Source organism: Mesorhizobium sp. LNHC232B00 (assembly GCF_000502435.1).
Taxonomy (GTDB): Bacteria; Pseudomonadota; Alphaproteobacteria; order Rhizobiales; family Rhizobiaceae; genus Mesorhizobium; species Mesorhizobium opportunistum.
Map to the genome: position 1 here is coordinate 112446 of NZ_AYWP01000013.1, position 57127 is coordinate 169572.

The following is a 57127-nucleotide window of genomic DNA, read 5'->3' on the forward strand; positions in this document are numbered from 1 at the left end:
GGTCCGCCCGACAGTGTCGAAATACCGCGTGCTCGATTTCCTGAAGATCGACGCCCTGATGAACGAGACGGTGGCGATCAAGGATCAGCTGAAGCGGGAGGTGGAGCGGGTGGTGGAGGCGCGGAATGGCGCCGCCGCCAAGGGGAGGCGGGCCAAGAAAGTCGGGTAAGGACGGTGCGACGCCGGCAATTGATCGCCAACTGCGGTTGTCATCCACGCATGGAAGCCAACTACGACTTCGCCGCCACCGGCACATACTCAAGCGCTACAACCCCGTTGCTGAATGGCGTTGCGGAGATCAACTCAAGCGGCACTTGTTCACCAGGCGGGAACAGCTCCTTGCCCTGGCCGACGGCGCCGGGATAGCTGAGCAGCCTGACGCGGTCGACCAGACCGTGGCGCAGCAATTCCTGCGCGACGCTGAGGCTGCCATGCACATAGATGTTGCCGCCGCTGCCTTCCTTCAGGGCTCGCACCGCCACCGGCAGTGAGCCCTTGAGCAGTTCGGCAGGCTTCCAGTCGAGCGCCTTCAAGGTGCTGGAAGCGACATACTTCGGCAGCGCGTTGAACCGGTCGGCGAAGTCCCCGGTTTCACCAGGCCATGAGCCGGCAAAGATCTCATAGGTCGTGCGCCCCAGAAGCATGGCGCCGCTGTCGGCCAGTTCGTCCTCCTTGAACCTGTTCATCTCATCGTTCCAAGTGATGCTTGGCAGCTTCTCGACCTCTGCGATGCCATCAACGCTGATGAATTCGGTGACGATAAGTTTTCTCATGGCGTCCTCCTTCTTTGCTCAAAGGACGAACCGCAGGGACGTTTTGCGACACCGAGTAAAAGAAATCGGAGGCGCTTGTCAGAGAGAAGGAGTTTCTCCGGGTAGATTAAGCTCCAAGAACGAATTGGCGCGACATCCCAGCGGATATCCCCAGACGTTCATAAAAAACTCGCCGCGCAGCTAACGCCCGCACCCGCATTTTTTTGCAATGGCATCGCGAGCACTGTTTCAAACAGTGAGGCATCGCTTGGCTTCCGGCTTGGGACCGGCAGACTTAAGAGATACTCAGTCCTTCGCCCGCTCCACATAGGCCCCATCCGCCGTCATCACCACCACGCGGGTGCCGGGTGCGATGTGCGGCGGCACTGTGGTGCGGACACCGTTGGAGAGCACGGCGGGCTTGTAGGAGGACGATGCGGTCTGGCCCTTGGTCGTCGGCTCGGTCTCGACCACTTCGAAGGTGGCACGCTGCGGCAGCACCAGGGAAATGGCGATGCCGTTGAACTGCGAGACCTGCACCGGCATGCCTTCCTGCAGATAGGGCGCGGCGTCGCCGACCACGGCTTCCGACACCGCCACCTGGTCGTAGGTTTCCGGGTTCATGAAGTGATAGCCTTCGCCGTCGGCGTAGAGGAAGGTGTGCTCACGCTCCTCGACATAGGCGCGCTCCACCTGCTCGGTGGTGCGGTAGCGCTCCGAGACCTTCACTCCATCGCCGATGCGGCGCATGTCGAGCTGCGTCACCGGCGTGCCCTTGCCTGGGTGGATGTTTTCGGCAAAGAGGATCACATAAAGCTTGCCGTCCTTTTCGACGACATTGCCTTTGCGGAGCGAACTGGCGATGACTTTCACCACGGTTTTTTATCCTGCGAGAGTTGATGGACGTTTGCCGGCTTGTGCGGCGCTGGATGGGGGCCTAGCGCATCTCGGCGCGAACCGCCAGCCCCCAGTGCAAACTGACACGCCCGTGGCCCGGCGATGACCGCCGCTTCGCCCTGGTGGACGCCTGACGTTCACGCCGACCGCCGCCCGCGCCTGATGCTGCGCAATGGCCTGACCGCCGCTTTGCGCGACTGGTTCGCCCGCCACGATTTCATCGAAGTGGAAACCGCGGCGCTGCAGGTCTCGCCCGGCAACGAGGCGCATCTGGCGGCTTTCGCCACGGAGGTGGTCGGGGCCGATGGTGCGCGGTCGCCGCTGTACCTCCACACCTCGCCGGAATTCGCCTGCAAGAAGCTGCTTGCCGCCGGCGAGCGGCGCATTTTCAGCCTGGGGCCGGTCTGGCGCAACCGCGAGCGCGGCCCCTTGCACCATCCCGAATTCACCATGCTCGAATGGTACCGGGTGGGCGAGACCTATGAGAGCCTGATGCGCGACTGCGCCGATCTATTGGTGTTGGCGGCGACCAGGGCAGGGGCCAAGCGGTTCTCCTTCCGGGACCGCGATTGCGATCCGTTCGCCGAGCCGGAGCGGCTGACGGTGGCGGATGCCTTCACCCACTATTCCGGCATCGATCTCCTCGCCACGGTCGCCGCCGACGGGAGCACAGACCGCGAGGCGCTTTACGCCGCCTTGATCAAGGCCGGCCTGCGCACGGCGCCCGACGACAGCTGGGCCGACCTGTTCAGCCGCGTCATGGTGGAAAAGATCGAGCCCAATCTGGGCATCGGCCGCGCGACCATCCTGTGCGAATACCCGGTCGCCGAGGCCGCACTTGCCCGGCCGAGCCCTAGGGATGCCCGCGTCGCCGAGCGCTTCGAGCTCTATTGCTGCGGTGTCGAGCTCGCCAACGGCTTTGGCGAACTGACCGACCCGGCCGAGCAGCGCCGGCGCTTCATCCTCGAGATGGACGAGAAGGAGCGCATCTATGGCGAGCGCTACCCGCTGGACGAGGATTTTCTCGCCGCCCTTGCCATCATGCCGCAGGCCAGCGGCATCGCGCTCGGCTTCGACCGGCTGGTGATGCTGGCGACCGGTGCGCGGAAAATCGAGGATGTGATCTGGACGCCGGTCGCCGGGTCGTGAGTCCGGGCTCGCCCCAGCTCAATGCGCGAAAACCTGCTCCAGCGAGCGAAAACCCTTGAACTCCAAGGCATTGCCCGAAGGATCGCGAATGAAGAGCGTTGCCTGCTCGCCGGGTTCGCCCTTGAAGCGCACCATTGGCCGTTCCAGCCAGTCGATGTCGTCGCGCGCTTCCAGCCGTGCCGCCAGGCGCTGCCACTCGTCCATCAACAGCACGGCGCCAAAATGCGGGATCGGCACCAAAATGCCGTCGACCTTGCCGTCGCTTGCGGCTGGCGCGGCTTGTGGCCGCAAATGCGCCGACATCTGGTGGCCGAAGAGATCGAAATCGACCCATGTCGCCGAGGAGCGGCCGATCGTGCAACCCAACACCTCGCCATAGAAAATACGGGTTTCATCGAGATCACGGACCGGAAAAGCGAGATGGAAAGGCGTCATAGAAGATGCTCCGTGCAATCTGCGGGCTGCGTTTTTGCTTCACTCGGTTCCTGAAGGAAGCCGTGAAGCTGCATTTTGATAGAGGCCTGTGCCATTGCACAAGCCGGACCGGAACAATAGATGGGTGGGCAGCGGCCAGACGCTGGCCGCAACAGCAGGAATCACAGGCATGGCCGATATAACAGACGCTGCAAGACTGACCGATCGCGTTGCGGCGCTGGTCGAGGCTGCCAAAAAGGCCGGCGCCGATGCCGCCGACGCGGTGGCCGTGCGCGGCCGCTCCACCGGCGTGTCGGTTCGACTCGGCAAGGTCGAGGCCACCGAGGCTTCCGAGAGCGAGGATGTCGCGCTGCGCGTCTTCGTCGGCCAGAAGGTCGCCAGCGTTTCGGCGACCGCCGCGTCCGACCCGAAAGCGCTCGCCGAGCGCGCTGTCGCAATGGCGAAAGTGTCGCCGGAGGATCCCTATCAGGGTCTTGCCGATCCGGCGCTGCTTGCCAAGCGGACGCCCGATCTCGACCTGTTCGACGCCACCGAGGTGTCGGCCGACCAGTTGAAGGAGGCGGCATTGGCGGCGGAAGCGGCGGCGCTTGCCGTCAAGGGCGTCACCAATTCGTCCGGCAGCAGCGCCGGGGCCGGCATGGGCGGCCTTGTGCTGGCCACCTCGCACGGCTTTCTCGGCCATTATGTCGTCTCGCGCTTTTCGCGCTCGGCCAGCGTCATTGCCGGCGAGGGCACCGGCATGGAGCGCGACTATGAATTCTCCTCGCGCCTGCATTTTAGCGATCTCGATGCGCCCGAAGACATCGGCCGCAAGGCCGGCGAGCGCGCGGTGCGCCGCATCGGCGCGCGCAAGGCGGCGACCGGGCCGGTCGACGTGGTGTTCGACCCGCGCGTTGCCCGCGGCATCGCCGGCCATCTTGCCGGCGCCATCAATGGCGCCTCCGTCGCGCGCAAAACCTCGTTCCTGCGCGACATGATGGGCAAGCAGGTCGCCGCTGCCGCCATCACCGTCACCGACGAGCCGCTGCGGCGGCGTGGCCAGGCGTCGCGTCCATTCGACGGCGAAGGCATCGAGGGCGAGAAGCTCTTGATGGTCGAAAAGGGCGTCCTCAACCACTGGTTCCTGTCGACGTCCGCCGCGCGCGAGCTTGGCCTTGTCACCAACGGGCGTGGCTCGCGCAGCGGCTCCTCCGTCTCCCCATCCTCCACCAATCTCGCCATCGAGCCGGGCGAACGCTCGCCGCAGGACATGATCAAGTCGCTCAAGAGCGGCTTCTATGTCACCGAAGTGTTCGGCCAGGGCGTCGACATGATCACCGGCGAATACAGTCGCGGCGCCTCCGGCTTCTGGATCGAGAATGGCGCGCTGGCCTATCCGGTCGCTGAAGTCACCATCGCCTCCAATCTGAAGACCATGTTCCTGAACATGGTGCCGGCTGATGACCTCGACCGCAATTTCGGCACGGCGGCCCCCACGCTTCTGATCGAAGGCATGACCCTTGCCGGAGCATGAGTTGATCTCGACCGACGCTACGGAAGACCTGCCGCTGCTGCGCGACGCCGCCCGCGAGGCGGGCCTCATCGCCATGCGCTACTTCGGCCAAAGCCCGCAGGTCTGGATGAAGGGCGGCACCTCGCCTGTGAGCGAGGCCGATCACGCGGCGGATGCCTATCTGCGCCAGACGCTGCTGGCGGCGCGGCCGGATTATGGCTGGCTGTCGGAAGAGACCGTCGATGATCCGGCCCGGCTTTCGGCGCGCCGCACCTTCGTCGTCGACCCGATCGACGGCACGCGCGGCTTCCTGGAGGGCCAGCGCACCTGGTGTGTCAGCGTCGCCGCCGTCGAAAATGGCCGCACGCTCGCCGGCGTGCTCGAATGTCCGGCGTTGGATGAGACCTACTGGGCGCTGCCCGGCCAGGGCGCCTTCCGCAACGGCAGGCGCATCGCGGTGCGCCAGCCCGGCGAGAAGGCCGAGATTTCAGGGTTGAAGCAGCTCATCGACCTGATGCCGGCGGGCTGGCAGAAGCGGTTGACGCGGGCGCCCTATAGCCCTTCGCTCGCCTACCGCTTAGCGATGATCGCCAACGGCACGCTCGACGGCACCTTCGTCAAGCCGAACGCGCATGACTGGGATATCGCCGCCGCCGACCTCATCCTGCGCGAGGCCGGCGGGCAGTTGCTCGACCCGCATGGCCGTGCGCCGCTCTACGCCGGCGAGGTGACCCGCCACGGCGCGCTCGCCGCCGGCAGCGGCGACCTGCTGGCGGTGCTGGTCGATGTCATCGCCGGGCTGGATGCGTGAAAGCGTTTTCGAAGGTTCCAAAGTCGATGGCTTTGGTCTAGACCTGTCACAAACTCACAATATGTGAAGGACCGACATGGCCGCGGAAGACGGAAAGAAACAGCTTTTGCATCTGGTGTTCGGCGGCGAACTGAAGAAGCTTGGCGGTACCGAGTTCCGCGACCTCGACGGGCTCGACATCGTCGGCATCTATCCCGACTATCAATCCGCGCATACGGCGTGGAAAGCCAAGGCGCAAGCCAGCGTGGACAATGCCCATATGCGTTATTTCGTCGTTCATCTGCACCGTCTCCTGGATCCCGACAGCAAGGCCGCCGGTTGACCTCGATGGAGCATGACCTGGCGAAAGGGCCAGCCGGCGATGCCGCGCCCACGGGCAGGGGCGGCAGCCGCACGACCAAGACCTTCTGGCGCAAGATCCGCGAACCCCTCGCGCAGTCGCGATTCGTCAAAAACGCCATTGCCAGCCTGCTGGCGCAATTCGTGCGCCTGGTGCGCCTGACCAGCCCGCTGGTCGCCGGATCGGCACGCTTTTCGGGCGGCGCCTACGCCGAGTTCGAGCCCGGCATCATCGCTTTGTGGCACGGCCAGCATCTGTTGACGCCGGCCTATTACCCCAAGCGCAAGCCGCTGGTCGCCATGGTGTCGCGCAGCGCCGATGCCGAGCTCAACGCGCTGATGCTGGAAAAATTCGGCATCGAGGCGGTGCGCGGTTCGGGCGGCCGCGAGAATGCCAGGCATCTCGACAAGGGCGGGGCCAAGGCGCTCATCGCCCTGAAAAAGTCGCTCAGTGCCGGCAAGAACGTCGCCATGATCGCAGACATACCCCATGGCACGCCGCGCGACGCAGGGCTTGGTATCGTCCTCCTGGCGCGCCTCTCGGGCCGGCCGCTGCTGCCTGTCGCCATCGCCACCAGCCGCCGCAAGGTGCTGGAAAAGAGCTGGGACAAGACCACCATCAACCTGCCGTTCGGCCGTTCCGCCGTGACCATCGGCACGCCGATCTTCGTGCCGGCCGACGCCGACGAAGCAGAAATGGAGCGCAAGCGCCAGGAAGTGACGGTCGCGCTCAACGCCGCCACCGCCGAGGCCTACCGTCTCGTGGATGGCCCGCGATGAGCGGTCGCTGGGCGCGCGCCATGCTGTCGGCCTACCGGTTCGCCGGTGCCGCGGCCTATCCGCTGGTCGGGCCCTATGTTGCCTGGCGCACCTCGCGCGGCAAGGAGGACCGCAACCGCCGCCGCGAGCGCTACGGCGTCGCCGGCCGGCCGCGTCCTGAAGGGCCAGTGATCTGGATCCATGCCGCGAGCGTCGGCGAGACCATCGCCGTCGTGCCGCTGGTCGAAAGCATTCTCGACTATGGCGTCAACATCGTGCTGACCACAGGCACCGTGACATCGGCCCAGGTCGCCGACGAGCGGCTTGGCAACCGCATCATCCACCAATATGTGCCGCTCGACCTGAAGCCGGCAGTCAGCCGGTTCCTCGATCACTGGCGGCCGGACCTGGCGATCATCGCCGAATCCGAGATCTGGCCGATGACCATCCTCGAGCTTGGCGCGCGCCATGTGCCGCAGGTGCTGGTCAACGGCCGGCTGTCCGACCGCTCGTTCACCTCATGGAAGAAGCGGGCCAACATCGCCGAGGCGCTGTTCGAAAACCTAGCCCATGTCGTCGCCCAGTCCGATGTCGACGGCGAGCGTTTTCGCGCGCTGGGCGCCCGGCCGGTCACGGTGTCGGGCAACCTCAAGGTCGACACCAACCCGCCGCCGGTCGATGATCGGGCGCTGGGCACCTTGCAGCGGCAGATCGGCAAGCGCCCGACCTGGGCGGCGATCTCGACCCATGATGGCGAGGAGGTGGTCGCGGCGGAAGTCCACGCGACGCTGCACAAGCGTCACCACGGCTTGCTGACGATCGTCGTTCCGCGCCATCCCGATCGTGCCGAAGCCCTTGCCGCGCAGATTTCCGGCATGGGCCTGAAGGTCGCGCGGCGCAGCAAGGGCGATCGCATCGGACCAGACACCGATATCCTGCTCGGCGATACGATCGGCGAGATGGGCCTGTATCTCCGGCTGACCGAGATCGCTTTCGTCGGCCGTTCGCTGACCTCCGAGGGCGGGCAGAATCCGCTCGAACCGGCCATGCTCGACACGGCGGTTCTGGCCGGCCGCAATGTGCAGAATTTTCGCGAGGCCTATCAGCGCCTGATCGACAGCGGCGGCGCCAAGCTGGTGCGCGACCGCGACATGCTGGCCGGCGCCGTCAACTTCCTTTTGACCAACGAAGTGGCGCGCCACGAAATGATGGCGGCGGGCATCGCGACTGTCGACGAGATGCGCGGTGCCCTGGCGCGCACGCTGAAATCGCTTGAACCCTATATCCAGCCCCTGGTCGTCAAGTCGCGCCTGAAGGGCGCCAACGGGCGCTAGAGCCGGATGATTTCAGGTCTATTCGACCTGAAATCTGAATCCGCCTTTAAATCAAGGAGATAGAGCATGATGTCACCCGAAAACCGTTTCACACTTTTCGGCATCATGCTCTAGCGTGGCGTCCGAAGCACCACCATTCTGGTGGGAAAAGCCGGACTGGAAAGTCCTGGCGCTATCGCCGCTGTCGGCCGTCTATGCGCTCGTCGCCGGCCGCGGCATGCGGCGCGCGCGGCGCGAGAAGATCGAGGCGCCGGTCCTGTGCATCGGCAATTTCACCGTCGGCGGCACCGGCAAGACGCCGGTGGCCATCGCGCTCGCCCAACAGGCCAAGCGCATGCGGCTCAAGCCCGGCTTCCTGTCGCGCGGCCATGGCGGCTCCTTCGCCGAGCCGCATGTCGTCGATAGCCATCACGACAGCGCCAGGCATGTCGGCGACGAGCCGCTGCTGCTCGCCGAACACGCGCCCGTTGCGGTGACGCCCAATCGCGCCGCAGGCGCTCGGCTGCTGCTGGAAAGGCACGGCTGCGACTTCCTGATCATGGACGACGGATTTCAGAGCGCGCGCATCCACATCGACTACGCGCTGGTCGTGGTCGATGCCCGCTACGGCATCGGCAATGGCCGCGTCATCCCTGGCGGCCCGCTCCGCGCCAAAATCGTCGACCAGCTGGTCTTCACCAGCGGGCTGTTGAAGATGGGCGAGGGCAGCGCCGCCGACCCGGTGGTCCGCCAGGCGGCGCGCGCCGGCAGGCCGATCTTCGAGGCCCACACCGAGCCGAGCAGCAAGGCAGGGCTTGCCGGCAAGCGCTTCCTGGCCTTCGCCGGCATCGGCCATCCCGAGAAATTCTTCGACACCATTCGGGAGGCCGGCGGCGAGGTGGCTCTTTCGCGGCCCTTCCCGGACCATCATTTCTACGCCGAGGACGAGCTGGCCGAACTGGCGATGACGGCGCGCGCGGAAGGTCTCGGCCTCATCACCACGGCCAAGGATGCCGCCCGGCTGCGCCATGGCGCCCAGCAGGACTTCCTCGACCGTCTCGACGTGTTGGAAATCGACACGGTGTTTGAACTCGAGCATGTGCCTGAGCGCATCATCGAGGAAACGCTCGATGCCTGGCGGCAGCGCAAGCTGAAGGGCTAAGCAATTCCAGGAAAAGTGTGAACGGTTTTCCGTCCGGAATTGCGTCAAAACAAAGAGTTAGAGCGATTCGCCGTTTCCATGAAACGGTGAAACGCTCTAGCTGCGCTTGCGCAGCTCCGGATGCACCTCGATTTCGCGGCGCAGCGAAGCGGTGGCGTTCACGTAAGGCTCCTGCCTGGCGACGCTCCAGTATTTCAGCTCGTCCAACGGGATGCTTTCCCCGGTCACGGCACAGCGCACGAACGAGCCGGGGCTGGTGACCTGGAAATCGCCATCGAGGTAGCGGATGCGGGCTTCCTTGCCGCCCGGGCCTTCAAAACGGTTCATCATGCGCTGGTGCCGAATGTCATGGAGATTTCATCGCCACAAATCTGCGGCCGGGTCAAGCATGCGACAAGCCTCAGACAATGCCGAGGCGTTACGACAGGTGCGAAAAGCGCTTTTGTTGGGGGCACGATGGATATTTCTTCCGCCCGCCTGGCTTCCTTGCTCAAGGAAGCGATGACGCTGCAACCCTTGCCGTTGGCGAAAGCCGATCCGGTCAGGGCGGCCTTGGTCAGGGAATTGATCCAGCCAGCCACACCCTCCCTGTTCGCTCAACGGACGGCGCCGGCGCTGCTGGCGATGCCTGCGGCGCCGATGGCCGTTAGATCGCAGCAGATTGCTTCAGCCGGTATCGTCGAGGCCTATCAGGCGCAGCTGGAGACAAGGGACGAGGCGGTGCTGGCAACGGTCGCGGCGAGAAAGGCAACGCCCGAAGCCGAAACGCAGCGAGGCTTCGTGCCGCCTTCGACAACAGCCAACGATAACGCTCCCGCCAGGGCCGCAGGCTTGTCCTTGCTGTCGTTCATCCCGCCGCCGGCTCCGGTCCGGCGCGGTGCGGCCGCTCCTGATACGCCGGCAGTACGGCACAGGCCGGCCAATCAATCCCACGGTGCGGTGCCGAATCCCGAACGCCTCTTGGTGAAGATCGGTTTTGTCTCGATCATGACCGGCCTGTTGGCAATTATGGTCTTCGGGTTCGTCCTGCTGCTGTTTCGCTGAAATCCGGATCAGCCCGGAATATATTGGAACCTACCGCTCGGCCCCGATGAACGCCTCGATCTTCTCCGCCGCCAAGCCGGCCTGCTGCGCGATGCGGCGGGCGAGGTCGGCTGCGGCGGTTCGTGGCCGTCCCGTCGGCCGGTCGAGCCAGTAGGACACCGGATTGAGCGCTGTGCGCTCATCGACGGCGGTGATGCGGCCCGACGCTAGCTGATGCCCGCTCAGCGGCGGCCGCGCCAGCGCGATGCCGAGCCCATAGGCGGCCGCGTCGAGCACCAGATTGTAGTCCTCGAAGCGGCGGTCCTGCGGGCGCGGCCGGTAGTCCATGCCTTGCGCCGCGAACCAGGCGCGCCAGCCGGAAGCGTCGGAATCGTTGATCAGCGGAAATTTGAGCAGCCGGGCCGGGTCGCCGCGGCCGATCTCGCGCGCCAGCTCCGGCGAGGCGACGGGGAAGACATGCTCTTCGAAAAGCTGCACCGAAACACGGCCCGGAATGCCGCCGCGGCCACAGCGGATCGACAGGTCGATGCCCTCGTCGGCAAGGTCGGCCTGGCGGACGTCGACATCGAGCACGATGCGCAGCTTGGAGGGATTGTTCTCCAGTGCCGCCATGCGCGGCATCAGCCAAAGCCCGCTCACCGATGGGATCGAGGTCAGCCGCACGACCGCCGTGCCGCGCGGCTCGACCCAGCGGTCGGAATGGCTCGATATCAGCGCGAAAGCTTCCGACGTGCGCAGATGCAGCCGGTTGCCTTCGATCGTCAGCGAGACGCCACGCGCGCCGCGGTCGAACACTTTCAGGCCCAGCCAATCCTCCAGCTTGGCGATCTGCCGGCTGACCGCGCCATGGGTGATGTTGAGTTTCTCGGCCGCCGCCGAAAAGCTGCCGGTTCGCGCCGCCGCGTCGAACGCCCGCAGGGTTTCGAGAGGCACCATCGTATCTGAGCTGTGATCCATAGTCACAGGTGATCCTCGATTTGATCGTTTGTCAACGGGCCGAAAATGGCGTTTTCTGCCTTTCAGGACGGGAACAACGCGAGGAGAGTGAGATGGGTGCGATGACGGGCACGTTGAATCAGACACAGCGCATGGACACCACGGCCATCGTCGCCGTGGCCCTGACGGTGGTCGGCTGGGCATCCGCCTTCCCGGCAATCCGCGCCGGTCTCGCTGCCTTTCAACCTCTGGAACTCGGCGCCATGCGCTTCGCCATCGCCGCGGTGCCGGCGGCGATCTTCCTTGCCGTCAAGCGCCCGGCGCTGCCCAGGATCGGCGAATTGTGGCGCTTCGCCTTTGGCGGCGCCATCTTCGTCGCGCTCTACACCGCCATGCTCAATTTCGGCGAACTGACGGTCTCGGCCGGTGCCGCCGGCTTCATCATCAATGTCAGCCCGATCTTCACCGCCATCATGGCGATGGCGCTTCTGGGCGAGCGCTTTTCCGGCATGGCGTGGCTCGGCACCTTTATTTCCTTCGCCGGCATCGGCATTATTGCCATGGCCGATGGCAACGGCCTGCACTTCAATGCCGGCGCTCTGCTGGTTTTGGGGTCCGCGCTGTGCTCGGCCGTCAACACCATCGTCCAGAAGCCGCTGTTCGCCCGTCACCATCCGCTGACCATTTCGGCCTTCAACATGGTGCTCGGCGCGCTCTGCCTGGCGCCCTTCCTGCCTGCCGCTTTCCAGCAGGGGGCCGTCGCCGACACCGCCGGTCTCGGCGCCGTCATCTATCTCGGCATCGTGCCGAGCCTGATCGCCTATGCCGCCTGGGCGACCGCCCTGTCGCGCCTGCCTGCGGCACGAGCCTCGAACTTCCTCTATCTGGTCTCGCCGGTGTCCGCCCTGATCGGCTTCTTCTGGCTCGGCGAAGTGCCGACGCTGCTCGGCATCCTTGGCGGCGCGCTGGCGCTCGGTGGTGTGATCGTGGTGAATTTGAAGCGGTGAATCAGAGGGTTGGGATTGTTCCTTGATTCGAAAAAGAGCCGCTTAAGCGGCTCTTTTCGGACCCCCACCCCGCTGCTTCGCAGCGACCCTCCCCACAAGGGGGAGGGTAAAGAGCGAGGCTCCCTACCTCCCCCTTGTGGGGAGGTCGGACCGAAGGTCCGGGTGGGGGCTGCGCCGCCCAGCCTTCACCGCCGCCCGAACAGCCGCTCGATATCAGCCAGTTTGAGTTCGATATAGGTCGGCCGTCCGTGATTGCAGGTTCCGGAACCCGGCGTCGCCTCCATCTGCCGCAGCAGCGCGTTCATCTCCTCGGGCTTGAGCAGCCGGCCGGAGCGTACCGATCCGTGGCAGGCCATGGTGGCGGCGATCTTGCCCAGCCGCTCCTTCAGCGTCTCGACCGTGTCGTTGTCGGCGATCTCGTCGGCGAGGTCACGCACCAATTGCCCGACATTGGTCTCGCCCAGCATCGACGGCGTCTCGCGCACCGCGACGGCGCCCGGGCCGAAACGCTCGATGCCGAGCCCGAAGCGGGCGAGCGTTTCCGAATGCATGGCGAGCCGCTCGGCATCCTCTTCCGGCAGGTCGATGATTTCAGGCAGGAGCAGCATCTGGGAGGGGACCGGCCGCGAATGCAGCGCGTTCTTCAGCGCCTCATAGACCAGCCGCTCATGCGCAGCATGCTGGTCGACGATGACCAGCGAATCGCGGGTTTGCGCCACGATGTAGTTTTCGTGCACCTGCGCGCGTGCCGCACCAAGCACCGCGCCGAGCAGCGTCTCGGCCGCCTCGCTCTGTCCGGCGCGCGCATCGGCGCTGGCAAGCGGGCCGGCATCGAACGCCGCCTGGTCGGGCTCACGCAAGCCGCGATGCTCGAAGCCCGCGCCGTCGAACTGCATATCGAGCGGCCGCTGCGACGATCGCGCCGGATCGAAACCGGCCGAGCCGGAGGCGTGGTACGATGCTTCGTAGCTGCGATGGCCGTTGGCCGGGCCGCCATGGCCGTAGGATGCGGCACCCGGACGGAACGCCGCCATCATGCCTGCCGCGCCCGTGGTGGCTGAACGGATACCGGCATCGGCCAGTGCCTGGCGGATGGCGCCGACGATCAGCCCGCGCACCAGGCCCGGATCGCGAAAACGGACGTCGGCCTTGGCCGGGTGGACGTTGACGTCGACCGTTCCCGGATCGAGCGTCAGGAACAGCACCGTCACCGCGTGGCGGTCGCGCGGCAGCACGTCGGCGAAGGCGCCTCGGATGGCGCCGGCGATCAGCTTGTCGCGCACCGGCCGGCCGTTGACATAGGCATATTGCTGCAGCGCGTTGGCGCGGGTGAAGGACGGGATCGACACATGGCCGGTCAGATGCACGCCTTCGCGCATCGCGTCGATGGTGATGGAATTTTCGGGAAACTCGGCGCCCATCACCTGGGCGACGCGGCGCAGGCTGCCTTCGGCACTTTCGTCGGTTGCCGGCAATTCCAGCGTCGAGCGGTCGGAGCCTGCCAGCGTGAACCGCACGGCGGGAAAGGCGATGGCGATGCGCTTGACCACATCGCTGATGGCCGAGCTTTCGGCGCGCTCGCCCTTCATGAATTTCAGCCGTGCCGGTGTTGCGAAGAACAGGTCGCGCACCTCGACCGTGGTGCCGCGATTGGCCGCCGCCGGCCTGACAGGCAGGATACGGCCGCCCTCGATGCCGATCTCGGCGGCGCTATCGCCCAAGGCCGTGCGCGAGCGGATCGACAGCCGCGACACCGAGCCGATCGACGGCAGCGCCTCGCCGCGAAAACCGAGTGAGCGGATGTCGTGGATATCCTCGGCAAGCTTGGACGTGCAGTGGCGCGCGATGGCCAGCGAAAGCTCATGTTCGGGGATGCCGGAGCCGTCATCGGTGACCCGGATCAGGTTCAGCCCGCCGCCAGCGGTGACAACCTCGACCTTGCTCGCACCGGCATCGAGCGCGTTCTCGACCAGTTCCTTGACCACACTTGCCGGACGCTCGATGACTTCGCCGGCGGCGATCTGGTTGATCATCGTTTCGGAAAGCTGGCGAATGGGCATGACGACAGTATAGGCGGATTCGTGTCGCGCGGGCGAGGGTGAACTGAGCAAACGAACTATGCCTGCGCGACCAGCCAGTCCCTGACCTTGCGGGCATTGTCGCTGAGCTCGCGGTTTTTCGGCCAGATGACGTGGAATCCGATGCCGGTCCGCAGCACATGATCCGTCACCGGCACCAACAGTCCTGATGCCACGAGGCGCTCGACAAGATGACGCCAGCCGAGGGAAATGCCTTGTCCCTCCATGACCGCCTGAATCACCAAGGCATAGTCATTGATGCGCAATCCGCGCTCGGCATTGCGCAGGCTGGTTCCGGCTGACGCGAACCATTCGTCCCAGTTCGGGGCCTCGCGGTAGGGCTCCTCGAGATGGATGAGCCGGTGCATGGCAAGTTCGGCGACGGTCTCCGGCAGCCCAAACTTCGCCAGATAGTTGGGTCCCGCGACCGGGAAGATCTCCTCGTCGGCAAGCGACAGCGAATGATAATCCGGCCAGTCGCGCGGCACGCCGCCGCGTACGCCTAGCGGGATGCCCTCGGCGATGATGTCGAGGTCGCGGTCGGCGGTCTGGATGCGCAGATCGACGCCTGGCAGTTCGTCGCGGAACTGCTGCAGCCGCGGCATCATCCAGAACGAGCCGAAGGCGGTCGAGGCGGCGAGCGTCACATGGCCGCCGGTCGCCTGCAGGCGCAGATCCTCCGCCGACTTGCGGATATGCGACAGCCCGAGCGAGACGTCGGCGTGGAAGCGCTCGCCGGCCTCCGTCAGGAGAACCTGGCGGTGGCGGCGCTGGAAGAGCTTGGCGCCGAGCTGTTCCTCCAGCCCGCGCACGGCGTAGGAGACGGCCGCCTGCGTCATGCCGAGCTCGCGACCGGCGGCGGTAAAGCTCGACAGCCGGCCGGCCGCCTCGAAGACGATCAGGCTGCCGGCCGAGGGCAGGAGGTGGCGCAGGCTTCGCATAAGGAGAGTTTATACAAGAGATCAGGATTTTCCAGCGTCACAGCTATATCTCGTCTCGCTAAGTTGATGGGGCTGTTGGAGGATGAGTTGCCATGAATGCACCGGCCGTTGCCATGACCGAACACGCCAACCGCAGAAGTGGCGGCCGCCTGGGACGGAAGGCGCTGCGAGGCGCTCCGGTCACGTCGTTCCCGACACTGGTGCGCGAGATCCCGGCCTATCAGATGGTCCCTGACGAGGCTGTGGAGTTGATCCACCAGGAATCGCTCTCGATCCTCGAAGAGGTGGGCTGCGAGTTCCGCGACGATGAGGCGATCGCCCTGTGGAAGGCCGCCGGAGCCGATGTCACCGAGACGCGCGTCCGTATCGACCGTGGGCTCTTGATGGAACTTGTCTCCAAGGTCCCATCGGAGTTTACCCTCAATGCCCGCAAGCCCGAGCGTACCGTGCGCGTCGGCGGCAAGAACTCCATCTTCGTGCCGATGTATGGCGCGCCCTATGTGCGCGACCTCGACAACAACAGGCGCTACGGTTCGCTCGCCGACCTCAACAATTTCCACAAGCTCGCCTATATGGCGCCGGCGCTGCATTCGTCGAGCTCGGTCATCTGCGAGCCGATGGAAATTGCGGTGCCGAAGCGTCACCTCCACATCATCCATTCGGCGCTGAAGCATTCCGACAAGCCGTTCATGGGCATCGTCACCTCGAAGGAACGCGCCGAGGACACGATGGCGATGGCGGGGATCGTATTCGGCGAGGAGTTCGTCCGCGACAATCCCGTCCTGGTATCGATCACCAATTGCAATTCGCCGCTGGTGTGGGACGCCACCATGCTGGACGCCATGAAGGTCTATGCGCGCCACAACCAGCCGCTGATCCTGGCGCCCTTCGCGCTGTGCGGCGCCTCGACCTCGGCCTCCGCGGTCGGTGCGGTCGCACAGGTCAATGCGGAAGCGCTGGCCGGCGTCGCATTTACGCAGCTCCTGCGTCCGGGTTCGCCGCAGATCTACGGACAGTTCATGGTCACGGTCGACATGAAGACCGGAGCTCCGATGGGCGGCACGCCGGAGGCGGCCCAGATGATGTACCTGATGGGCGCGCTGGCCAGGAAATACCGGCTGCCGTGGCGCACTTCCGGCTTCCATGTCGGCTCCAAGCTCAACGACGCCCAGGCCGGCTACGAGGCGAACATGCTGATGCATGCCGCCATCCTCGCCGGCGCCAACTACATCTGGCATTCCGCCGGATGGCTGGAGGCGGGGCTGACCTGCGGTTATTCGAAATTCGCGACCGACTGCGAGCAGCTCATCGGCTGGTATAAATATGCCGGCGGGCTGCCGTTCGACGACTTCAAGGAAGCGATGGCGGCGATCCGCGAAGTGGGGCCGCAGGGCCATTTCCTCGGCACCCAGCATACACTCGAACATTTCGAGTCCGCTTTCTTCATGCCCTCGATCATGGACTTCAATTCGTTCGAACAGTGGAAGGCCGAAGGGGCGAAGGACCACGACACCCGCGGCCGCGAAAAAGCGCGCAACATGCTCGCCGATTATGAAGAGCCGAAGCTCGATGAGGGTGTCGCCGAGGGTCTCGCGGATTTTATTGCCCGGCGCGAGGAAAAGCTGCCGGATAGCGTTAGTTGAGAGAGAACGGGCAAAGAACCGACGGAACCAATGGGAGAGCGAAATGACACTTTTCAGAAGCAATAGCGACCGGGTCCCCGCCGCCATAGACGCGATGGCTGAGGACGCGCGCGCGGGTCGCATGGACCGGCGCGAATTCCTGGCATTGGCCAGCGCCTTCGGCGCCACGACGGCTTTCGCCTATGGCATGATCGGCCTTGCCGCGCCGACAAAGGCCCTGGCGGAAGAGCCGAAAAAGGGTGGAACGCTGCATGTCGCAATGTCGGTCAAGGCGCAGAAGGACCCGCGCACCTATGACTGGACGGAAATGGCAAACGTCACCCGGACTTGGCTCGAGCCGCTTGTCCGTTATACGCGCCAGTTCACGTTCGAGCCGGTCCTGCTCGAAAGCTGGGACGTCAATGACGATGCCACCGAATACACGCTGCATCTGCGCAAGGGTGTGACCTGGAACAATGGCGATGCCTTCAACGCCGACGACGTGGTCGCCAATCTGAACCGCTGGTGCGAGAAGGGTGCTTCCGGCAATTCCATGGCGGCACGCGTCGGCGCGCTGATAGACACCAAGACCGGCAAGGCGAAGGATGGTGCCATCACCAAGGTCGACGACCATACGGTCAAGCTGAAACTCAATGAACCCGACATTGCGATCATACCGGGCTTAACCGACTATCCGGCGCTGGTCGTGCATCGCGATTTCGACAAGGATGGCGCCGACCCGACCACCAAGCCAATTGGTACCGGGGCCTTCGAATTGGTCTCCTACGCGGTCGGCCAAAAGGCGGTGGTAAAGCGCCGCGAAAACGGCAAATGGTGGGGTGGCGAAGCACCGCTCGACAGTGTCGAGTTCATCGACTACGGCACCGACTTCAATGCCACGCTGAATGCCTTCGAATCCGGCGAGATCGACCTCGATTTCGAAACGCCGGCCGACTTCATAGACGCCCTCGACAAGATGGATCTGGTGAAATCGGAGGTCGCGACAGCGACCACGCTGGTTGCCCGCACCAACGTGACTCACAAGCCCTATGACGATCAGCGGGTGCGCAATGCGCTGCAGATGGCCGTCGACAACGATGCCGTCATGCAGCTCGGCTACGCCGGACGCGGCACTGTCGGCGAGAATCACCATGTCGCCCCGATCCATCCCGAATACTATCCGCTGCCAAAGAAGACACGGGATGCGGCGGGCGCCAAGAAGCTGATGGCGGATGCCGGCCAGGCGGATTTCGAGCACGAGCTGATCACCGTCGAGGACGAATGGCAGAAGAACACCGGCGACGCGATCGCCGGCCAACTGCGCGACGCCGGCATCAAGGTGAAGCGTACGGTGCTCCCGGGCTCGACCTTCTGGAACGATTGGACGAAGTATCCCTATTCCATGACGATCTGGTACATGCGCCCGCTCGGCGTGCAGGTGCTGGCGCTCGGCTATCGCACCGGCGAGGCCTGGAATGAGACGGCCTATTCCAACCCGGACTTCGACGCCAAGCTCAAGCAGGCGCTGTCGCTGGCCGATCCTGCCCAGCGCAAGGAGGTGATGAAGGACGTCGAGCAGATCCTGCAGGATTCCGGCGTCATCATCCAACCGTTCTGGCAGAAGCTCTACTGCCATATGAACAAGAAGGTGAAGAACTACGGCATGCACCAGACCTACGAAATGGACTTCCAGAACGTCTGGCTGGACGCCTGATATAACTGCCGAGACATGCAAGAAAACGCTGCCGGCGCCTGTCAAAAAGGCGCCGGCGGCCCGTAAATCACTGACACGCAAATTCACGCAGGCAGAAAATGGCCGACGACGAGATCATCCTTTCCGAGCTTTCCGACGATGAGTTGGTGCAGCAGATGCACGACGATCTCTATGACGGGCTGAAGGAAGAGATCGAGGAAGGCACGCGGATCCTGCTCGAGCGCGGCTGGGTGCCCTACAAGGTGCTGACCGAGGCGCTGGTCGAAGGCATGCGCATCGTTGGCGAGGATTTTCGCGACGGCATCCTGTTCGTTCCCGAGGTGCTGTTGTCGGCCAATGCCATGAAGGCCGGCATGNGTCATCGACACGATGAAGGAAAAGGGCATCCGCGACGACTATGTCGTGCTGGTTGGCGGCGCGCCGCTCAACGAGGAATTCGGCAAGGCCGTCGGTGCCGACGCCTATTGCCGCGATGCCGCCGTGGCGGTCGAGACCGCCAAGGATTTCATGAAGCGCAAGCACAATGTGCGGGTCTGAGCACGGCAGTCGGGACAAGTTTGTGACCGAGAGCGCCGTCATGCAGGGGCCTGTCATGCAGTGGCTCCTCATGCACTGGCCCGCCATGCAGAGGAACGGCAAGATGGCAGGGATAGCTTGGCTCGAAGGGAGCTGAGATCGGCATGCGTATCGAAACGATCAAGGTCTATCAGGTGCATCTGCCGGTGAAAGGCGGTGCCTATCGGATGGCTAGCGGTACCGTTCAGGATCTGGACAGCACGCTCGTTGAAGTGACCACCGAGGACGGGCTGTCGGGCTGGGGCGAGACTTGCCCGGTCGGCCCTGTCTATCAGCCCCAACACGCCCTGGGCGCGAGAGCGGCAATTGCCGAAATAGCACCTGGCTTAGTCGGCGAGGACACGACGTCCATGCGCCGCCTCGCGAAAAGAATGGACGAGCGGCTGAACGGTCACAACTATGCCAAGGCGGCCTTGGACATAGCGCTCCTCGACCTCGCCGGCCAGCGGCTGGGCGTTCCGGTCTCGACACTTCTGGGCGGTGCGCTCACCGATCGTGTGCCGTCCTACTATTCGACGATTGTCGGCGCGCCGGACGAGACGGCGCGTATCGCCGCCGACAAGGTCAAGTCAGGGTACCCACGGCTTCAGATCAAGATAGGCGGGCGCGATCTCGAGCAGGACGTCGCCACGGTGCACAAAGTATGGGAGGCGGTCGGCTTCAAGGCCCGGATAGCCGTCGATGCCAATCGTGGCCTCACCGCCGCGGCGACGCTGCACATCGACCGGCTTTGTCAGGCGATCCCGTTTGTGTTCGAACAGCCTTGCAACACGATGGAGGAGGTCGCGAACCTCAAGGGACGCGTTACTCATCCAGTCTACCTCGATGAGAATACCGAGGATCTGAACGCCGTCCTGCGGGCAATTTCTTCGGGGATCGCGGACGGATTCGGGTTGAAAGTCACCCGCCTTGGCGGCCTCACCAAGATGGCCACCGTCCGCGATCTCTGTGCGATACGATCTCTTCCGCACAGCTGCGACGATGCCTGGGGCGGGGATGTCATCGCCGCGGCATGCGTGCACCTCGCCGCCACCGTCGAACCGAGAGGTTTCGAGGGCGCCTGGATCGCGCAGGAATACATCGAAGGGCATACCGACCCCGTAAACCCCGTCGTCATCGAAAACGGCCATATACGCGTCCCGCAGACGCCGGGGCTCGGTGTCAAGCCTGAGCGCTCCCGTCTCAACGCGCCTGTCGCGACTTTCGGAGGCTGAGGATCCCATGATGTATTGTCGGCAGTTGACCGCGGAAGTGCTTTTGCAAACTTCCAGGACGTCTGGCGGGGCGCCCTGGGCTGGCCGCCAGGGACTTCATGAGCCGCAAAAAAGCCGATATGCAGGATACGTGGTATTGATTGCCGCAAGCCATCAAACGCCGGAGATTCTGCATGAGACTGACAGTGCTCCTTGCCGCTCTTTCGACAGCCTTGCCCGCCGCGGCCTTACCCGCTGCAGCCTGGGCCGGTCCGGCGTCCGACGCCGTGAAATTCTTCTACGTTCCGGAGGTCAAGTTCGAGGCCGACGCGCAATACCGGGATCGCTTCACCGAGCCGGTGACGAAACTGTTCGATCTCAACGATCAGGCGACGAAGAAGAATCCGGACCAGGTCGCGTGCATCGATTTCGATCCGGGTCTCGACGCGCAGGATTTCGACCAGAAGTCCGTGGCCAAGACGCTGAAGCTGTCTGAGAAGCGCGATGGGGACAATGCCGAGGTCACAGCGTCATTCAGCCTGTTTTCGGAAGGTGATGATGCCAAACGCGAAATGGTCTGGTCGCTCAAGAAGATCGACGGCAAGTGGAAGATATCGGACATCGCCTCGAAGACCAGCGACTGGACGCTCAGTGCGTTGGAGTGCATGGCCGGCCAGACACCGGAGTGATGTGATGGACCGCCGCTTGTTCCTGGCACTGTCGACCATGTGCCTGATGGCGGTGGTTCAAGGCGGCGCTGCCGCACAAGGGCTGCTCGGCGCCCCGCCGGCAAACGCGCCGCCCGCAAACGCCCCGGAGGCCACCGCACCGGGCGACAGCGGGTCGCCGCCCGCAACCGAGCCCGGTGGGGCAGCGGAGCCGGCAACACCACCCGTTGCCTGGCCCCCAAGCGAACCGGCCGCGCCCATCCAGCCGGGATCGCCGACAGCGGTGGTGCGGCCGTTCTACGATCAGGTCAATCTGGAGGTCGATCCGTCACAGCGCAGCCATTTCATCGATCCGGCGAAAACCGTGCTCGACAAGAGCGATGCGCTGCGCAAATCCGGGCAGGGCGAATGCCTCGACCCCAACATGGCATTGGACAATGCCGACTACGACAAGGACCAGATCGACAAGAGCCTGAAGACGCTCGAGGCGATCAATGGCGACCAGGCCAAGGTCATCGTCGCCTTCGTCGTCGCCGGCAACCCGCATCGCCTTGAATGGAAATTCAAGAAGGTCGGCGGCGAATGGAAGATATCGGACCTGTTGTCGGTGACCGGCGAATGGGCGCTCAGCCAGTACCAGTGCGAATGATGGGCGGGCTAGCCGCGCCCGCGATAAGGCGCCACGCCGGTGTCCGGCAGCCAGGCGCCTTCGGGCGGCGCGCCGGTCTGCCAGAACACGTCGATCGGAATGCCGCCGCGCGGGAACCAGTAGCCGCCGATGCGCAGCCACAGCGGCTTGGTTGCCGCCACGATGCGACGGCCAATCATCACCGTGCAGTCTTCATGGAAGGCGCCGTGGTTGCGGAACGAGGTCATGAACAGCTTCAGCGACTTCGATTCCACCAGGGCTGCATCGGGTGCGTAGTCGATGACGATATGGGCGAAATCCGGCTGCCCGGTGACCGGGCACAGCGAAGTGAATTCCGGGCAGGTGAAGCGCACGATCGCCGGCGGTCCGTCCCCGCGTGTGTACGGCACGGTCTCCAGGACCGCTTGTTCGGGGCTCTGTGGCGTCTCGACGTGGGCGCCGAGCTGGGTGAGGGTTTTCGTATCGATCATGAGCAAAGCCTTCTTGGTTTGCGGCGCTCATTAGCATCGGATCGAAAAGTGCGCAGCGGTTTTCGGACGAATCCGACGCTTAAATAGGAAATGGAGCAGCTCATGCTGCTTCGACACAGTTTGAAAAGCAGGAAGACGATGACCAGCAACGACCCGCTTCTCCAGCCCTACCAGCTCAAGCATCTGACGCTGAAGAACCGGGTGATGTCGACCAGCCATGAGCCGGCCTATTCCGAGGACGGCATGCCGAAGCAGCGCTACCGGCTCTATCACGCCGAAAAGGCCAAGGGCGGCATGGCGCTGACCATGACCGCCGGTTCGGCCATCGTCTCGCGCGACAGTCCGGCAGCCTTCGGCAATCTGCATGTCTATGACGACCGCATCGTGCCGTGGCTCGCCGAGCTTGCTGACGCCTGCCACGAGCATGACTGCAAGGTGATGATCCAGATCACCCATCTCGGCCGCCGCACCGGCTGGAACAAGGCCGACTGGCTGCCGGTGCTTTCGGCTTCGCCGGTGCGCGAGCCGGCGCACCGCGCTTTCCCCAAGACCATCGAGGACTGGGACATCGAACGCATCGTCGCCGACTATGCGTCGGCCGCCCAGCGCTGCCAGGCGGCCGGCCTGGACGGTATCGAGTTCGAGTCCTACGGCCATCTGATGGACGGCTTCTGGTCGCCGGCCACCAATCATCGCGACGATGAGTATGGCGGCTCGCTCGACAACCGCTTGCGCTTCACCAACATGGTGCTCGATGCCGTGCGGGCGGCGGTCGGCGAGAAATTCGTCGTCGGCATCCGCATGGTCGCCGACGAGGATTTCGAGAAAGGCCTGTCGAAGGAGGAGGGCGTCGAGATCGCCAGGCGTCTGGCTGGCTCCGGCAAGGTCGATTTCCTCAACATCATCCGCGGTTCGATCGAAAGCGACGCGGCATTGACCAAAGTCATTCCGGTGACCGGCATGCGGTCTTCGCCGCATCTCGATTTCGCCGGCGAGGTGAGGGCGGCGACGAAATTCCCGACCTTCCATGCGGCGCGCATCTCCGATGTCGCCACCGCGCGCCATGCGATCGCGGCAGGCAAGCTCGACATGGTAGGCATGACCCGCGCCCATATCGCCGACCCGCACATCATCAAAAAGGTGATGGAAGGGCGCGAGCACGAGATCCGCCCCTGCGTCGGCGCCACCTATTGTCTCGACCGCATCTATGAGGGCGGCGAGGCGCTGTGCGTCCACAATGCGGCGACCGGCCGCGAGGCCGATATTCCGCACATCATCGTCAAGACCGAAGGGACGAAGAAAAAGGTCGTTGTCGTCGGCGCCGGCGCCGGCGGACTTGAGGCGGCGCGGGTGGCGGCCGAGCGCGGCCATCAGGTGACGGTGCTTGAAGCGTCGAGCCAGGCCGGCGGCCAGGTGCGTCTGGCGACCCAGAATCCGCGCCGCAAGGAATTGATCGGCATCATCGACTGGCGGCTGGCAGAGCTCGATCGGCTCGGCGTCGAGATCCGCTACGATACCTGGGCCGAGAAGGACGACGTCCTGGCGCTGGCGCCCGATGTGGTCATTGTCGCCACCGGCGGCTTGCCGCAGAACCCGCCGCTGGCGGCGGGCGACAATCTCGTCACCTCGAGCTGGGACATCATGGCCGGCAGTGTCAAGCCGGCCGAGAATGTCTTGCTCTATGACGACAATGGCGGCCATCAGGGCATGGGTGCGGCCGAACTGATCGCCAACAGCGGCGCACGGCTGGAACTGGTTTCGCCCGAGCGGTTTTTCGCGCCCGAAATGGGCGGCATGAACCATGTGCCGTACATGCGCTCGTTCCAGGAAAAGGGCGCCACCATCACCATCAACACGCGCCTGCGCTCGGTGCGGCGCGAGGGCAATCAACTGGTCGCCGAACTCGCTTCGGACTTTGCCGACGGCTGGCGCGGTGAACGGCGGGTCGACCAGGTGGTGGTCGAGCATGGCACCGCGCCGCTCGACGATCTCTACCTGGCCTTGAGACCGCTGTCGAAGAATGGCGGCGCGGTCGATTACGAACGCCTGGTCAGCGGCGGCGACATTTTTCCGGCACGCAACCACGAAGCCGGCTTCGTGCTGTTGCGCATCGGCGACGCGGTCGCCTCGCGCAACATCCATGCCGCCATCTATGACGGGATCAGGTTCGGTTTGCGGATCTGAAATCTCGTCGCGAAAATTGGTGGCGCGCGGCCGAACCGGCATACGAGAGCCCATGTATTCCGGCTCGATCCGCGCGCCCGCACGTCATCGGCTCGCTGCCAGACAACGCACGATGCTGTGAGGTTGCGGCGTGGCGGCGCTCAGAACATTCTGGCGGTGGCCATGCACAGCACTGTCAGCACCAGCAGGCCTCCGGCGATGCGCTCGCCTCTTGTCATCTTCGCGCGCAACCGGCTTTCCGTAGCCGCATCAGCGCCGGCAAGTTGCCTGCTGGCAGAGCCTACCAGCGCGCCCTGCACGCCGGCGGCGATCAGGGCCGTCACGATCCCCAATACCAGCACTTTCTCCATCGAGCCGAAAGCGCCCTCATGGAAGAAATACCAGAGCAGTATGCCGGTCAGGAAAACCAGGCCGGCAGCACCCATTTGCGGCCGGAAAAACCGTTCGGCGCGGATGTCCGGGTCACGGCCGACCGCGATGGTCGTGCCCGCCCAGAATACGCCTGCCATGACGTGAAGACTGATGACGACGATGTAGGCATACTGCATGCCATCTCTCCTCTCTCGCTTGCTGTCAGTGCAATGATTAGATATCGAACTGTTCGATGTCAATGTATAAAATGAACCAGTTCCATCCTTGGAAAACACCGTCTAGTGTCCGGCAATGACGCCCTTTGAACGCCCGCCGGTCGGCATGAATCTCGGCCGCACCGCCAAGCTTGTCGCCCAAGCCTTCGACGCTGCCTTGGTCGAAGCGGGCGGCACCTTGCCGGTCTGGCTCACGCTGCTGTCGGTCAAGTCGAGCAAGCTTGCCAATCAGCGCGAACTTGCCGGTATGATCGGCATCCAGGGCGCGACGCTGACCCATCATCTAAACGCGATGGAGGCACAGGGCCTGCTGACGCGTCGCCGCGATCCCGTCAACCGCCGGGTCCATCTGGTCGAATTGACGGAGGCTGGAGAAGCGATGTTCGAGACACTACGCAAGGCCGCGCTTGTTTTCGACAAGCGGCTGCGGGTGGGACTGTCCGACGAGCGGCTGGCGGAGTTCGCGCAGGTGCTGGCGGCGTTGCGGAACAATGTGGAGAGCTAGGAAAGTCTGCCCGTTGGCTTAGTCGTCACCCGTTCTCAGTCGTCATAGGTCGGGATCGTTCCAAAGGCATTGGCGCAGCTCCAGCGCGGCGATCAGCTCGGTTAGCTTCGTCTTGCCGTCGAAGCGGTCCTGAAACATCTCGTCATGCATCAACAGGATCAGCTTGCCGGGTCTGGCAAAATGACCATAGCCGAACAGGTGATCGATCTCGCTGACCAGATGGCTCGCCTGCAACACGTCGAGGATGTTGCCGGTGCCGCTGAGCGGACCTTCGTCGAAGATGAGATAGATGGTGCGATCCGCCCCATGAGCCGGCAACACGGACATCAACACGGCCGCGAGGACAAACCAAAACGATGTCATAGGTCGCGGCATCCGTTTGCGTCGCGACAGGCCGCCAGTTTCATGGCTGATTGTCAAAGGCGGACCGCGCGGGTGCCTACGCCAGGCTGCCTTGCAGCACCGTCAGCTTTGCCTTCTTCGGCATGCGGGCGGTCAGCCACTCGAGCGCCTTGTCCTGCGGCATCGGGAAGGCGATGGAATAGCCTTGCACCTGATCGCAGCCGATCGCCATCAGCGAGTCGAGTTCGGCTTCGGTTTCGGCGCCTTCGGCGACGATCGAGATGCCGAGGCCGCGGGCAAGCTCGGTGATGGCGCGCACGATCTTGGAGTTGTCGCCGTTCTCGTGGATGTTCTGGACGAAGCGGCGGTCGATCTTGAGCCGGTCGATCTCGTTCGGATTGACGTGGCTCAGCGAAGCATAGCCGGTGCCGAAATCATCGAGTTCCAGATGGACGCCGGCCGCCCTGATGTGACGCAGCTTTGCCGCGATGCCTGTCTTCTCATCGTCCAGAATGACGGATTCGACGATTTCCAGCGACAGTTTCTGCGGCGGCAATCCGGCCTTTTCCAGCGTCCCGAACAGGAACGCATCGAAATCATGCTCGCGCAACTCGGTGCCCGAAACATTGACGGCTAGCCGCCCGAAGGCAATCCCGGCGCGGTTCCATTCAGCGGCTTCGTTGATCGCCTTGCTGATCACGATGCGGCCGATCTCCGGCATGAAACCGCATTTCTCCGCAACCGGAATAAATTCGCCGGGCGAGATCATGCCGCGTTCGGCATGGTTCCAGCGCACCAGCGCTTCGATGCCGCTGATCGTGCCGGTGGTCAGCGAAACCTGCGGCTGGAAATAGACCTGGAACGCCTTTTCGGAGATGGCGACCTTGATGTCGTGTTCGAGTTGCTTGCGATAGTCGAGTTCGCGGCGCAGCTCCTCCGAGAAGAACGAGAAGTTGCCGCCTCCCATCTTCTTGGCCGAATAGAGCGCCAGATCGGCGTGAACCAAAAGATCCTGCGCGTTGTCGGCGTCTATCGGATACACGGCGATGCCAGCGCTGGCGCCGGGAAGAATGGTCGTGCCCTGGAAAACGATCGGCTCGTTGATGTGCGCCAGGATGCGCCGTGCCAGCATGTTGATGTCTTCGGTGCTGCCGGCGCCGTTGAGGATCATCACGAATTCGTCGCCACCGAGCCGCGCGCACAGATCCGACGCCCGGCAGGAATCGCGCATGCGCTGTGCCGTGATGACCAGGACATAGTCGCCGGCGGCATGGCCCAGCGTATCGTTGATTTGCTTGAAACGGTCGAGATCGAGCTGGACCACGGCCAGGCGCTCGCGTCGCCGATGCGCGCCCTTGATCAGCGTCTCGAAATGGTCGGTCAGGAAGGTTCGGTTATGCAGGCCGGTCAGGCCGTCATGAACCGCGATGAAGGCCATCGAATTGCGCGCGTCGACTAGTTCGCGGGTCTTGCGAAGGATCGCGTTGGACATCGGCCTGAAGATGAACAGCGCTACCAGCAGGATGACGCCGAGCGTGGCGTAGAACAGCGTGCGGTGGAGGGAGAGCAGCTTTTCGGAGCGCCCGTCAGCCTCGGCGGTGATCCGCTGGCCGAGCGCGGCATAGCCCGACAAGGTGGCGTTAGCGACCGACATGTCGAGGTTGACGCGTTCGGCGCTGCCTTTGTAGCCGCCATTGTCGAGATTGTTGAGTTGCGATTCAAGCGCCGAGATCAGACGGTCGCCATTGGCGATCAGCCCAACCGAGAAATAGTCGAGATGGAAGGGTTTGGCGAAGAGCACGCTCTCGATCGACTTCGGATCGAGCTTGGCCGGTGATTCCGGGTTTGCCCCCGTCTGCTCGAGCAGCAGATCGTAGTTGGTCTCGAACTCCACCGTCGCCTGCTTGAGCGCGCTGACCAGCGCCGGCTGCTTATCGCGCGAGGCGGCACCCGTTGCATTGGCAAGGAAAACGATGCGCTGCGACAAGGTTTTTTGCGTGCCGACGATATCGAGCAGGGTATGGTTGTGCTGGTGCGTGGCCATCGTCTGCTGCAGCAGCACGAAGGAGGCTGCCACCATGGCGGCGATGATCAACAGCGCTAGCCAATAGCCGGCCTTGATCAGCAGTATGAGCTTGCCTGAAACGGTTTGCACCGGCTGCTGCGACATTTTCGGGGGCGGCCCTCTCGCCAACGGATTCCTGTGCGAGCATTATTGAACCGGAAACGTTAACAGGACCGGAAATCGACAGCCGGCCGACAAGGGGGAAACGCGGAAAGATCGGGGGAAACGCGGAAAGATCGCGGAATGGTTATCGGCTCCTTTCGCCTTCAATCCGCATTTGAACGTTCGCCAGCCGTTGTGATCCCCTGGGGCGTGCTTGGACGACGCCATGACGCTTTATTTGATGCTGGCCACCACCGGCCCGGTCGCTTTTGCGATGGATTTTTTGCGCGGACAGGACAACAGTCGACCCACGTCAAACAGGGCCTGATCATGACCGCAGCATTTCTCTCCCATATCGACAGTGAGCTTGCAGGGCTCAAATCAGCCGGTCTCTACAAGTCGGAACGGGTGATTTCCTCGATGCAGTCGGCGCAGATCGAGGTCGGCGGTGAGAAAGTGCTTAACTTTTGCGCCAACAACTATCTCGGCCTTGCCGACAGCGCCGAACTGCGCGACGCGGCCAGCCAGGCGCTCGACCGTTATGGCTACGGCATGGCGTCGGTGCGCTTCATCTGCGGCACGCAGGAAGAGCACAAAGAGCTCGAGGCGACGATTTCATCCTTTCTCGGCCTGGAGGACACCATCCTCTACGGCTCGTGCTTCGACGCCAATGGCGGTCTATTCGAGACGCTGCTGGGCGAGGAAGACGCGATCATCTCGGATGCGCTGAACCACGCCTCGATCATCGATGGGGTCAGGCTGTCGAAGGCCAAGCGCTTCCGCTACGCCAACAACGACATGGCCGATCTCGAAGCGCGGCTTAAAGAAGCGAAGGATTGCCGCTTCCGGCTGATCGCCACCGACGGCGTCTTTTCGATGGACGGCATCATCGCCAATCTCAGGGGTGTCTGCGATCTCGCCGACAAATACGATGCCATGGTCATGGTCGACGACAGCCATGCCGTCGGCTTCGTCGGCCACAATGGCCGTGGTTCGCCCGAACATTGCGGTGTCGAGGGCAGGGTCGACATCATCACCGGGACGCTGGGCAAGGCGCTCGGCGGCGCGTCGGGCGGCTACACCTCGGGCAAAAGCCAGGTGGTCGATTGGCTGCGCCAGCGCTCGCGGCCCTATCTCTTCTCCAACACGCTGATGCCGGCGATCGCCGGCGCTTCGATCAAGGTGTTCGACCTGATCCGCAATGGCGACGCCTTGCGCCAGCGCCTCTATGCCAATGCGGCGCGGTTCAGGTCTGAGATGGGCAAGCTCGGCTTCACCTTGGCCGGAGCCGACCATCCGATCATTCCGGTGATGCTGGGCGATGCGAGCCTGGCGCAGGAGATGGCGGCGCGCATGCTGAAACGCGGCATCTATGTCATCGGCTTTTCCTTCCCGGTGGTGCCGAAAGGCCAGGCGCGCATCCGCACCCAGATGTCGGCGGCGCATTCCACTGCCGACATCGATCGTGCGGTCGAGGCATTCGGCGCGGTCGGCAGGGAGCTGGGCGTGATTTCCTGAGCGCCGGCGCCGGGAAGCGATTGCGGATCAAGAGATTCAAGGGACAAAAGAATGTCGAACATGATGAAGGCGCTGGTGAAGGCCAAGGCCGAGCCGGGCATCTGGATGGAAGAGGTGCCGGTGCCGGAGATCGGCCCCAACGACGTGCTGATCAAGATCAGGAAAACCGCGATCTGCGGCACCGACGTCCACATCTACAATTGGGACCAGTGGGCGCAGAAGACGGTGCCCGTGCCGATGGTCACCGGCCATGAATTCGTCGGCACCGTCGCCGATTTCGGCGCTGCGGTCACCGAATACAAGGTTGGCCAGCGCGTGTCGGGCGAAGGCCATATCGTCTGCGGCCATTGCCGCAACTGCCGTGCGGGCAGGGGCCATCTGTGCCGCAACACGCTCGGCGTCGGCGTCAACCGTCCAGGCGCCTTCGGCGAGTATCTGGCGATCCCGCAGCATAATGTGGTGCCGATCCCCGACGATGTGCCCGACGAGGTCGCCGCGATATTCGATCCCCTGGGCAATGCGGTGCACACCGCTCTGTCTTTCGACCTCGTCGGTGAAGATGTGCTGGTCACCGGCGCCGGGCCGATCGGCATCATGGGCGCGCTCGTCGCCCAATGCGTCGGCGCGCGCAAGGTGGTGATCACCGACATCAATCCGGTGCGGCTGGCGCTGGCCAAAAAGCTCGGGGTCCAGCATGTCGTCGATGCGTCGAAGGAAAAGCTGCGCGAGGTCATGCCGGCGCTCGGCATGACCGAGGGTTTTGACGTCGGCCTCGAAATGTCGGGCGCCGCGCCCGCCTTCCGCGACATGATCGACACCATGAACAATGGCGGCAAGATCGCCATCCTGGGCATCGCGCCAACCGGCTTCGAGATCGACTGGAACAAGGTCATCTTCAAGATGCTGCATCTCAAGGGCATTTACGGCCGCGAGATGTTCGAGACCTGGTACAAGATGATCGCCCTGGTGCAAGGTCCGCTCGACGTCTCCGGCCTGATCACCCACCGCATCGGCATCTACGATTTTCAGGCTGGGTTCGATGCAATGCGCAGCGGCAGTTCCGGCAAGGTGGTGATGGACTGGTGAGGCTGCTGTGAAGGCACTGTGCCGGAGACGTTAGCGGGACAGCACCCCCCTCTGGCCTGCCGGCCATCTCCCCCGCAAGGGGGGAGATTGGCAGTTTCTACGCTGCGCTCATTTCTCTCCCGTTGGTGATTGGCGAAAGCCGGGATGACGTTCGATCTCCCCCCTTGCGGGGGAGATGTCCGGCAGGACAGAGGGGGGTGCTGCCCCGCGGCCTATCAGTCCTCGGTTTTGCCACTTACTTTCCCCCCAACGCTCTCTCCAGCGCCGCCACCCCACTGACAATCGCCGTGCGTTCGCTGGCGCTCAGCCTCGCCAGCAACTCCCTCTCGAACGCCTTCGCCAAAGGCACCATCTCGCGATAGGCGGCCAGCCCCGCTCTGGTCAGTGTCAGATGTTCGACACGGCGGTCATTCCCATCAGGCGTGCGCGTCAGCCAGCGCCGCCGTTCGAGTTCGGCGACGGCGCGCGACACCTTGGTCTTGTGCATGGCCGATTGCTCGCCAAGTTCGGTCGCGGTCATTGTGCCGTGCTGGCCGAGCCCGGAAAGCGTCCGCCACTCCGGCCGCGTCAGTCCATGGCTGTCCTTGTATACCCCTGAGAATTCGCGGCTCACGGCATCGGCCAGGCGATAGAGCCGATAGGGCAGGAAGCTTTCCAGTTCCAGGATTTCCATGGCCTAACATCCCGACGTGATGGATTGATAGTTACATTTTCAATGGTTACAAATGAAACCAGTTTGGTCAATTGAGATCCATTCCGGGAGGAAGCGATGGCCTTTTCCTACATGCCGGGTTTCGGCAACGATTTTGAGACCGAAACCTTGCCGGGTTCGCTGCCGCAGGGCCGCAACTCTCCGCAGCGGCCGGCCTACGGCCTTTACGCCGAACAGCTTTCCGGCTCGCCCTTCACCGCGCCACGCGGCACCAACGAGCGCTCCTGGCTCTATCGCATCAGGCCGAGCGTCAAGCACACCGGCCGCTTCAAGGCGTCCAACTATCCCTTGTGGAAGAGCGCGCCGAATGTCGGCGACCATGAACTGGCGCTCGGCCAGTATCGCTGGAATCCGGTGCCGATGCCGAAGGAGCCGACCGACTTTGTCCAGGGCATGCGCAGCATCACCACCGCCGGTGACGTGCTCCGGCAGACCGGCATGGCGGCCCATGTCTATGTCGCCAACACCTCGATGGTCGACGACCATTTCTTCAACGCCGACGGTGAGTTGCTGGTCGTGCCGCAGGTCGGCGCCCTGCGCTTCGTTACCGAGATGGGTGTCATCGAACTTCGGCCCGGCGAGATCGCTGTGCTGCCGCGCGGCCTCGTCTTCAAGGTCGAACTCGTCGATGAGGAAGTGCGCGGCTATGTCTGCGAGAATTACGGCGCCAAGCTGACGCTGCCCGACCGTGGCCCGATCGGCGCCAATTGCCTGGCCAACCCGCGCGATTTCAAGACGCCTTGCGCCTGGTTCGAAGAGAAGGAAACGCCTTGCCGGCTGACGGTGAAATGGTGCGGCAATTTCCACGTCACCGAGATCGGCCATTCGCCGCTCGACGTTGTCGCCTGGCACGGCAACTACGCGCCCTACAAATATGATCTGGCAACCTTTTCACCGGTCGGCGCCCTCCTGTTCGATCATCCCGATCCGTCGATCTTCACCGTGCTCACCGCGCCCAGCGGCGAGGAGGGCACCGCCAACATCGATTTCGTCATCTTCCCGCCGCGTTGGCTGGTGGCGGAAGATACGTTTCGGCCACCCTGGTATCACCGCAACATCATGAGCGAGTTCATGGGGCTGATCCACGGCCAGTACGATGCCAAGGAAGAAGGCTTTGTCCCCGGCGGCATCAGCTTGCACAATCTGATGCTGGCCCATGGCCCGGATGCGCCTGGCTTCGAAAAGGCTTCGCGCGCGGAGCTCAAACCGGTCAAGCTCGACAACACCATGGCGTTCATGTTCGAGACCCGCTTTCCGCAGATGCTGACCCGCTACGGCGCCGAACTGGAAACACGGCAGGACAATTACATCGACTGCTGGGCCGACCTGAAGAAGCGCTTCAACGGCACACCGGAGGGCGACTGGTCTTGAGCGGCAAGCCAATGCCGGATCGGTTGGTGCTGCTGGGCTCGAAAGGCGGCCCGGCGCTGCGGCCGGGCGGACCGTGGCCGAGTTCGTCGCTGCTTGAGATCGGCGGGCGGACCATCGTCGTCGACTGCGGGCTTGGCGTCACGCGCGGTCTGGTCGATGCCGGCCTCAGCCTGAAGGCGCTCGACCTGATCTTCATCACGCATTTGCATTCCGACCATGTGCTGGAACTAGGGCCGCTGATCCACACCGCCTGGACAGCGGGGCTGGCGGGCCCGATCACCATATTCGGCCCGCCCGGCACCGGCCACTACTGGCGGCGCTTTTGCCAGGCGATGGAATTCGACATCGAAATCCGCATCGCCGACGAGGGCCGGCCGGACATCCGCGAACTGGTGTCGATTGACGAATTCGGCGAAGGCGACGTGCTCCGGCAACGCGGTCTGAAGGTTTCGGCGCTGCGCGTCGACCACCCGCCGGTGACCGACTGCTTTGCCCTGCGCCTCGATCATGGCGGGAAAAGCGTGGTGTTCTCCGCCGACACGGCCTTCTTTCCGCCGCTCGCCGATTTCGCCGATGGGGCTGACATCCTCGTCCACGAAGCCATGCTGGAAGAGGGCAACGAGCGGCTGGTGGCCCGAACCGGCAACGGCGCGCGGCTCAGGGAACATCTCCTCGCCAGCCACAGCTTTGCCGAGGAGGCCGGGCGCATCGCCAGCGATGCCGGCGTGAAGCGGCTGGTGCTCAACCATCTCATCCCGGCCGATGATGCCGAAATCGGCGATGCCGACTGGGTTGCCGCTGTCAGGAAAACATGGGCCGGCGACTTGACGATCGCCCGCGACGGCCTTGTTGTGGAATTAGCATGATCCCGAACCGAAGGACCGCGTCAGCGAAAAGTGGGAACCGGTTTTCGGAAAAGATCATGCGCAAAATGAACAACCAAAGCGGCGCCAAAGCCGCATCAGGAGAGGAAACCGCATGAAGCTTGCCACATTGAAGGACGAGACGCGTGACGGAAAACTCGTCGTCGTCTCGCGCGACCTGACGCAGTACACCGACGCCTCGTTCCTGGCGCGTACGCTTCAAGCGGCACTCGACGATTGGCGCAGGATCTCGCCGCATCTCTCGACAATTGCGGAATCGCTGGAGAATAACGCGGTGCCGTCGGCGCGCTTTCACGAGCATGATGCACACTCGCCGCTGCCGCGCGCCTATCAATGGGCCGACGGATCGGCCTATGTGAACCATGTCGAACTGGTGCGGAAGGCGCGCGGCGTCGAAATGCCGGCGAGCTTCTGGACCGATCCGCTGATCTACCAGGGCGGCTCGGACTCTTTCATCGCACCGCGCGATCCGATCCGCATGGCTGACGAGGCCTTCGGCATCGACATGGAGGCGGAGGTCGCCGTTATCGTCGACGACGTGCCGATGGGCGCCAGCCTCGACGAAGCGCGCGCAGCGATCCGGCTGGTCATGCTGGTCAACGATGTGACGCTGCGCGCACTGACCGGGCCGGAATTGGCCAAGGGTTTCGGCTTCTTCCAGTCGAAGCCGTCTTCGGCCTTTTCGCCGGTCGCGGTGACACCCGATGAGTTAGGTGACGCCTGGGAAGGCGGCAAGGTCAGCCTGCCGCTGCTCGCCGATCTCAACGGCAAACCGTTCGGCCGCGCCAATGCCGGTGTCGACATGACCTTCGATTTTCCGACGCTGATCGCCCATGCCGCCAGGACACGGCCGCTGGTGGCCGGCACCATCATCGGCTCCGGCACCGTCTCCAACAAGCTCGATGGCGGGCCGGGCAAGCCGGTGTCGGCGGGCGGCGCCGGCTATTCCTGCATCGCCGAACTGCGCATGATCGAGACCATTGTGTCGGGTGAGCCCAAGACGCCATTCCTGCGCTTCGGCGACACGGTGCGCATCGAGATGAAGGACAGAGCCGGCCATTCGATCTTCGGCGCGATCGAGCAGAAGGTAGAGAAATACGAGCGCTAGCGGGAGGCAATGGGATGTCGGGGGAGGCGTTTTATCTGCTGGCTGGAATCTGGGCACTTGCCATGCTGGCGGTGTTCATCCTGGCCATCCGGCTGAGCTATCGCATCGAGGCGCGCTCGCCTGACCTGACCAACCGCAGCGGCTTTCCCCGCAAGGCGATGATGTTCCAGACCATCACCAATATGAACATCGCTCGCGACGTGGAGACGCAAGCCATGCGGCGGCGCATGAACCGGCTGCTGCTGATCGTTCTCGCCGGATTTGCGGTCATGTGGTCAGGTCTCTATCTGGTTCGCTCTGCAGGATGAAATCATGACCCTGCTTGACCATCTGCGCCGCATGGCTGGCAACAATCTCTGGTCGAACGACCGGCTCTACCGAGCCGTGCTCGCGCTCGAGCCCGGCGAATTCGAAGCCGAGCGCACCAGCTTCTTTCCCTCGATCAAGGCGACGCTCAACCATATCCTTGCGGTCGATCTTCTCTATCTCGATTTTCTCGAGGAGGGCGGCATCGGCGCCGCTGCCCATGATGATCTCGTGCCCTTCGACGAGCCCAGGGCGCTGTTCGCCGCCCAGCTTGTGGCCGACCGGCGGCTGATCGCTTTCTGCGATGCCCTTTTGGAGGCCGATCTCGACCGCCGCATCATCACCGACCGACGCGAGGACGGCATGATCCCCGAGCGCATCGGCGACATCCTTGCTCACGTCTTCCTGCATGACATCCATCATCGTGGCCAGGTGCACGCGATGCTGTCCGGCACCTCGGTCGCGCCGCCGCAGCTCGACGAATTCCTGCTCGATTACGATTTGAAGCTGAGGAAAACGGAGGTTGAGCGACTGGGCCTGGATGATCAGACCAACGCGACGTCGTAGCTTGAAAATTGCCGGTCCGCGGTGACCAAGGTCAGGCCTTCAATTTGAGCCTGTGCAACGAGCAGGCGATCGAAGGGATCGCGGTGATGAAGCGGCAGATGCTCAAGTCTCGCCGCGTGCAGTTCGTTTATGCCGAGGATCGGAATCCCGTTTGATCGCAGAATTTCCACGACGTCGCCTGTGAGCGTGACTTTGCCGATCGATTTCTTGATCGCGATCTCCGCTACCGAGACGGCGCTGATGATCACTTCCCTGCCTGCGAGAAAGATGTCGCGATGATGGTCCGAAAGACGTGAATCCGCGTTGAGCACCCAAAGCAGAATATGGGTATCGACCAGATATTTGCCGCTCATTTAATGTACTCGTCCCATTCGGGACCGAGTTCGTCAAAATCATCCGATATCCAGACTTTGCCTTTCAAGGCTCCAAGCAAGCGCTGGCTGCCGCCGGGCCGGGCGGGAGCGCTCAAGGTAGCGACAATTTCCCCATGCCGGGTCAGATGGATTTCTTCGCCAGCCTGGGCACGCTTCACCAACTCGGAGAGCTGGGCCTTCGCTTTCGCCATGGGAACGTTCATCGTCAGACTCCTATGACCATAATTTAGGTCATAATCGATTGAGCCGCAAGAACTCCGGTGTCGCGTCGCTCTACTCCGCCGCCTGCACCTTGATCACGCCGCGCTTGATCTGGTCCTGTTCGATCGATTCGAACAGCGCGCGGAAATTGCCTTCGCCAAAGCCTTCGTCGCCCTTGCGTTGGATGAACTCGAAGAAGATCGGGCCGATCACGGTCTTCGAGAAGATCTGCAAGAGAATCTTGGTCATGCCGCCGTCGACCACGCCTTCGCCGTCGATCAGGATACCGTGCTTCTTCATCCGCTCGATCGGCTCGTCATGGCCGTTCACGCGGTCATACGACATGTCGTAGTAGGTCTCGGGCGGGCCGGGCATGAATTTCAGCCCGTTGTCGGCGAGCTTGTCGGTGGCGGCGTATATTTCGTCGGTGCCGACCGCGATGTGCTGGATGCCTTCGCCATTGTACTTCTTCAGGTACTCGGCGATCTGGCTGGTCTCGTCCTTGGATTCGTTGAGCGGAATGCGGATCTTGCCGCAGGGCGAGGTGATGGCGCGGCTGACCAGGCCGGTGATCTTGCCGTCGATGTCGAAGAAGTGGATCTGCTTGAAGCCGAACAGATTGCGATAGAAATCCCACCATTTGTCCATCTGGCCGCGATAGACATTGTGGGTCAGGTGGTCGAGGTAATAGAAGCCGACGCCTTGCGGCCGCGGATCGCGCGCGCCGAGCCACTCGAACTCGGCGTCATAGGCCGAACTCTTCTTGCCATAGTTGTCGATGAAATAGAGCAGCGAGCCGCCGATGCCGACGATCGCCGGCACGTCGAGCGCCTTGTCGTCGCCTTGGTAGGGCGTGGCGCCCTTGGCAACGGCGTGATCGAAAGCGTGCTTGGCATCCACCACGCGCCAGGCCATCGAAGCCGCGCAGGGACCATGCTTGTCGACGAACTTCATCGCGTGCGAGCCCGGCTCGGCATTGACGACATAGTTGATGTCGCCCTGGCGCCAGACGGTGATGTCTTTCGTGCGATGCCTGGCCACCGCCACATAACCCATGCGGGTGAACAGTTCGGCCAGTTTCCGCGGCTCCGGATGCGCGAACTCGACGAACTCGAAGCCATCGGTGCCGGCGGGGTTGTCCTTGCTGATTTTGGCGGGCGGCGCGTCGTGCGGGAAAGGACCCATGATATTCCTCCGGAAGCTGCTGGGCCTGAAAGGCCATCTGGCGCCATCATAGCGCGGAGCCGGTGCATGGTGCTTGCATTCAAACGCTTGAAATGATCATCTCATGCGTGAACTGTGCATGTCGTGGGGGAAAACCATGGATGGGACGCGCATTGATCATTTTGACCGCAAGATAATGGCACTGTTGCAGGGCGATGCGCGGCTCACCAACAACGATCTCTCGGAGCGTGTGAACTTGTCGGCGTCGCAATGCTCGCGCCGCCGCCAGCGGCTGGAGGAAGACGGCTATATCAAGGGCTATCGGGCCGTACTCGACCGCGACAAGCTCGGTTTCTCGCTGGTCAACGTCATCTCGGTGACCTTGGCCACCCACAACCGCGACAATGCACGGCGCTTCGGCGAACTGCTGGCACGGCTCCCGGAAGTGCAGGAGGCGCACGCGCTGACTGGCGAGATGGATTACATCCTCAAAGTAGTGACGCCCGATCTCAAATCACTATCGGAGTTCGTCAACGGCGTGCTCCTGCCGCACGAATCCGTCCAGCATGTGAAGACGGCGATCGTATTGGAAACGCTGAAGGAAACGGGCGCGCTGCCGATTTAAGCTTTCGACTGCTGGATCAGCCCGTAAAGATTGGTGCAGCGCGCACCGGAACGGCAATAAGCGAAGACGGGGCCTTCGAGCTCGTCCAGCGCCTCGGCCTGATCCTCGACATTCTCGGCGGTGATCTGGCCGCTGATGACTGGAATGTAGCGGAAGGCGAGACCGGCGGCTTCCACCGCCGCCTTCACCGTGTCGGCCGAAGGCTGGCCGGGCTGCTCGTCATCGGGGCGGTTGCAGATCACGCTCTTGAAGCCGGCTTCCTTGATGGCGGCGGCGTCTTCGGGCTGGATCTGGCCCGAGACCGAATAGTCTTCACTGATCTCGCGGTATTCCATGGCAGCATCCTCGCAATCTGGTCTGGAGGCAGTCTTGCCACTGCCCCGCATGCGCGGCAATCCGCATCGAGAGAATTCTCTGCCAAATAGACATTGTGCGCGGAAAAATCCAACCGGGCCAATGCGACCCGATTGGATAGCGCTGGTTTGCCTCAGCTGCCGAGGATCGCGCCTTTGATCTGGCGGATGTTGTTGTGCATCATGTCGATATAGGTCGAGGCCGGGCCGTCGGGCTGCGACAGCGCGTCCGAATAGAGGGTGCCGCCCACCTTGATGCCGGTTTCATCGGCGATCTGCTCGATCAGGCGCGGATTGGTGATGTTCTCGACGAAGATCGCGGCTGCCTTGTCCTGCTTTACCTGCGTGACCAGCTTGGCGACGTCGGCTGCTGACGGTTCGGAATCGGTCGAGATGCCTTGCGGGGCGAGGAAAGTCAGGCCGTATGCGTGCTCGAAATAGCCGAAGGCATCGTGCGAGGTGATGACGACGCGCTTCGCCTCCGGGATCGACTGGATCGCCGCCTTCACTTCGCCTTCCAGCGCATCTAGCTTCTTGGTGTAGGTCGCGGCATTGGTCTGGTAGGAGACGCAACCATCGCTATCGGCCGCGCAGAAGGCCTCGGCGATGTTCTTCACATAGATCCTGGCATTGGCGATCGACTGGAAGGCGTGCGGATCGGTGACCGTCTTGCCGCCGCCGGTGCCGGCGCCTTCAGCGGCGTCCGCGTCGGCGAATTCAGGCTTGAAATCGATCGGCGTGACCCCCTCGGTCAAGGTGATGATCGAGGCCTTGGTCGCGCTGGCATCGACCAGCCGTTGCAGGAAGCCTTCGAAATGCAGGCCGTTGACCAGCACGATATCGGCCTTGGCCATGGCCACAGCATCGGCCGGGCTCGGTTCGTAGACATGGGCGTCGCCATCAGGCCCGACGATGGTGGTGACATCGATGAGGTCGCCGCCGACATTTTTGGCGAAATCGGCGATGACCGTGAAGCTGGCGACCACCCTCAGCGGTGCCGCGAAAGCCGATGATGCGCCAAAGGCGGTTAATGTTATAACGCTCATCACCAGGGCGGCACGGAGTGATTTCAGCATGGTCAAGTCTCCTTTGGGGGGCGGGGATCAGGCCGTTCTGTGACGGTGGTGGATGATGCGGGCGCGCAGGATGCCGCGCGTGCCGAACAGGATCGAGGCGAAATAGACGACGCCGGACGACAGGATGATGGCCGGGCCGGATGGCAGCGAGGCGTGATAGGACAACAGCAGCCCTGCGATGCAGGAGGCAAAGCCGATCAGCACCGCCAGCACGCACATCGGCTCGACGCGCACGGTCCAGAAGCGGGCGGCAGCGGCCGGCAGCATCATCAGCCCGACCGACAGAAGCGTGCCGAGCGCCTGGAAGCCGCCCACCAGATTGAGCACGACGAGGCCGAGGAAGATGAAGTGCACCGGACTGCCCATGCGGCTGACCGAGCGCAGGAACAGCGGATCGAGGCATTCGGCGACCAAAGCCCGCCAGAAAATGGCGAGGCTGACCAGCGTAACCACGACAATGCCGCCGATCAGTGTCAGCGCCTCATTGTTGAGCGCCAGCACGGTGCCGAACAACACATGCATGAGATCGACGCTGGAGCCGCGGATCGACACCATCAGCACGCCGATGGCGAGCGAAATCAAATAGAAGGCCGCCATCGAGGCGTCCTCGCGCTGGATGGTGAAGCGCGAGACCGCACCGGCGCCGAGCGCGACGATGACGCCGGCAATCAGGCCGCCAATCGTCATCGGCAGGATTTCCAGCCCATAAAACAGGAAGCCCGCGGCCGCACCCGGCAGGATGGCATGCGCCATGGCATCGCCGGACAGGCTCATGCGCCGCAGCATCAGGAAGACGCCGACTGGGCAGGCGCCGAGCGATAGCATCAGCGAGCCGACCAGCGCCCGCTGCATGAAGGCGAAATCGGCGAAGGGCGCGATCAAGAGACCATAGAGCATGTCCATCAGGCAGCCCTCGGTCCGGCGCCGTGGTGATGGTCGTGATCGTGGCTATGATGGTCGTGATCGTGCCCATGGGCGTGCTCGTCCGGCTCGCACCAGGGAGCGTTTTCCTCCCAGGCTTCGTGGAAACGGCGTGCGCGCAGAAGATTTTCCGGCTTCAACGTTTCCCTGGTTTCGCCCCAGGCGATGGGCTGGCGGGCCAAAAGCAGCGTTTCGGGGAAATTCTGGCGCACCAGGTCGAGGTCATGGACGACGACCATGATGGTGCGTTCCTCGCCATGCCAACGCTTGATCAGCGCGATCAGGTCGCCAACCGTCTTGGCATCGACGGCGTTGAACGGCTCGTCGAGGAGGATCAGATCGGCGTCCTGCAGCAGCACGCGGGCAAACAGCGTGCGCTGCAACTGTCCGCCCGAAAGCGTGTCGATCGGCCGCTTCTCGAAACCGCCGAGGCCGACCGCCATCAGCGCCTGGCTGACGGATTCGCGATCTTCCTTGATGTAGCGGCCGAGCAGGCCGCGTTTCGGCCACAGGCCCAGCGAGACCAGATCGACGACCCGGGCCGGAAAGGAACGGTCGAGTTCCGATTGCTGGGGAAGATAGGCGGCGCGCAAGCCAGGCGCCCGGATCACGCTGCCGGCCATCGGCTTGAGAACCCCGACAATACCCTTCATCAGCGTCGATTTACCCGAACCGTTGGCGCCGACCACGGCCGTCAGCGAACCCTTGCGGATCGTGCCGTCGAGGTGATGGATCGCGGGATGGCTGTTGTAGCCCAGCGTCAGGTCACGGAATGTCAGGCAGGTCTGGGTCATATCATTCCGTGGGCAGGTCACATCCGGCTGCATGCAGAGGCCGGTTGGATATGTGATGTTATTACATTAGTCAACAAGCCAATCCGGCGGAATTGCGGCCGGCGGCTCAACTTGCCGTGAATCCTGTCCCTGGCTGGTCCAAGGGGATTCGGGCCGGCGGCCTTGCCCGAAGCAAGTCGCGACTCTAAAGAGGCGCGACTGACAAAAGGAAGGAAAACATCCCATGAGCATTCGTCGCATCGATGTAGGTCCGCGCATGACCCAGATCGTCATCCATGGCAACACCGTCTACCTAGCCGGCCAGGTCGGCGAGCCGGGCGGCAACGTTGCCTCGCAGACCCGGGATATCCTGGCGACCATCGACGAGTTGCTGGCCAAGGCCGGCACCGACAAGACCAAGATCCTGCAAGCAATCATCTGGCTGGACGACATGGGCACCTTCGCCGAGATGAATGCGGAATGGGACAAGTGGGTGCCGAAGGGCCACACGCCCGCCCGCGCCACCGGCGAAGCCAAGCTCGCCAGCCCGGAATATCTGGTCGAGATCATCATCACGGCAGCGATTTGAGGCGTTGAAACCGCCAATCTCCCCCTTCGTGGGGGAGATACCTGGCAAGGCAGAGAGGGGCGCTGTCCCGCCGGCCTTTCCGTTTTTCGAGTAAGTTGATGGCAGGCAAAATCGAGGGTCGCGCTCTACGACGCCCCCCTCTGGCCTGCCGGCCATCTCCCCCACGAGGGGGGAGATCAGCTACCCCTGCGGCCTGAACCTTGCCACCAGCGTGTGGCTCTCGGCCGCGTAGGTGAAGCGGACATGGGTGACCGGGTGTTCGGCGCTCCATGTCCGTCGTTCGACCACCAGGCAGGGTGCGCCGGCGCCGACGTCGAGCGCCGCCGCGATGTGCCTGTCGGCGGCAACCGCGCGGATGCGGTGCTCGGCCTCGCTCCACGGCACGCGGCCGATCAGCCACGGGCCAGGCGCGACATCGAGAAATTCCTCATCGGCCGCCCCAGGCACGGCGGCGAGGTTGATCAGCCGCTGTTCATGCGCGAACGGCCGCTTGCCGGCGAAATGCCGGCATTCCAGCGCCAGCACCGATCCGGCGGCCTCGAGTTCCAGCAGGCCGCGATCCTCAGTGGTGCTGCGCCTTTNTTCCAGCGCCAGCACCGATCCGGCGGCCTCGAGTTCCAGCAGGCCGCGATCCTCAGTGGTGCTGCGCCTTTTGTGCCGCGCCACGCGCTCGTAGCGATAGGGCAGGCCGAGCGCTTCGACTTCGATCCTGATGTCGTGGATTTCCAGCACCGCCGCCTGCGACTGCGGCTGGCGGACGAAACTGCCGGAGCGCCGTCGCCGTTCGATCAGCCCGGCCTTGGCCAGCTGCGACAGTGCCTTGTTCACCGTCATGCGCGAACAGCCATACTGCTCGGTCAGTTCATGCTCGAACGGGATGCGATGGCCGGGCGCCCACGTGCCGGACAGGATCTTCTCGCTGATGTCGGACAGGATGCGCTGGTGGAGCGAGCCGCCGCCGATGTCAACATCCGCTATTGCGACCGCGTTCATGCTGAAAGTGCTGTCATGACGCCACGAAACCGCGCGGCGATGGCCTCGCGCTTGGCATGCTTGCCGGCACTGACTTGCTTTTGCCCATGCACCCAGACGCAATCGACCTTGCTGCCGTTGGCGAAGATCCAGGCATCGAGGATCGCGTCGCCGGTCTTGCCTGCCAGCGAGGGGTTGTCGGCATCGAGCGAGACGAGATCGGCGGCGGCGCCAGTCGCGATCTCCGAGGTGCCGGCGCCAAGCGCGAGGCTGCCGCCGTCGAGTGCCGCGTCGAACAGCGCGCGCCCGGTCGAACCGCCTGCCACCGCCAGCACGTTGCGGGCGCGGTGGGCGAGGCGCTGCGAATATTCGAGCTGGCGCAATTCGTCGGGCAGGCCGATCAGCACGTTGGAATCGGAGCCGATGCCGAAGCGGCCACCATGTTCCCGGAACAACGGCGCGGCAAAGGTGCCGTCGCCGAGATTGGCCTCGGTGATCGGGCACAGGCCGGCAATGGCGCCGCTCCTGGCCATGCCGATGGTTTCCGCATCGGTCATGTGGGTGGCGTGGATCAGGCACCAGCGCCGGTCGACCTCAGCGTTGGCGAGCAAGAATTCGACCGGACGCGCACCGGACCAGGCGAGGCAGTCTTCGACTTCCTTCACCTGCTCGGCGACATGAATGTGGATTGGCCCATCGGGCGCCAGTGCCGCGATGGCCGTGAGTTCTTCGGGCGTCGCGGCGCGCAGGCTGTGCGGTGCGATGCCGACGACAGCTTGATTCAACGCGCGAACCGATTCGCGGCTTTTTTCAACGAGCCGGGAGAACTGATTCACATCGTTGATGAATCGCCGCTGGCCCTCGTTTGGAGCTGCGCCGCCAAAAGACGAATGCGCGTAAAACACCGGCAGCAGCGTCAGGCCGATGCCGGTTTCGCCGGCCGCGGCCGCGATCCGCTCGGCCATCTCGGCAACATTGGCGTAGGGTTTTCCGTCACGATCATGATGCAGATAGTGAAATTCGCCGACCCGTGAAAAGCCGGCCTCCAGCATTTCGACATAGAGCTGCGCGGCAACCGCCTCGACCTGGTCGGGCGTCATCGACAGCGCGAAGCGGTACATCACCTCGCGCCAGCTCCAGAAACTGTCTGCGGAAGGGCCGCGAAGCTCGGCAAGCCCCGCCATGCCGCGCTGGAAGGCGTGGCTGTGCAAATTGGGCATGCCGGGCACGAGAATGGAATGGCGCTCGTCGACGGCCGATGCAACGGCTCCGGGCTCGACGGCCGTAATGCGGCCATCGGCGAAAATGATCCGCACATTGTTGTGCCAGCCATCGGGGAGGAGAGCCCGTTCCGCAAGGATCGCTGTCACTTTTTTCTCTCCGCTTCCCTATCCAGCATGCGATGATAGCACTTGCAGTGCGTTTCGATATGTATATACATAATCGCCGCCGATTGAAACGGAAAAGATGATGGCCGCAGAGAGCAAAAGCCGGGCAGGGGATCTTCGTCTGTGGCGCAATGCGCGCCTGGCGACCATGGCCGAAAGTTCCGCCGGACTTGGCGTCGTCGAACATGGCGCCGTCGCCGCACGCGATGGCCGCATTGTCTATGCCGGCCCGGAATCGGAGATGCCGGCGGCATTTTTGCAGGGCGCCGAGACCGTCGATTGCGAAGGCCGCTGGATCACGCCGGGCCTGATCGACTGTCACACGCATCTTGTCTACGCCGGCAACCGCGCCAACGAATTCGAGATGCGGCTGGCCGGCGCGACCTATGAGGAAGTCGCCCGGGCCGGCGGCGGTATTGTGTCCTCTGTCAAGTCGCTGCGCGCCGCCAGCGAGGATGAGCTCGTTGCCCAGACGCTGCCGCGCCTCGATGCGCTGATGGCCGAGGGGGTCACGTCGGTCGAAGTCAAATCGGGCTATGGCCTCGATCTCGACAATGAAAAGAAGTCGCTGCGCGCCGCCCGCCGGCTGGGCGGAGAACGGGCGGTGACGATCCGCGCGACCTGTCTGGCTGCGCATGCCCTGCCGCCCGAAGCAAAGGGGGACAAGGACGCTTTTATCGATCTGGTCGCCAAGCAGATTGTTCCGGCGGTTGCCGCCGAAGGACTGGCGGATGCGGTCGACGGTTTTTGCGAAGGCATAGCGTTCTCGCCGGAGCAGATGGCGCGCGTTTTCGATGCCGCCAAGGCCTTGGGCCTGCCGGTCAAGCTTCACGCCGACCAACTGTCCAACCTGCATGGCGCCGAACTTGCCGCGCGCTATGGCGCACTGTCGGCGGATCATCTCGAATACACGGACGAGGCGGGCGCTGCCGCGATGGCGAAGGCCGGCACTGTCGCGACCATCCTGCCCGGCGCTTACTATTTCATCCGCGAAACGAAGAAGCCGCCTGTCGACTTGTTCCGCCGCCATGGTGTGAAGATGGCGGTGGCGACGGACAGCAATCCCGGCACCTCGCCGCTCACCTCGCTGTTGCTCACCATGAATATGGCGGCGACGCTCTTTGGCTTGACCGTCGACGAGTGCCTTGCCGGCGTCACCCGCGAGGCCGCGCGAGCGCTTGGCCTTCTCGACAAGGCCGGCACGCTGGAAGCCGGAAAATCCGCCGACCTGGCGATCTGGGACATCGAGCGCCCCGCCGAACTCGTCTACCGCATGGGCTTCAACCCGCTCCATGCCCGCATCTGGAGAGGACAATGACCGAACTGACCCTGAAGCCCGGCAATGCGACGCTGGCCGACTGGCGCGCCATCTATCGTGGCGCCGTGCCAAAACTCGACGGTGCCTGCCGTCCAAAGATCAAGGCGAGCGCCGAGGCCGTCGCCAGGATCGTTGCCAAGGGTGAGCCCGTCTATGGCATCAACACCGGCTTCGGCAAACTGGCCAGCGTCCGCATCCCGGCCAGTGATCTCGAGACCTTGCAGCGCAACATCGTGCTGTCGCACGCCGCCGGCGTCGGCGAGCCGATGCCGGTTGCCGTGGCCCGGCTGATGATGGCGCTGAAACTTGCCAGCCTGGCGCAGGGCGCCTCTGGCGTCCGCTCCGAGACCATCGAGTTGCTCGAGGCAATGCTCGCCAACGACGTCATCCCGGTGGTGCCGGCGCAAGGCTCCGTCGGCGCCTCCGGCGATCTCGCGCCGCTGTCGCACATGACGGCGGTGATGATCGGCGTCGGCGAATGCTTCACCCCGCATGGCCGCTTTCCGGCCAAGGTCGCCTTCGTCTCGCACGGACTGGAGCCGGTGACATTGGGCGCCAAGGAAGGTTTGGCGCTGCTCAACGGCACGCAGTTCTCGACCGCCTATGCGCTCGCCGCCCTGTTCGAGGCCGAAGTGCTCTACCAGTCGGCGCTGGTTGCCGGCGCGCTCTCGACCGACGCGGCCAGGGGCTCCGACGCGCCCTTCGATCCGCGCATCCATGTGCTGCGAAAGCATCCCGGCCAGATCGAGACGGCGGACGCGCTGCGCAATTTGATGGCCGGCAGCGCCATCAGGGAATCGCACCGTGTCGGCGACGAGCGGGTGCAGGATCCTTACTGCCTGCGCTGCCAGCCGCAGGTCATGGGCGCTGCGCTCACCGTGCTGCGTCAGGCCGCCGAGACGCTCGGCACCGAAGCCAACGGCGTCACCGACAATCCGCTGATCTTCGCCGAGGACGACACCGCGCTTTCCGGCGGCAATTTCCACGCCGAGCCGGTGGCCTTCGCCGCCGACATGATCGCGCTTGCGGTCTGCGAGATCGGCTCGCTGTCGGAACGCCGCATCGCCATGCTGGTCGACCCCGCGCTGTCCGGCATGCCGGCCTTCCTGACGCCGAAGCCTGGCCTGAACTCCGGCTTCATGATCCCGCAGGTGACGGCGGCCGCGCTCGTTTCGGAAAACAAGCAGAAGGCCTATCCGGCGAGCGTCGATTCCATTCCGACCTCGGCGAACCAGGAAGACCACGTCTCGATGGCCGCGCATGGCGCCCGCCGCCTGATCGGCATGGTCGAGAATGCCACCGCGGTGATCGGCATCGAGTTGCTGGCCGCTGCACAAGGTTGCGATTTCCATGCCCCGCTGGCCTCGAGCGATGCGCTGGAAGCCGTGCGCAAGCTCGTCCGGGACGAGGTGCCGCATCTCGACAACGACCGGCATTTTCATCCCGACATGGAGAAGGCAATCGCCATGGTGCGCAGTGGCGCGACCGTGAGGGCGGCGGGTGCGATCGTGCTGCCGGGAATAGCGTCGTGAATACAGCCGTAGGCCGCGTTCTGTCGCGCCCCCCTCTGTCCTGCCGGACATCTCCCCCACAAGTGGGGAGATCAGCAGCTTCTTTGGCGCCGCCCGTTCTCCCACGCTGGCGATTGGCGAAAGCCGGCGTGACAGCCAATCTCCCCCCAAGAGGGGGAGATGTCCGGCAGGACAGAGGGGGGCGCCGTAGAGCTCCAACCTGCGGAGGTTTCGCATGACACCTCCTTGGCTGACAGTAAAACAAGGCACCGCGCCGTTGCTGGTGTCGATCCCACACACCGGCATCGACCTCGCCGGCCTCGAAAACCGGCTGGTGTCGCCCTGGCTCGGACGCCGCGACTGCGACTGGTGGATCAACAATCTCTACGACTTTGCCACCGACCTCGGCGCGACGATCGTCCACACCGCCATTTCGCGCACGGTGATCGACGTCAATCGGGACCCTTCGGGTGTGTCGCTCTATCCCGGCCAGACGACGACCGGACTCTGTCCGACCGAGACCTTCGATGGCGACCCGCTTTACCGCATGGGTGATGAGCCGACACCGGCGGAAATCGATCGGCGCCGCGAAACCTATTTCGAGCCCTACCATGCCGCCCTGCAGGCCGAGATCGCCCGGCTGCGCGGCATGCACGACAAGATCGTCCTCTACGATTGTCATTCGATCCGCTCGATATTGCCGCGCCTGTTCGAGGGCACGCTGCCGGTCTTCAATCTCGGCACCAATGACGGCAAGAGCGCCGACCCGGCGCTGCAGGAGAAGGTGGCTGCAATCTTGGCCGGCACCGGCGAAAGCTGGGTGATCAACGGTCGCTTCAAGGGTGGCTGGATCACGCGCAGCTTCGGCCAGCCGCAGAACAGTGTTCATGCGCTGCAGATGGAACTCTCCAACCGAGGCTACATGCGCGAGCCTGACGAGAAGGGCTCGCCGGAGAACTGGCCGGTCCCTTACGACGCCACCTATGCGGCGCCGATCCGCGCCACGCTGAAGACCATCCTCGAAACCGCGATCGACTGGGCAGCGCGCTGACGCGCCGCCGTCTTGCTTGAAAGGGACAATGATGACCAACCCTCGTCACAACATCCGCGAAGTGCGCAGCCCCCGCGGCGACAAGCTCAATGCCCGGTATTGGACGACCGAGGCGCCGCTGCGCATGCTGATGAACAATCTCGACCCCGACGTCGCCGAGAACCCCAACGAACTGGTCGTCTATGGCGGTATCGGCCGGGCGGCGCGCACCTGGAACGATTTTGACAGCATCGTTGCCTCGCTGAAGACGCTTGGCGAGGACGAGACGCTCTTGGTGCAGTCCGGCAAGCCGGTCGGTGTGTTCCGCACACACGCCGATGCGCCCCGCGTCCTGATCGCCAACTCCAACCTGGTGCCGCACTGGGCGAATTGGGATAAATTCAACGAGCTCGATAAGAAGGGCCTGATGATGTACGGCCAGATGACGGCCGGCTCGTGGATCTACATCGGTACGCAAGGCATCGTGCAGGGCACCTACGAGACCTTCGTCGAGGCCGGCCGCCAGCACTATGGCGGCAATCTCAAGGGCAAGTGGATTCTGACCGGCGGCCTCGGCGGCATGGGTGGCGCCCAGCCGCTGGCCGCCGTCATGGCCGGCGCCTGCTGCCTGGCGATCGAATGCAATCCTGATTCGATCGATTTCCGCTTGCGCACCCGTTATGTCGACGAGAAGGCCGAGACGCTCGACGAGGCGATGGCGATGATCGAGCGCTGGACCAAGGCTGGCGAGGCGAAGTCGGTCGGCCTGCTCGGCAATGCGGCCGAGATCGTGCCCGAAATGTTCAGGCGTGGCATCCGCCCCGACATGGTCACCGACCAGACCTCGGCCCATGACCCGATCAACGGCTATCTGCCGAAGGGATGGACCATGGCCGAGTGGCGCGAGAAGCGCGTCAGCGACCCGAAGACGGTCGAGAAGGCTGCCCGCGCCTCGATGCGCGAACATGTCGAGGCGATGGTGGCGTTCTGGAACGCCGGCGTGCCGACGCTCGACTACGGCAACAACATCCGCCAGGTGGCCAAGGACGAAGGCTTTGAGAACGCCTTTGCCTTTCCCGGCTTCGTGCCCGCCTATATCCGGCCGCTGTTCTGCCGTGGCATCGGTCCGTTCCGCTGGGCCGCACTTTCGGGCGATCCCGAGGACATCTACAAGACCGACGCCAAGGTGCGCGAACTGACGCCGGGCAACACCCATCTGCACAACTGGCTGGACATGGCGCGCCAGCGCATTTCCTTTCAAGGGCTGCCGGCGCGCATCTGCTGGGTCGGTCTGGGCGACCGGCACCGGCTCGGCCTCGCCTTCAACGAGATGGTGGCCAAGGGCGAACTCAAGGCGCCGGTCGTCATCGGCCGCGATCACCTCGATTCGGGTTCGGTCGCTTCGCCCAACCGCGAAACCGAAGCCATGAAGGACGGGTCGGATGCCGTCTCCGACTGGCCGCTGCTCAATGCGCTGCTCAACACGGCGTCGGGCGCCACCTGGGTATCGCTGCATCACGGCGGCGGCGTCGGCATGGGTTTTTCCCAGCATGCCGGCATGGTCATCGTCGCCGACGGCACGCCGGACGCCGCAAGGCGCCTGGAGCGGGTGCTGTGGAACGACCCGGCGACCGGCGTCATGCGCCATGCCGACGCCGGCTACGACATCGCCATTGAATGCGCCAGGGAACACCAGCTCAACCTGCCCAGCATTCTCGGCTGACAGGCTGAACTCATGCGTATCCTTCGCGCTGCCGACTACCGCGTCATGCCGTGGAAGAACGGCGGCGGCACGACGACCGAGATCGCCGTCTCGCCCGCCGGTGCCGGGCTCGACGATTTCGACTGGCGCGTCTCGATGGCGCGCGTCGAAGGCAGCGGCCCATTCTCGCAGTTTGCCGGGATCGATCGCACGCTCGCCATACTTGAAGGCGACGGCATCGCGCTCGATATTGCCGGCCGCCCGCCGACATCGGTCAACAGGACAACCGCCCTGTTTTCCTTTCCGGCCGACGTGCCGACGTCGGTCGCGTTGGTTGGCGGGCCGGTCACCGACCTCAACGTCATGACCCGCCGCGGCAGGACGACGCACTCGGTCGAACGCCTGGCCGTTTCTGCCCCAGTGGAAATCCGGACGGAGCCCGGCACGACTCTCATCCTGTGCCTGGACGGGGAGGTGGTCATCGCCGCCGCCGAACCGGCTCGCCTTGGTCCGCTCGACACGCTGCTGGTCGAGCGCGCCGCCGTCACCCTGCCTATCCAGCCCAGCTTGCTTGCCCAGCCTACCCATGACACGACGCTGTTCGTGATCCGCATCGGCGGCATCCGCGGCAACGATTAACGCTTGTTTCCAAACATGATCGCGATGCCGGCGAAATATAGCGTAAGCTCTTGCCGGCATCACGAAAAAGCCTGAATCCTCCCCGTCGATCGACCCCGACGAGGAGAGGGGCGCTCGTCTTTGAATGTTGTCGAGAGATGACGCCCTGTCGCGGTGCGGAAGCAAACTTTCGGCAAGTGGGATTATGCAACCAATTGCATTTGAATCGGTTTTAGGGCCATTGCCGTGGCGGTGACGCCGCTGAGTGGCCGCTTACGGAATTTTCAATGAATATTCAGACGAATCCAGCCCACATCGAGAAGACGAGCGCGAGCTTTCCGGCCATCACGGAAGAGCCGATAAGATCGACCTTCTTGCCGGAGGAACGCCTCCGGCTGCTCGGTGAAAGCCTGGCAAAAGGCGATCTCACCGACCTGTTCGGTCTGACGCCATTCGACTTCCAGGCCCGCATCCGCGACAGCGCCAAGAAGATATTGGAAGTCTACCGGTCGACCAATGCGGCGCAGGGCAAGGGAGAGACGATCACCCCGGCCGCGCAATGGCTGCTCGACAACAACTACCTGGTCGAGGAGACCATTTTCCAGGTCAAGCGCGATCTGCCGCGCCGCTTCTATCGCCAGTTGCCGACGTTGAAGCTGCCCGATGGCGGCACCGTGCCGCGCGCGCTGGCGCTGGCCTGGACCTATGTGGCGCATTCGGACAGTTCCGTCTCGGCAACCATGTTCAAGGCGATCGTCCAGGGTTTTCAGTCGGTCGAGCCGCTGAAGATCGGCGAGCTCTGGGCCCTGCCGTCACTCCTGCGCTTCGTGCTGATCGAGAATCTCCGCCGGCTGGCGGTCAGGGTCAATCGCACCCGCCAGATGCGCCAGATCTCAAACGACGTGGCCGACAAGGTGCTGGCGACCGACGACAGTGCCGACCGGCAGGCGATCCTGGCCAATTTCAGCGCGCACGCGCAGGACACCACCTTTGCCACCCAGCTTCTCTATCGCCTGCGCGATGGGTCGCAGAATGCCGGCAAGGCCCTGGAATGGCTTGAAGGCGAGCTCGAGAAGACCGGCTCCGATGCCGAGGAGATCATCATCTCCGAGCACCACACGCTCTCCAGCGGCAATGTGACGACCGGCAACATCATCCGCGGCCTGCGCCTCATCAACGACGTCGACTGGACGGTGTGGTTCGAGGGCGTCAGCCGTATCGATACGGTGCTGCGCGAGCGCACCGACTTCGCCGCTCTCGACTTCTTCTCGCGCGATCAATACCGCACCGCGATCGAGGAATTGGCGCGCCGTTCGAACCTGTCGGAATACCGCGTCGCCGAAAAGGCTATCGAACTGGCCGGCCAAGCCGCAAGCGAACATGCCGCCAGTGAACTTGCACCGGCTGGCGATGCTGCTGATTCCGTGCCGGCTCCGTCCGCGCACACCGATGTCGGTTTCTTCCTCGTCGGCCCGCGCCGGCTGGAGCTGGAGAAGGCGATCGGCTATCGGCAGACGATCAGCCAGACGGTCAAGCGCACCTTCGCCAAGACCGGATGGGTGGGCATCGTGCTGCCGGTGTTTGCTTTGACCGCTCTGCTGCTTGTCGTCACCGGCAATGCCTTGGCCAACCTCGGTCTGTCGGTGACCTCGATCGTCCTGATGCTGGCTCTGTTTGCCGTACCGGCGAGCGAGGGCGCGCTGGCCTTCTTCAACACCGTGGTCTCGCTGTTCCTCAAGCCGACACGCCTTATCGGCTATGACTACAGGCATGGCGTGCCGGCCGAGGCGCGCACGCTGGTGGTGGTGCCGTCGCTGATCGGCTCGCGTGACGATGTCGAGGAAAACATCCGCAACATCGAAGTGCACTATCTCGCCAATCTCGCGGACGAGATCCATTTCGCGCTGCTGTCGGACTGGCCCGACAGCAAGATCGAGATCGATGCGGCCGACACCGAGATCCTCGAATTCGCCCACGCCGAGATCGCCCGCCTCAACGCCCGCTATCCCTCGGAGGGCGCACCGCGCTTCTACCTCCTGCACCGCCGCCGGCTCTTCAACGCGGCGCAAGGCGCCTGGATGGGCTGGGAGCGCAAGCGCGGCAAGCTGCATGAGCTTGACCTTTTGCTGCGTGGCGACAGCGACACCACCTTCCTGCCCTTGGAGGTGCCGCTGCCGGAGAAAGTCGTCCATGTGATGACGCTCGACGCCGATACGCGCACCACCCGCGACGCGGTGGCGACCCTGGTCGGCAAGCTCTGCCATCCGCTCAACCGCCCGCATTTCGACGCAACGCGGCGCGTCGTCACCGCCGGCTATACAATCCTGCAGCCGCGCATCACCGCTTCGCTCACCAGCGGCGACGAAGCCTCGTTCTTCCAGCGTGTATTCTCGGCCAACCGCGGCCTCGACCCCTATGTCTTCGCCGTCTCGGACCTCTATCAGGATGTCTTCGGCGATGGCTCCTTCACCGGCAAGGGTCTCTATCACGTCGACGCCTTCGAGGCGGCGCTGAAGGGCCGCATCGAGGAAAACACCATCCTCAGCCACGATCTGCTCGAGGGCGCGCTGGCGCGTTCGGCGCTGGTCACCGATGTCGAGCTGGTCGAGGACTATCCGACCCGCTACTCCGTCGACGCCTCACGCCACCATCGCTGGGCACGCGGCGACTGGCAGCTCCTGGGCTTCATCCTCGATCCGCGCTCCGGCGTTCCGGCCTTGTCGCGCTGGAAGATGATCGACAATCTGCGCCGTTCGCTGACGCCCATCTTCTGGGTGATGGCGGCGATCGCCGGCTGGACCTTGCTGCCCTTCACGCAGGCCGCGCAATGGCAGGCCTTGCTGATCCTCAGCCTGTTCATGGCGCCGACCTTCGACGTCGTCAACGCCATCCTGCCCAAGAGTGGCGACCAGACGCCGCGCGGCCATTTCTCGGCACTCGCCCGCGACGTCGCCTTCGGCACCGCCATGGTGGCGCTGAAGATCGTGCTGATGGCGCACAACGCCTGGATGATGGGCGATGCCATCGTGCGCACGCTCTACCGGTTGTTCGTCAGCCGCCAGAACCTTCTGGAATGGCGCACCGCTTCGCAGGCCCACAAGGCCGGCGACAACGATATCGGCTCGTACTACGGCATGATGTACGGCGCCGTGATCATCGGCTTCGTCGGCCTCGCCATTCCGGTGCTGGCCGATTCCACCGGCGCCTTCGTCGCTTTCTTCTTCGCGCTGTTCTGGATCGGCTCGCCGGCGATCGCCAGCTGGATCAGCCGCTCGGCGGAAACCGAGGACCGCTTGCGCATATCGCAGGCCGATATCCATACGCTGCGCACCGTGGCGCGGCGCACCTGGCATTATTTCGAAACCTTCGTCACGGCGGAGCATCACCATCTGCCGCCCGACAATTTCCAGGAGAGCCCGGCGCCGGTCGTGGCGCCGCGCACCTCGCCGACCAATGTCGGTGTCTACCTCTTGTCGGTCGTCTCCGCGCGCGATTTCGGCTGGATCAGCCTGTCCGACGCCATCACCCGCATCGACGCCACCATGGCGACCATCGAGAGCATGCCGCGCGAGCGCGGCCACCTCTTCAACTGGTATGACACCACGACGCTGAAGCCGCTCTATCCGCTCTATATTTCCGCTGTCGACAGCGGCAACCTCGCTGGCCATCTTGTCGCGGTGGCGGCTGCCTGTGCCGAATGGGCGGAAGCGCCTTCCGTTCACCTCCAGGGCGATTTCGAGGGCATTCTCGACACCGTCACCATCCTCAGTGAAAGCCTCGATGAGCTGCCTGACGACCGCCGCCAGTTGCGGCCCTTGCGCCAGCGTCTCGTCGACCGCCTCGACGGCATGCGGCGTGCGGTCGATACTATTAAGGCGCAGCCGGAGATGGCCTCGATCCGCACCATCAACCTGGCCGTGCTGGCGGGCGAGATCCGCAAGCTGGCGACCGCCATTCATACCGAGGCGGCATCGGCCCAGAGCGACATCATCGTCGACTGGGCGGCCAGGCTGGAAGCGACTTGCGAGGCGCATGTCCACGATGCTCACAGCGACGAAAACGCCGTCGAGGCGCTGCGCGCCAAGCTCCTGACCTTGCGCGAGCGCACGCGCCGTTTCGCCTTCGAGATGGAATTTGCCTTCCTGATGCGACCGGAACGCAAGCTTCTGTCGATCGGCTACCGGGTCGAGGAACATCAGCTGGACGAAAGCTGCTACGACCTTCTCGCCTCCGAGGCGCGGCTGACCAGCCTGTTCGCCATCGCCAAGGGCGACCTGCCGACCGAGCACTGGTTCCGGCTCGGCCGCCCGATCGTCGAGATCGGCTTCCAGGGCTCGCTGATGTCCTGGTCGGGCTCGATGTTCGAGTATCTGATGCCGCCGCTGGTGATGAAGGAGCCGCAAGGCTCGATCCTCAACCAGACCAGCAAGCTGATCATCAAGCGCCAGATGCAGTACGGCCGCCAGAAGAACGTGCCGTGGGGCATTTCGGAAGCGGCCTACAATGCCCGCGACCGGGAACTGACCTATCAGTACACCAATTTCGGCGTGCCCGGGCTTGGGCTGAAGCGCGGCCTTGGCCAGAACACGGTGATCGCACCCTATGCCACCATACTGGCGGCGCAGTTCAACCCGCGCGAAGCCGTGCAGAATCTTGCGCGTTTGCGCGAGATCGGCGCGCTTGGTCCCCATGGCTATTACGATGCGGTCGATTTCACGCCGCAGCGCGTGCCTGAAGGCACCAACCATGCGGTCGTGCTGAATTACTATGCACACCATTCGGGCATGTCGATCGCGGCGGTGGCCGACGCGATCTTCGAGGGTCGCCTGCGCGACCGCTTCCACAGCGATCCGGTCATTGAATCGGCCGAACTCTTGCTGCAGGAGAGGGCGCCGCGCGACATCCCGACGGCGACCGTCCGCACCGAGGCCGACGAGCGCTCCAAGGACGAGACCGAGATCGAGAGCCCCGATACCCGCATCGTGCTTGATCCCATGCGGGCGCTGCGTTCGACCAACGTGATGTCGAACGGCCGCTATTCGGTGATGGTGACCGCGACCGGCTCCGGCTACAGCCGCTGGGGCGATCTTGCCGTCACGCGCTGGCAGCCCGACCCGGTCGAGGACCGGCTTGGTTCCTACATTTTCCTGCGCGACGCCACCACGGGCGACTGGTGGTCGGCGACATCGGAGCCCAAGCGCGCGGCCGAGGAAAAGACGCAGACCCTGTTCTCCGATGACAAGGCAAGCTTCGTAAAGTTGGTTGGCACGCTGCGCTCCGAAGTGGAATGCATCGTCGTCTCCGAAGGCAATGGCGAAGGCCGGCGGGTCACCTTGTTCAACGAAGGGCCGACCGACCGCCACATCGAAGTGACGTCCTTTGCCGAGCTGGTGCTGGGTTTGGAGGCTTCCGACAACGCGCATCCGGCCTTCTCGAAGATGTTCGTGGAGACCGAAATCGCCGCCAACAACGGCGCGATCTTCGCCACGCGCCGCAAGCGCGAAACCAGCGAGCCCGACATCACCCTGGTGCATTTCGTCACCGATCCGTCCGGGCCGGCGCGTGACGCCGAGGCAGAGACCGACAGGCGCGCCTTCATCGGCCGTGGCCGCACCATCGTCGATGCCGCCGCCTTCGATCCCGGCGCCAGGCTCGGCGGCCGCTCCGGCTTCACGCTCGATCCCATCGCCTCTCTGCGCCGCCAGGTGCGCGTGCCCGCCAACAAGAAGATATCGCTGACTTTCTGGACCGTCGTCGGGGCCAACCGCACCGAGCTGGAGGAGGCCATAAACCGCCTCGACCATCAGGAGAGCTTTGCCCGCCAGGCCATGCTTGCCTGGACCCGCAGCCAGGTGCAGACCCGCCATATGGGCCTCAGCCTCGCCGATGCCGCCAATGTGCAGAAACTGGCCCGCTATCTGATCTATCCCGATCCGTTCCTGCGCCTGCCGGCCGATTCCATCGCTGCGGGCCTTGGCAAGCAGTCGAGCCTGTGGCCGACCAGCATTTCCGGCGACTTCCCGATCTTCCTGGTCAGGATCGGCGATGTCGCCGATCTGGAGATCGTTGCCCAGGCGCTGCGCTTCCAGGAATACATGCGCACCCGCGGCATGATGATCGACTTCGTCGTCGTCAACGAGCAGGCCTCGTCCTACGTCCAGGACCTGCAGCGTGCGGTCGAGACGCTGTGTGAAAACAGCCGTCTGCGCGGCAAGGAACTCGGCCCCCGACAGCACATCTTCGCGGTGCGCCGCGACCTGATGGAAGAAACCACCTACAGGACGCTGCTCGCCGTCGCCCGGGTGGTGCTGCACACGCGCAACGGCACTATCTTCGACCAGATCGAGCGGGCCGATGCGGCTGCCTTGCAGGCGCGCGACGGCCTTCAGCCGGGCGGGCTGCCGGCTCCGCGCGAAATTACGGCGCCGACGACGCATGCGTTCGCCTCGCAGGCCCTGGCCGATGTCAGCGCCGATGGCGCCGGCCTCAGCCAGTGGAACGGTTTCGGTGGCTTCGACGGCGACGGGCGGCACTATGTGGTGCGCCTTGCCGGCCGGCGCACCACGCCGCAGCCATGGATCAACGTCGTCTCAAATGCTTCTTTCGGCTTCCACACCTCGGCCGAGGGTGCTGCCTTCACCTGGAGCCGCAACAGCCGCGACTACCAGTTGACGCCGTGGTCGAACGACCCGGTCTCGAACCGGCCGGGCGAGGGCATCTATATCTACGACCAGGCCAGCGGCAGGGCGTTCTCGCCGCTCGCAGCCATGGTGCGCGATCCCTCGATGACCTACGAGGCCTGGCATGGCCAGGGCTTCTCGACCTTCCGCTCGAAGCGCGGGCCTCTGTCGATGGACTTGACCCATGTCGTCGATCCCATCGATCCGGTGAAGATCACGCGCCTGCGCATCCAGAACTCCGGCTCGGTGCCGTCGCGGCTGCGCGTCTATGCCTATGCCGAATGGGTGCTTGGCGGGCATCGGTCCCGCACCGCGGCAACCATCGTCCCGTCGCGCGACGGCGCGACCGGCGCGTTGCTGGCGCAAAACCCATACGGCCTCGATTTCAGCGAGCGGGTGGCTTTCCTCGCCGCCGATGCCGGCGTCCACTCGGTGACGGCGGACCGCGCCGAATTCCTCGGCCGGCATGGCTCCAGCGAGCTGCCGCA

The 57127-nt window shown here is 63.9% G+C and carries 53 protein-coding genes and 1 pseudogene (2 of these 54 only partly in view); 33 read left to right on the top strand and 21 right to left on the bottom strand.

The annotated features are described in order from the left end of the window. On the top strand, nt 1-169 hold the end of the coding sequence (locus tag X743_RS151590; protein ID WP_023766506.1) for a patatin-like phospholipase family protein. 701 nt of this gene lie to the left of the window's left edge; the window shows 169 of its 870 coding nt (coding positions 702-870); its start codon lies beyond the left edge, outside the window; its stop codon occupies nt 167-169. A 61-nt stretch (nt 170-230) separates the two neighbouring features. Here X743_RS151590 and X743_RS151585 read toward each other — a convergent pair whose 3' ends face one another. Beyond that, nucleotides 231-773: a dihydrofolate reductase family protein gene (locus X743_RS151585; RefSeq protein ID WP_023766507.1), complete on the bottom strand. Its 543-nt coding sequence runs from the start codon at nt 771-773 to the stop codon at nt 231-233. A 285-nt stretch (nt 774-1058) separates the two neighbouring features. Further along, complete coding sequence (gene efp / locus X743_RS151580) at nt 1059-1625, bottom strand: elongation factor P (protein ID WP_023766508.1); 567 nt, start codon at nt 1623-1625, stop codon at nt 1059-1061. 126 nt (nt 1626-1751) lie between these two features. Between efp and epmA the strand changes: the two genes are divergently transcribed. After that, complete coding sequence (epmA, locus tag X743_RS151575; protein ID WP_023766509.1) at nt 1752-2798, top strand: EF-P lysine aminoacylase EpmA; 1047 nt, start codon at nt 1752-1754, stop codon at nt 2796-2798. An 18-nt stretch (nt 2799-2816) separates the two neighbouring features. On the opposite strand, the gene X743_RS151570 is transcribed toward epmA, so the two are convergent. Further along, entirely contained in the window at nt 2817-3233 is a 417-nt protein-coding gene (locus X743_RS151570) for a VOC family protein (protein ID WP_023766510.1), read from the bottom strand. A gap of 169 nt (nt 3234-3402) precedes the next feature. Between X743_RS151570 and X743_RS151565 the strand changes: the two genes are divergently transcribed. From X743_RS151565 to lpxK, 6 genes are all read left to right on the top strand, one after another. Beyond that, nucleotides 3403-4746: a TldD/PmbA family protein gene (locus X743_RS151565; RefSeq protein WP_023766511.1), complete on the top strand. Its 1344-nt coding sequence runs from the start codon at nt 3403-3405 to the stop codon at nt 4744-4746. Then, a complete protein-coding gene (locus tag X743_RS151560; protein WP_023766512.1) occupies nt 4733-5536 on the top strand; it encodes a 3'(2'),5'-bisphosphate nucleotidase CysQ in 804 nt (267 codons plus the stop codon). Before X743_RS151565 ends, X743_RS151560 begins: the two co-directional genes overlap by 14 nt. A 76-nt stretch (nt 5537-5612) precedes the next feature. Next, the gene (locus X743_RS151555) at nt 5613-5858 is read left to right on the top strand and encodes a DUF4170 domain-containing protein (RefSeq protein ID WP_013896111.1); all 246 of its coding nucleotides are present in this window, start codon (nt 5613-5615) and stop codon (nt 5856-5858) included. A 5-nt stretch (nt 5859-5863) separates the two neighbouring features. Then, complete coding sequence (locus tag X743_RS151550) at nt 5864-6655, top strand: lysophospholipid acyltransferase family protein (RefSeq protein WP_023766513.1); 792 nt, start codon at nt 5864-5866, stop codon at nt 6653-6655. Then, nucleotides 6652-7968, top strand: a complete 1317-nt coding sequence (gene waaA, locus X743_RS151545) for a lipid IV(A) 3-deoxy-D-manno-octulosonic acid transferase (RefSeq protein WP_023766514.1) — start codon at nt 6652-6654, stop codon at nt 7966-7968. Before X743_RS151550 ends, waaA begins: the two co-directional genes overlap by 4 nt. A 115-nt stretch (nt 7969-8083) precedes the next feature. After that, nucleotides 8084-9109, top strand: a complete 1026-nt coding sequence (gene lpxK, locus X743_RS151540) for a tetraacyldisaccharide 4'-kinase (protein WP_023766515.1) — start codon at nt 8084-8086, stop codon at nt 9107-9109. A gap of 96 nt (nt 9110-9205) precedes the next feature. Here lpxK and X743_RS151535 read toward each other — a convergent pair whose 3' ends face one another. Next, the gene (locus X743_RS151535; RefSeq protein WP_023779388.1) at nt 9206-9439 is read right to left on the bottom strand and encodes a DUF2093 domain-containing protein; all 234 of its coding nucleotides are present in this window, start codon (nt 9437-9439) and stop codon (nt 9206-9208) included. An 18-nt stretch (nt 9440-9457) separates the two neighbouring features. On the opposite strand from X743_RS151535, the gene X743_RS151530 reads away from it, so the two are divergent. Further along, nucleotides 9458-10153 (top strand): hypothetical protein, encoded by a 696-nt coding sequence (locus X743_RS151530; protein WP_245264241.1) that lies wholly within the window; start codon nt 9458-9460, stop codon nt 10151-10153. Between the two features lie 30 nt (nt 10154-10183). Here the strand turns inward: X743_RS151530 and X743_RS151525 are convergent, their stop codons facing one another. Beyond that, nucleotides 10184-11110 (bottom strand): LysR substrate-binding domain-containing protein, encoded by a 927-nt coding sequence (locus tag X743_RS151525; protein ID WP_023766518.1) that lies wholly within the window; start codon nt 11108-11110, stop codon nt 10184-10186. 92 nt (nt 11111-11202) lie between these two features. Here X743_RS151525 and X743_RS151520 point away from each other — a divergent pair, with 92 nt between their 5' ends. Beyond that, on the top strand, nt 11203-12096 hold the full coding sequence (locus tag X743_RS151520; protein WP_023766519.1) for a DMT family transporter: 894 nt from the start codon (nt 11203-11205) through the stop codon (nt 12094-12096). 185 nt (nt 12097-12281) lie between these two features. Here X743_RS151520 and mutL read toward each other — a convergent pair whose 3' ends face one another. After that, a complete protein-coding gene (gene mutL, locus X743_RS151515; RefSeq protein ID WP_023766520.1) occupies nt 12282-14156 on the bottom strand; it encodes a DNA mismatch repair endonuclease MutL in 1875 nt (624 codons plus the stop codon). Nucleotides 14157-14212: 56 nt separating this feature from the next. After that, a complete protein-coding gene (locus X743_RS151510; protein ID WP_023766521.1) occupies nt 14213-15115 on the bottom strand; it encodes a LysR substrate-binding domain-containing protein in 903 nt (300 codons plus the stop codon). 92 nt (nt 15116-15207) lie between these two features. Between X743_RS151510 and X743_RS151505 the strand changes: the two genes are divergently transcribed. The 6 genes and pseudogenes from X743_RS151505 to X743_RS151485 all read left to right on the top strand — a co-directional run bounded on the left by X743_RS151505 (nt 15208) and on the right by X743_RS151485 (nt 21537). Then, nucleotides 15208-16758: a trimethylamine methyltransferase family protein gene (locus tag X743_RS151505; RefSeq protein WP_023766522.1), complete on the top strand. Its 1551-nt coding sequence runs from the start codon at nt 15208-15210 to the stop codon at nt 16756-16758. A gap of 43 nt (nt 16759-16801) precedes the next feature. After that, the gene (locus X743_RS151500; RefSeq protein ID WP_023766523.1) at nt 16802-18451 is read left to right on the top strand and encodes an ABC transporter substrate-binding protein; all 1650 of its coding nucleotides are present in this window, start codon (nt 16802-16804) and stop codon (nt 18449-18451) included. 98 nt (nt 18452-18549) lie between these two features. Next, nucleotides 18550-18988, top strand: a pseudogene (locus X743_RS01000000169040) (B12-binding domain-containing protein). Between the two features lie 143 nt (nt 18989-19131). Continuing rightward, nucleotides 19132-20241 (top strand): mandelate racemase/muconate lactonizing enzyme family protein, encoded by a 1110-nt coding sequence (locus X743_RS151495; protein ID WP_023766527.1) that lies wholly within the window; start codon nt 19132-19134, stop codon nt 20239-20241. A gap of 173 nt (nt 20242-20414) precedes the next feature. Further along, complete coding sequence (locus tag X743_RS151490) at nt 20415-20909, top strand: DUF3828 domain-containing protein (RefSeq protein ID WP_023766528.1); 495 nt, start codon at nt 20415-20417, stop codon at nt 20907-20909. A 4-nt stretch (nt 20910-20913) separates the two neighbouring features. Continuing rightward, complete coding sequence (locus X743_RS151485) at nt 20914-21537, top strand: hypothetical protein (RefSeq protein WP_023766529.1); 624 nt, start codon at nt 20914-20916, stop codon at nt 21535-21537. A gap of 8 nt (nt 21538-21545) precedes the next feature. Here the strand turns inward: X743_RS151485 and queF are convergent, their stop codons facing one another. After that, nucleotides 21546-22007 carry a preQ(1) synthase gene (gene queF, locus X743_RS151480; protein ID WP_013896095.1) on the bottom strand — a complete coding sequence of 154 codons (462 nt, stop codon included), beginning with the start codon at nt 22005-22007 and terminating at the stop codon, nt 21546-21548. Between the two features lie 138 nt (nt 22008-22145). Here queF and X743_RS151475 point away from each other — a divergent pair, with 138 nt between their 5' ends. After that, nucleotides 22146-24191: an NADH:flavin oxidoreductase gene (locus tag X743_RS151475; protein WP_023766530.1), complete on the top strand. Its 2046-nt coding sequence runs from the start codon at nt 22146-22148 to the stop codon at nt 24189-24191. Nucleotides 24192-24331: 140 nt separating this feature from the next. Here X743_RS151475 and X743_RS151470 read toward each other — a convergent pair whose 3' ends face one another. Beyond that, the gene (locus X743_RS151470) at nt 24332-24739 is read right to left on the bottom strand and encodes a hypothetical protein (protein WP_023766531.1); all 408 of its coding nucleotides are present in this window, start codon (nt 24737-24739) and stop codon (nt 24332-24334) included. 115 nt (nt 24740-24854) lie between these two features. Between X743_RS151470 and X743_RS151465 the strand changes: the two genes are divergently transcribed. After that, nucleotides 24855-25283 carry a MarR family winged helix-turn-helix transcriptional regulator gene (locus X743_RS151465; protein ID WP_023766532.1) on the top strand — a complete coding sequence of 143 codons (429 nt, stop codon included), beginning with the start codon at nt 24855-24857 and terminating at the stop codon, nt 25281-25283. Nucleotides 25284-25325: 42 nt separating this feature from the next. Here X743_RS151465 and X743_RS151460 read toward each other — a convergent pair whose 3' ends face one another. Continuing rightward, nucleotides 25326-25610: a hypothetical protein gene (locus X743_RS151460; protein WP_023766533.1), complete on the bottom strand. Its 285-nt coding sequence runs from the start codon at nt 25608-25610 to the stop codon at nt 25326-25328. A 112-nt stretch (nt 25611-25722) separates the two neighbouring features. Continuing rightward, nucleotides 25723-27795: an EAL domain-containing protein gene (locus X743_RS151455; RefSeq protein ID WP_023766534.1), complete on the bottom strand. Its 2073-nt coding sequence runs from the start codon at nt 27793-27795 to the stop codon at nt 25723-25725. Between the two features lie 327 nt (nt 27796-28122). On the opposite strand from X743_RS151455, the gene X743_RS151450 reads away from it, so the two are divergent. After that, nucleotides 28123-29310 carry a glycine C-acetyltransferase gene (locus tag X743_RS151450; RefSeq protein WP_023766535.1) on the top strand — a complete coding sequence of 396 codons (1188 nt, stop codon included), beginning with the start codon at nt 28123-28125 and terminating at the stop codon, nt 29308-29310. Between the two features lie 51 nt (nt 29311-29361). Then, nucleotides 29362-30396, top strand: coding sequence for an L-threonine 3-dehydrogenase (gene tdh, locus X743_RS151445; RefSeq protein WP_023766536.1), 1035 nt, complete (start codon nt 29362-29364; stop codon nt 30394-30396). Between the two features lie 235 nt (nt 30397-30631). On the opposite strand, the gene X743_RS151440 is transcribed toward tdh, so the two are convergent. After that, nucleotides 30632-31069 (bottom strand): MarR family transcriptional regulator, encoded by a 438-nt coding sequence (locus X743_RS151440; RefSeq protein ID WP_023766537.1) that lies wholly within the window; start codon nt 31067-31069, stop codon nt 30632-30634. Between the two features lie 96 nt (nt 31070-31165). On the opposite strand from X743_RS151440, the gene hmgA reads away from it, so the two are divergent. The 5 genes from hmgA to X743_RS151415 all read left to right on the top strand — a co-directional run bounded on the left by hmgA (nt 31166) and on the right by X743_RS151415 (nt 35344). Next, nucleotides 31166-32479 (top strand): homogentisate 1,2-dioxygenase, encoded by a 1314-nt coding sequence (hmgA, locus tag X743_RS151435; RefSeq protein WP_023766538.1) that lies wholly within the window; start codon nt 31166-31168, stop codon nt 32477-32479. Nucleotides 32480-32490: 11 nt separating this feature from the next. Beyond that, the gene (locus X743_RS151430; RefSeq protein WP_023766539.1) at nt 32491-33345 is read left to right on the top strand and encodes an MBL fold metallo-hydrolase; all 855 of its coding nucleotides are present in this window, start codon (nt 32491-32493) and stop codon (nt 33343-33345) included. 112 nt (nt 33346-33457) lie between these two features. Then, nucleotides 33458-34471, top strand: coding sequence for a fumarylacetoacetate hydrolase family protein (locus X743_RS151425; protein WP_023766540.1), 1014 nt, complete (start codon nt 33458-33460; stop codon nt 34469-34471). A gap of 14 nt (nt 34472-34485) precedes the next feature. Further along, nucleotides 34486-34779 carry a hypothetical protein gene (locus X743_RS151420; protein ID WP_023766541.1) on the top strand — a complete coding sequence of 98 codons (294 nt, stop codon included), beginning with the start codon at nt 34486-34488 and terminating at the stop codon, nt 34777-34779. A 4-nt stretch (nt 34780-34783) separates the two neighbouring features. Further along, complete coding sequence (locus tag X743_RS151415) at nt 34784-35344, top strand: DinB family protein (RefSeq protein WP_023766542.1); 561 nt, start codon at nt 34784-34786, stop codon at nt 35342-35344. Here X743_RS151415 and X743_RS151410 read toward each other — a convergent pair. From X743_RS151410 to hppD, 3 genes are all read right to left on the bottom strand, one after another. Next, on the bottom strand, nt 35323-35697 hold the full coding sequence (locus X743_RS151410; protein ID WP_023766543.1) for a type II toxin-antitoxin system VapC family toxin: 375 nt from the start codon (nt 35695-35697) through the stop codon (nt 35323-35325). The two genes, X743_RS151415 and X743_RS151410, sit on opposite strands and share 22 nt — an antisense overlap. Continuing rightward, complete coding sequence (locus X743_RS151405) at nt 35694-35921, bottom strand: type II toxin-antitoxin system prevent-host-death family antitoxin (protein ID WP_013896078.1); 228 nt, start codon at nt 35919-35921, stop codon at nt 35694-35696. The genes X743_RS151410 and X743_RS151405 overlap by 4 nt, the downstream gene beginning before the upstream one ends. A gap of 70 nt (nt 35922-35991) precedes the next feature. Beyond that, nucleotides 35992-37104 (bottom strand): 4-hydroxyphenylpyruvate dioxygenase, encoded by a 1113-nt coding sequence (gene hppD, locus X743_RS151400; RefSeq protein ID WP_023766544.1) that lies wholly within the window; start codon nt 37102-37104, stop codon nt 35992-35994. Nucleotides 37105-37240: 136 nt separating this feature from the next. Here hppD and X743_RS151395 point away from each other — a divergent pair, with 136 nt between their 5' ends. Continuing rightward, nucleotides 37241-37708, top strand: a complete 468-nt coding sequence (locus X743_RS151395; RefSeq protein ID WP_023766545.1) for an Lrp/AsnC family transcriptional regulator — start codon at nt 37241-37243, stop codon at nt 37706-37708. Here X743_RS151395 and X743_RS151390 read toward each other — a convergent pair. From X743_RS151390 to aztA, 4 genes are all read right to left on the bottom strand, one after another. Continuing rightward, nucleotides 37705-38043, bottom strand: coding sequence for a TIGR01244 family sulfur transferase (locus X743_RS151390; RefSeq protein WP_023766546.1), 339 nt, complete (start codon nt 38041-38043; stop codon nt 37705-37707). The genes X743_RS151395 and X743_RS151390 overlap by 4 nt on opposite strands. Nucleotides 38044-38195: 152 nt before the next feature. Next, nucleotides 38196-39137 (bottom strand): zinc ABC transporter substrate-binding protein AztC, encoded by a 942-nt coding sequence (aztC, locus tag X743_RS151385; protein WP_023766547.1) that lies wholly within the window; start codon nt 39135-39137, stop codon nt 38196-38198. A gap of 27 nt (nt 39138-39164) precedes the next feature. Then, complete coding sequence (gene aztB / locus X743_RS151380) at nt 39165-40040, bottom strand: zinc ABC transporter permease AztB (RefSeq protein ID WP_031257859.1); 876 nt, start codon at nt 40038-40040, stop codon at nt 39165-39167. Continuing rightward, complete coding sequence (gene aztA, locus X743_RS151375) at nt 40040-40852, bottom strand: zinc ABC transporter ATP-binding protein AztA (RefSeq protein ID WP_023766549.1); 813 nt, start codon at nt 40850-40852, stop codon at nt 40040-40042. Before aztA ends, aztB begins: the two co-directional genes overlap by 1 nt. A gap of 223 nt (nt 40853-41075) precedes the next feature. Here aztA and X743_RS151370 point away from each other — a divergent pair, with 223 nt between their 5' ends. Next, nucleotides 41076-41420, top strand: coding sequence for a RidA family protein (locus X743_RS151370; RefSeq protein ID WP_013896071.1), 345 nt, complete (start codon nt 41076-41078; stop codon nt 41418-41420). A 180-nt stretch (nt 41421-41600) separates the two neighbouring features. Here X743_RS151370 and X743_RS151365 read toward each other — a convergent pair whose 3' ends face one another. Continuing rightward, complete coding sequence (locus tag X743_RS151365) at nt 41601-42413, bottom strand: UTRA domain-containing protein (protein WP_023766550.1); 813 nt, start codon at nt 42411-42413, stop codon at nt 41601-41603. Then, entirely contained in the window at nt 42410-43762 is a 1353-nt protein-coding gene (locus X743_RS151360; protein WP_023766551.1) for a formimidoylglutamate deiminase, read from the bottom strand. The genes X743_RS151365 and X743_RS151360 overlap by 4 nt, the downstream gene beginning before the upstream one ends. Before the next feature lie 100 nt (nt 43763-43862). Here X743_RS151360 and hutI point away from each other — a divergent pair, with 100 nt between their 5' ends. The 6 genes from hutI to X743_RS151330 form a co-directional block, all read left to right on the top strand. Continuing rightward, complete coding sequence (hutI, locus tag X743_RS151355; protein WP_023766552.1) at nt 43863-45098, top strand: imidazolonepropionase; 1236 nt, start codon at nt 43863-43865, stop codon at nt 45096-45098. Further along, nucleotides 45095-46630 (top strand): histidine ammonia-lyase, encoded by a 1536-nt coding sequence (gene hutH, locus X743_RS151350; protein ID WP_023766553.1) that lies wholly within the window; start codon nt 45095-45097, stop codon nt 46628-46630. The genes hutI and hutH overlap by 4 nt, the downstream gene beginning before the upstream one ends. Before the next feature lie 214 nt (nt 46631-46844). Then, nucleotides 46845-47660 carry an N-formylglutamate deformylase gene (gene hutG / locus X743_RS151345; RefSeq protein ID WP_023766554.1) on the top strand — a complete coding sequence of 272 codons (816 nt, stop codon included), beginning with the start codon at nt 46845-46847 and terminating at the stop codon, nt 47658-47660. A 31-nt stretch (nt 47661-47691) separates the two neighbouring features. Beyond that, on the top strand, nt 47692-49362 hold the full coding sequence (gene hutU, locus X743_RS151340; RefSeq protein WP_023766555.1) for a urocanate hydratase: 1671 nt from the start codon (nt 47692-47694) through the stop codon (nt 49360-49362). 12 nt (nt 49363-49374) lie between these two features. Beyond that, nucleotides 49375-49980: a HutD family protein gene (locus X743_RS151335; RefSeq protein WP_023766556.1), complete on the top strand. Its 606-nt coding sequence runs from the start codon at nt 49375-49377 to the stop codon at nt 49978-49980. Between the two features lie 266 nt (nt 49981-50246). Beyond that, on the top strand, nt 50247-57127 hold the 5' portion of the coding sequence (locus X743_RS151330) for a glucoamylase family protein (protein WP_023766557.1). 1717 nt of this gene lie beyond the right edge of the window; only the first 6881 of its 8598 coding nucleotides appear in the window; the start codon lies at nt 50247-50249; its stop codon lies beyond the right edge, outside the window.

Bases quoted from the DNA above. Each gene is read 5' to 3' on its own strand.
- X743_RS151585 (WP_023766507.1), bottom strand. From the start codon at position 773: ATGAGAAAACTTATCGTCACCGAATTCATCAGCGTTGATGGCATCGCA.
- X743_RS151460 (WP_023766533.1), bottom strand. From the start codon at position 25,610: ATGTCCGTGTTGCCGGCTCATGGGGCGGATCGCACCATCTATCTCATC.
- X743_RS151555 (WP_013896111.1), top strand. From the start codon at position 5,613: ATGGCCGCGGAAGACGGAAAGAAACAGCTTTTGCATCTGGTGTTCGGC.
- X743_RS151510 (WP_023766521.1), bottom strand. From the start codon at position 15,115: ATGCGAAGCCTGCGCCACCTCCTGCCCTCGGCCGGCAGCCTGATCGTC.
- X743_RS151565 (WP_023766511.1), top strand. From the start codon at position 3,403: ATGGCCGATATAACAGACGCTGCAAGACTGACCGATCGCGTTGCGGCG.
- X743_RS151500 (WP_023766523.1), top strand. From the start codon at position 16,802: ATGACACTTTTCAGAAGCAATAGCGACCGGGTCCCCGCCGCCATAGAC.
- queF (WP_013896095.1), bottom strand. From the start codon at position 22,007: ATGATCGATACGAAAACCCTCACCCAGCTCGGCGCCCACGTCGAGACG.
- X743_RS151485 (WP_023766529.1), top strand. From the start codon at position 20,914: ATGGACCGCCGCTTGTTCCTGGCACTGTCGACCATGTGCCTGATGGCG.
- X743_RS151570 (WP_023766510.1), bottom strand. From the start codon at position 3,233: ATGACGCCTTTCCATCTCGCTTTTCCGGTCCGTGATCTCGATGAAACC.
- X743_RS151535 (WP_023779388.1), bottom strand. From the start codon at position 9,439: ATGATGAACCGTTTTGAAGGCCCGGGCGGCAAGGAAGCCCGCATCCGC.
- hppD (WP_023766544.1), bottom strand. From the start codon at position 37,104: ATGGGTCCTTTCCCGCACGACGCGCCGCCCGCCAAAATCAGCAAGGAC.
- X743_RS151335 (WP_023766556.1), top strand. From the start codon at position 49,375: ATGCGTATCCTTCGCGCTGCCGACTACCGCGTCATGCCGTGGAAGAAC.
- hutH (WP_023766553.1), top strand. From the start codon at position 45,095: ATGACCGAACTGACCCTGAAGCCCGGCAATGCGACGCTGGCCGACTGG.
- hutU (WP_023766555.1), top strand. From the start codon at position 47,692: ATGACCAACCCTCGTCACAACATCCGCGAAGTGCGCAGCCCCCGCGGC.
- hutI (WP_023766552.1), top strand. From the start codon at position 43,863: ATGGCCGCAGAGAGCAAAAGCCGGGCAGGGGATCTTCGTCTGTGGCGC.
- tdh (WP_023766536.1), top strand. From the start codon at position 29,362: ATGTCGAACATGATGAAGGCGCTGGTGAAGGCCAAGGCCGAGCCGGGC.
- X743_RS151465 (WP_023766532.1), top strand. From the start codon at position 24,855: ATGACGCCCTTTGAACGCCCGCCGGTCGGCATGAATCTCGGCCGCACC.
- X743_RS151405 (WP_013896078.1), bottom strand. From the start codon at position 35,921: ATGAACGTTCCCATGGCGAAAGCGAAGGCCCAGCTCTCCGAGTTGGTG.
- mutL (WP_023766520.1), bottom strand. From the start codon at position 14,156: ATGCCCATTCGCCAGCTTTCCGAAACGATGATCAACCAGATCGCCGCC.
- X743_RS151370 (WP_013896071.1), top strand. From the start codon at position 41,076: ATGAGCATTCGTCGCATCGATGTAGGTCCGCGCATGACCCAGATCGTC.
- waaA (WP_023766514.1), top strand. From the start codon at position 6,652: ATGAGCGGTCGCTGGGCGCGCGCCATGCTGTCGGCCTACCGGTTCGCC.
- X743_RS151425 (WP_023766540.1), top strand. From the start codon at position 33,458: ATGAAGCTTGCCACATTGAAGGACGAGACGCGTGACGGAAAACTCGTC.
- X743_RS151455 (WP_023766534.1), bottom strand. From the start codon at position 27,795: ATGTCGCAGCAGCCGGTGCAAACCGTTTCAGGCAAGCTCATACTGCTG.
- X743_RS151495 (WP_023766527.1), top strand. From the start codon at position 19,132: ATGCGTATCGAAACGATCAAGGTCTATCAGGTGCATCTGCCGGTGAAA.
- X743_RS151440 (WP_023766537.1), bottom strand. From the start codon at position 31,069: ATGGAAATCCTGGAACTGGAAAGCTTCCTGCCCTATCGGCTCTATCGC.
- X743_RS151520 (WP_023766519.1), top strand. From the start codon at position 11,203: ATGGGTGCGATGACGGGCACGTTGAATCAGACACAGCGCATGGACACC.
- X743_RS151530 (WP_245264241.1), top strand. From the start codon at position 9,458: ATGGAGATTTCATCGCCACAAATCTGCGGCCGGGTCAAGCATGCGACA.
- X743_RS151505 (WP_023766522.1), top strand. From the start codon at position 15,208: ATGAATGCACCGGCCGTTGCCATGACCGAACACGCCAACCGCAGAAGT.
- X743_RS151415 (WP_023766542.1), top strand. From the start codon at position 34,784: ATGACCCTGCTTGACCATCTGCGCCGCATGGCTGGCAACAATCTCTGG.
- X743_RS151490 (WP_023766528.1), top strand. From the start codon at position 20,415: ATGAGACTGACAGTGCTCCTTGCCGCTCTTTCGACAGCCTTGCCCGCC.
- X743_RS151420 (WP_023766541.1), top strand. From the start codon at position 34,486: ATGTCGGGGGAGGCGTTTTATCTGCTGGCTGGAATCTGGGCACTTGCC.
- aztB (WP_031257859.1), bottom strand. From the start codon at position 40,040: ATGGACATGCTCTATGGTCTCTTGATCGCGCCCTTCGCCGATTTCGCC.
- X743_RS151475 (WP_023766530.1), top strand. From the start codon at position 22,146: ATGACCAGCAACGACCCGCTTCTCCAGCCCTACCAGCTCAAGCATCTG.
- hutG (WP_023766554.1), top strand. From the start codon at position 46,845: ATGACACCTCCTTGGCTGACAGTAAAACAAGGCACCGCGCCGTTGCTG.
- X743_RS151525 (WP_023766518.1), bottom strand. From the start codon at position 11,110: ATGGATCACAGCTCAGATACGATGGTGCCTCTCGAAACCCTGCGGGCG.
- X743_RS151410 (WP_023766543.1), bottom strand. From the start codon at position 35,697: ATGAGCGGCAAATATCTGGTCGATACCCATATTCTGCTTTGGGTGCTC.
- X743_RS151470 (WP_023766531.1), bottom strand. From the start codon at position 24,739: ATGCAGTATGCCTACATCGTCGTCATCAGTCTTCACGTCATGGCAGGC.
- aztA (WP_023766549.1), bottom strand. From the start codon at position 40,852: ATGACCCAGACCTGCCTGACATTCCGTGACCTGACGCTGGGCTACAAC.
- epmA (WP_023766509.1), top strand. From the start codon at position 1,752: ATGACCGCCGCTTCGCCCTGGTGGACGCCTGACGTTCACGCCGACCGC.
- aztC (WP_023766547.1), bottom strand. From the start codon at position 39,137: ATGCTGAAATCACTCCGTGCCGCCCTGGTGATGAGCGTTATAACATTA.
- X743_RS151390 (WP_023766546.1), bottom strand. From the start codon at position 38,043: ATGGAATACCGCGAGATCAGTGAAGACTATTCGGTCTCGGGCCAGATC.
- hmgA (WP_023766538.1), top strand. From the start codon at position 31,166: ATGGCCTTTTCCTACATGCCGGGTTTCGGCAACGATTTTGAGACCGAA.
- X743_RS151550 (WP_023766513.1), top strand. From the start codon at position 5,864: ATGGAGCATGACCTGGCGAAAGGGCCAGCCGGCGATGCCGCGCCCACG.
- X743_RS151395 (WP_023766545.1), top strand. From the start codon at position 37,241: ATGGATGGGACGCGCATTGATCATTTTGACCGCAAGATAATGGCACTG.
- X743_RS151450 (WP_023766535.1), top strand. From the start codon at position 28,123: ATGACCGCAGCATTTCTCTCCCATATCGACAGTGAGCTTGCAGGGCTC.
- X743_RS151430 (WP_023766539.1), top strand. From the start codon at position 32,491: ATGCCGGATCGGTTGGTGCTGCTGGGCTCGAAAGGCGGCCCGGCGCTG.